At 47.5% G+C, this 55,474-nt stretch carries 53 protein-coding genes; 11 read left to right on the plus strand and 42 right to left on the minus strand.

The genetic code is table 11. The features are described from left to right. Positions 1-603 precede the first annotated feature (603 nt). Positions 604-1,125 (plus strand): outer membrane beta-barrel protein, encoded by a 522-nt coding sequence (locus V2I46_02435; protein ID MEE4176346.1) that lies wholly within the window; start codon positions 604-606, stop codon positions 1,123-1,125. 170 nt (positions 1,126-1,295) lie between these two features. Here the strand turns inward: V2I46_02435 and V2I46_02440 are convergent, their stop codons facing one another. The 32 genes from V2I46_02440 to V2I46_02595 form a co-directional block, all read right to left on the minus strand. After that, positions 1,296-1,784, minus strand: coding sequence for an NAD(P)H-dependent oxidoreductase subunit E (locus tag V2I46_02440; GenBank protein ID MEE4176347.1), 489 nt, complete (start codon positions 1,782-1,784; stop codon positions 1,296-1,298). Between the two features lie 50 nt (positions 1,785-1,834). Next, positions 1,835-3,607, minus strand: a complete 1,773-nt coding sequence (locus V2I46_02445) for an NADH-dependent [FeFe] hydrogenase, group A6 (protein MEE4176348.1) — start codon at positions 3,605-3,607, stop codon at positions 1,835-1,837. A 17-nt stretch (positions 3,608-3,624) separates the two neighbouring features. Beyond that, positions 3,625-5,418, minus strand: a complete 1,794-nt coding sequence (locus V2I46_02450) for an NADH-ubiquinone oxidoreductase-F iron-sulfur binding region domain-containing protein (GenBank protein MEE4176349.1) — start codon at positions 5,416-5,418, stop codon at positions 3,625-3,627. 21 nt (positions 5,419-5,439) lie between these two features. Further along, entirely contained in the window at positions 5,440-5,832 is a 393-nt protein-coding gene (locus tag V2I46_02455; protein ID MEE4176350.1) for a (2Fe-2S) ferredoxin domain-containing protein, read from the minus strand. Between the two features lie 54 nt (positions 5,833-5,886). Then, positions 5,887-6,438, minus strand: a complete 552-nt coding sequence (locus tag V2I46_02460) for an ATP-binding protein (GenBank protein MEE4176351.1) — start codon at positions 6,436-6,438, stop codon at positions 5,887-5,889. Continuing rightward, entirely contained in the window at positions 6,435-7,187 is a 753-nt protein-coding gene (locus V2I46_02465; GenBank protein MEE4176352.1) for a PHP domain-containing protein, read from the minus strand. Before V2I46_02465 ends, V2I46_02460 begins: the two co-directional genes overlap by 4 nt. A gap of 4 nt (positions 7,188-7,191) precedes the next feature. Beyond that, positions 7,192-7,530: a serine kinase gene (locus V2I46_02470; protein MEE4176353.1), complete on the minus strand. Its 339-nt coding sequence runs from the start codon at positions 7,528-7,530 to the stop codon at positions 7,192-7,194. A 9-nt stretch (positions 7,531-7,539) separates the two neighbouring features. Further along, the gene (locus V2I46_02475; protein MEE4176354.1) at positions 7,540-8,916 is read right to left on the minus strand and encodes a [Fe-Fe] hydrogenase large subunit C-terminal domain-containing protein; all 1,377 of its coding nucleotides are present in this window, start codon (positions 8,914-8,916) and stop codon (positions 7,540-7,542) included. Between the two features lie 3 nt (positions 8,917-8,919). Beyond that, on the minus strand, positions 8,920-9,333 hold the full coding sequence (locus tag V2I46_02480; protein ID MEE4176355.1) for an ATP-binding protein: 414 nt from the start codon (positions 9,331-9,333) through the stop codon (positions 8,920-8,922). 24 nt (positions 9,334-9,357) lie between these two features. Continuing rightward, positions 9,358-9,702 (minus strand): DRTGG domain-containing protein, encoded by a 345-nt coding sequence (locus tag V2I46_02485; protein ID MEE4176356.1) that lies wholly within the window; start codon positions 9,700-9,702, stop codon positions 9,358-9,360. Between the two features lie 332 nt (positions 9,703-10,034). Next, the gene (locus tag V2I46_02490) at positions 10,035-10,769 is read right to left on the minus strand and encodes a redox-sensing transcriptional repressor Rex (GenBank protein MEE4176357.1); all 735 of its coding nucleotides are present in this window, start codon (positions 10,767-10,769) and stop codon (positions 10,035-10,037) included. Positions 10,770-11,196: 427 nt separating this feature from the next. Further along, positions 11,197-12,987 (minus strand): NADH-dependent [FeFe] hydrogenase, group A6, encoded by a 1,791-nt coding sequence (locus V2I46_02495; GenBank protein ID MEE4176358.1) that lies wholly within the window; start codon positions 12,985-12,987, stop codon positions 11,197-11,199. Positions 12,988-13,023: 36 nt separating this feature from the next. Then, positions 13,024-14,181, minus strand: a complete 1,158-nt coding sequence (locus V2I46_02500) for an NADH-ubiquinone oxidoreductase-F iron-sulfur binding region domain-containing protein (protein MEE4176359.1) — start codon at positions 14,179-14,181, stop codon at positions 13,024-13,026. Positions 14,182-14,228: 47 nt separating this feature from the next. Further along, entirely contained in the window at positions 14,229-14,699 is a 471-nt protein-coding gene (gene nuoE, locus V2I46_02505) for an NADH-quinone oxidoreductase subunit NuoE (protein MEE4176360.1), read from the minus strand. Between the two features lie 242 nt (positions 14,700-14,941). After that, on the minus strand, positions 14,942-15,388 hold the full coding sequence (locus tag V2I46_02510; protein ID MEE4176361.1) for a hydrogenase maturation protease: 447 nt from the start codon (positions 15,386-15,388) through the stop codon (positions 14,942-14,944). 1 nt (position 15,389) lies between these two features. Further along, positions 15,390-16,001, minus strand: a complete 612-nt coding sequence (locus V2I46_02515) for a 4Fe-4S dicluster domain-containing protein (GenBank protein MEE4176362.1) — start codon at positions 15,999-16,001, stop codon at positions 15,390-15,392. Positions 16,002-16,052: 51 nt separating this feature from the next. Further along, positions 16,053-16,424, minus strand: a complete 372-nt coding sequence (mnhG, locus tag V2I46_02520; GenBank protein MEE4176363.1) for a monovalent cation/H(+) antiporter subunit G — start codon at positions 16,422-16,424, stop codon at positions 16,053-16,055. Next, positions 16,417-16,683, minus strand: coding sequence for a monovalent cation/H+ antiporter complex subunit F (locus V2I46_02525; GenBank protein MEE4176364.1), 267 nt, complete (start codon positions 16,681-16,683; stop codon positions 16,417-16,419). Before V2I46_02525 ends, mnhG begins: the two co-directional genes overlap by 8 nt. Beyond that, positions 16,680-17,165, minus strand: coding sequence for a Na+/H+ antiporter subunit E (locus tag V2I46_02530; protein ID MEE4176365.1), 486 nt, complete (start codon positions 17,163-17,165; stop codon positions 16,680-16,682). The genes V2I46_02525 and V2I46_02530 overlap by 4 nt, the downstream gene beginning before the upstream one ends. Before the next feature lie 2 nt (positions 17,166-17,167). Further along, the gene (locus V2I46_02535; protein MEE4176366.1) at positions 17,168-18,703 is read right to left on the minus strand and encodes a proton-conducting transporter membrane subunit; all 1,536 of its coding nucleotides are present in this window, start codon (positions 18,701-18,703) and stop codon (positions 17,168-17,170) included. Positions 18,704-18,707: 4 nt separating this feature from the next. Next, positions 18,708-19,046, minus strand: coding sequence for a sodium:proton antiporter (locus tag V2I46_02540; protein MEE4176367.1), 339 nt, complete (start codon positions 19,044-19,046; stop codon positions 18,708-18,710). Then, positions 19,043-19,468 carry an MnhB domain-containing protein gene (locus V2I46_02545; GenBank protein ID MEE4176368.1) on the minus strand — a complete coding sequence of 142 codons (426 nt, stop codon included), beginning with the start codon at positions 19,466-19,468 and terminating at the stop codon, positions 19,043-19,045. Before V2I46_02545 ends, V2I46_02540 begins: the two co-directional genes overlap by 4 nt. A 14-nt stretch (positions 19,469-19,482) precedes the next feature. After that, complete coding sequence (mbhE, locus tag V2I46_02550) at positions 19,483-20,040, minus strand: hydrogen gas-evolving membrane-bound hydrogenase subunit E (GenBank protein MEE4176369.1); 558 nt, start codon at positions 20,038-20,040, stop codon at positions 19,483-19,485. A 12-nt stretch (positions 20,041-20,052) separates the two neighbouring features. After that, on the minus strand, positions 20,053-21,918 hold the full coding sequence (locus tag V2I46_02555; protein ID MEE4176370.1) for a proton-conducting transporter membrane subunit: 1,866 nt from the start codon (positions 21,916-21,918) through the stop codon (positions 20,053-20,055). Positions 21,919-21,922: 4 nt separating this feature from the next. Further along, positions 21,923-23,131 carry a nickel-dependent hydrogenase large subunit gene (locus tag V2I46_02560; GenBank protein ID MEE4176371.1) on the minus strand — a complete coding sequence of 403 codons (1,209 nt, stop codon included), beginning with the start codon at positions 23,129-23,131 and terminating at the stop codon, positions 21,923-21,925. A 50-nt stretch (positions 23,132-23,181) separates the two neighbouring features. Next, positions 23,182-23,622: an NADH-quinone oxidoreductase subunit C gene (locus V2I46_02565; protein MEE4176372.1), complete on the minus strand. Its 441-nt coding sequence runs from the start codon at positions 23,620-23,622 to the stop codon at positions 23,182-23,184. Between the two features lie 11 nt (positions 23,623-23,633). Then, the gene (gene nuoB / locus V2I46_02570; GenBank protein MEE4176373.1) at positions 23,634-24,047 is read right to left on the minus strand and encodes an NADH-quinone oxidoreductase subunit NuoB; all 414 of its coding nucleotides are present in this window, start codon (positions 24,045-24,047) and stop codon (positions 23,634-23,636) included. A 12-nt stretch (positions 24,048-24,059) separates the two neighbouring features. Continuing rightward, entirely contained in the window at positions 24,060-24,989 is a 930-nt protein-coding gene (locus V2I46_02575; protein MEE4176374.1) for a complex I subunit 1 family protein, read from the minus strand. 2 nt (positions 24,990-24,991) lie between these two features. Beyond that, complete coding sequence (locus V2I46_02580; GenBank protein ID MEE4176375.1) at positions 24,992-25,480, minus strand: 4Fe-4S dicluster domain-containing protein; 489 nt, start codon at positions 25,478-25,480, stop codon at positions 24,992-24,994. A 40-nt stretch (positions 25,481-25,520) separates the two neighbouring features. Further along, entirely contained in the window at positions 25,521-26,345 is an 825-nt protein-coding gene (locus V2I46_02585) for an FAD/NAD(P)-binding protein (GenBank protein ID MEE4176376.1), read from the minus strand. Between the two features lie 8 nt (positions 26,346-26,353). Beyond that, positions 26,354-27,355, minus strand: coding sequence for a 4Fe-4S dicluster domain-containing protein (locus V2I46_02590; GenBank protein MEE4176377.1), 1,002 nt, complete (start codon positions 27,353-27,355; stop codon positions 26,354-26,356). A 102-nt stretch (positions 27,356-27,457) separates the two neighbouring features. Further along, positions 27,458-28,165 carry a Crp/Fnr family transcriptional regulator gene (locus V2I46_02595; protein ID MEE4176378.1) on the minus strand — a complete coding sequence of 236 codons (708 nt, stop codon included), beginning with the start codon at positions 28,163-28,165 and terminating at the stop codon, positions 27,458-27,460. A gap of 184 nt (positions 28,166-28,349) precedes the next feature. Here V2I46_02595 and hypF point away from each other — a divergent pair, with 184 nt between their 5' ends. The 6 genes from hypF to hypB are packed head-to-tail and all read left to right on the plus strand — an operon-like array spanning position 28,350 to position 34,234. Then, the gene (gene hypF / locus V2I46_02600) at positions 28,350-30,668 is read left to right on the plus strand and encodes a carbamoyltransferase HypF (protein MEE4176379.1); all 2,319 of its coding nucleotides are present in this window, start codon (positions 28,350-28,352) and stop codon (positions 30,666-30,668) included. Then, positions 30,659-30,880: a HypC/HybG/HupF family hydrogenase formation chaperone gene (locus V2I46_02605; protein ID MEE4176380.1), complete on the plus strand. Its 222-nt coding sequence runs from the start codon at positions 30,659-30,661 to the stop codon at positions 30,878-30,880. The genes hypF and V2I46_02605 overlap by 10 nt, the downstream gene beginning before the upstream one ends. A gap of 7 nt (positions 30,881-30,887) precedes the next feature. After that, positions 30,888-31,973 (plus strand): hydrogenase formation protein HypD, encoded by a 1,086-nt coding sequence (gene hypD, locus V2I46_02610; protein ID MEE4176381.1) that lies wholly within the window; start codon positions 30,888-30,890, stop codon positions 31,971-31,973. Further along, complete coding sequence (gene hypE, locus V2I46_02615; protein ID MEE4176382.1) at positions 31,957-32,979, plus strand: hydrogenase expression/formation protein HypE; 1,023 nt, start codon at positions 31,957-31,959, stop codon at positions 32,977-32,979. The genes hypD and hypE overlap by 17 nt, the downstream gene beginning before the upstream one ends. Before the next feature lie 14 nt (positions 32,980-32,993). Continuing rightward, entirely contained in the window at positions 32,994-33,344 is a 351-nt protein-coding gene (hypA, locus tag V2I46_02620; protein MEE4176383.1) for a hydrogenase maturation nickel metallochaperone HypA, read from the plus strand. Positions 33,345-33,373: 29 nt separating this feature from the next. Next, the gene (gene hypB, locus V2I46_02625) at positions 33,374-34,234 is read left to right on the plus strand and encodes a hydrogenase nickel incorporation protein HypB (protein MEE4176384.1); all 861 of its coding nucleotides are present in this window, start codon (positions 33,374-33,376) and stop codon (positions 34,232-34,234) included. Here hypB and V2I46_02630 read toward each other — a convergent pair. Then, complete coding sequence (locus V2I46_02630; protein MEE4176385.1) at positions 34,199-34,963, minus strand: hypothetical protein; 765 nt, start codon at positions 34,961-34,963, stop codon at positions 34,199-34,201. The genes hypB and V2I46_02630 overlap by 36 nt on opposite strands. A gap of 123 nt (positions 34,964-35,086) precedes the next feature. Between V2I46_02630 and truA the strand changes: the two genes are divergently transcribed. Beyond that, the gene (truA, locus tag V2I46_02635; GenBank protein MEE4176386.1) at positions 35,087-35,848 is read left to right on the plus strand and encodes a tRNA pseudouridine(38-40) synthase TruA; all 762 of its coding nucleotides are present in this window, start codon (positions 35,087-35,089) and stop codon (positions 35,846-35,848) included. 8 nt (positions 35,849-35,856) lie between these two features. Here truA and V2I46_02640 read toward each other — a convergent pair whose 3' ends face one another. Continuing rightward, on the minus strand, positions 35,857-36,975 hold the full coding sequence (locus tag V2I46_02640) for an AI-2E family transporter (protein ID MEE4176387.1): 1,119 nt from the start codon (positions 36,973-36,975) through the stop codon (positions 35,857-35,859). Between the two features lie 25 nt (positions 36,976-37,000). Continuing rightward, on the minus strand, positions 37,001-38,656 hold the full coding sequence (locus V2I46_02645) for an amidase (GenBank protein MEE4176388.1): 1,656 nt from the start codon (positions 38,654-38,656) through the stop codon (positions 37,001-37,003). 139 nt (positions 38,657-38,795) lie between these two features. Between V2I46_02645 and V2I46_02650 the strand changes: the two genes are divergently transcribed. Together V2I46_02650 and V2I46_02655 are read left to right on the plus strand one after the other, a co-directional pair. Then, the gene (locus V2I46_02650) at positions 38,796-40,613 is read left to right on the plus strand and encodes a hypothetical protein (protein MEE4176389.1); all 1,818 of its coding nucleotides are present in this window, start codon (positions 38,796-38,798) and stop codon (positions 40,611-40,613) included. Positions 40,614-40,652: 39 nt separating this feature from the next. Beyond that, a complete protein-coding gene (locus tag V2I46_02655; GenBank protein MEE4176390.1) occupies positions 40,653-41,390 on the plus strand; it encodes a glycoside hydrolase family 2 protein in 738 nt (245 codons plus the stop codon). A 591-nt stretch (positions 41,391-41,981) separates the two neighbouring features. On the opposite strand, the gene V2I46_02660 is transcribed toward V2I46_02655, so the two are convergent. From V2I46_02660 to V2I46_02680, 5 genes are all read right to left on the minus strand, one after another. Beyond that, positions 41,982-44,606, minus strand: a complete 2,625-nt coding sequence (locus V2I46_02660) for a DUF5916 domain-containing protein (GenBank protein ID MEE4176391.1) — start codon at positions 44,604-44,606, stop codon at positions 41,982-41,984. A gap of 185 nt (positions 44,607-44,791) precedes the next feature. Next, positions 44,792-45,973: a TolC family protein gene (locus V2I46_02665; protein ID MEE4176392.1), complete on the minus strand. Its 1,182-nt coding sequence runs from the start codon at positions 45,971-45,973 to the stop codon at positions 44,792-44,794. Further along, positions 45,970-49,071: an efflux RND transporter permease subunit gene (locus V2I46_02670; protein MEE4176393.1), complete on the minus strand. Its 3,102-nt coding sequence runs from the start codon at positions 49,069-49,071 to the stop codon at positions 45,970-45,972. The genes V2I46_02665 and V2I46_02670 overlap by 4 nt, the downstream gene beginning before the upstream one ends. Positions 49,072-49,083: 12 nt before the next feature. Then, positions 49,084-50,583: an efflux RND transporter periplasmic adaptor subunit gene (locus V2I46_02675; protein ID MEE4176394.1), complete on the minus strand. Its 1,500-nt coding sequence runs from the start codon at positions 50,581-50,583 to the stop codon at positions 49,084-49,086. 95 nt (positions 50,584-50,678) lie between these two features. Next, positions 50,679-50,963, minus strand: coding sequence for a hypothetical protein (locus V2I46_02680; GenBank protein MEE4176395.1), 285 nt, complete (start codon positions 50,961-50,963; stop codon positions 50,679-50,681). A gap of 293 nt (positions 50,964-51,256) precedes the next feature. On the opposite strand from V2I46_02680, the gene V2I46_02685 reads away from it, so the two are divergent. Further along, the gene (locus tag V2I46_02685; protein ID MEE4176396.1) at positions 51,257-51,556 is read left to right on the plus strand and encodes a hypothetical protein; all 300 of its coding nucleotides are present in this window, start codon (positions 51,257-51,259) and stop codon (positions 51,554-51,556) included. Positions 51,557-51,616: 60 nt separating this feature from the next. Here the strand turns inward: V2I46_02685 and V2I46_02690 are convergent, their stop codons facing one another. Beyond that, positions 51,617-53,722: a M3 family metallopeptidase gene (locus tag V2I46_02690; protein ID MEE4176397.1), complete on the minus strand. Its 2,106-nt coding sequence runs from the start codon at positions 53,720-53,722 to the stop codon at positions 51,617-51,619. A gap of 122 nt (positions 53,723-53,844) precedes the next feature. Continuing rightward, positions 53,845-55,341 (minus strand): sodium-dependent transporter, encoded by a 1,497-nt coding sequence (locus V2I46_02695; GenBank protein ID MEE4176398.1) that lies wholly within the window; start codon positions 55,339-55,341, stop codon positions 53,845-53,847. Positions 55,342-55,474: the final 133 nt, after the last annotated feature.

Raw genomic sequence — 55,474 nt, forward strand, 5'->3', positions numbered from 1 at the left:
AAAGAGTAAAAAGGATTTTTTTTGCGAAAAGCCCTTAACGGCTTTTCATTATTAAAGGGGCTGTAAAACATTGCCGCCCCCTTCTCAACCATTGGTTTGCTGGACGGTGAGAATACCCTTTCCATTTACGCCCCCATTGCATATCCTTTCCAGGCAGTAAAATCCATCCCTGATTCGGTATACCCATTATTTTAAAGAGTTTGAGGCAAAGAAAAATTCCAAATTTCATTTTTTCTCATTCTCAGCAGCCATTTTGAAAAAAGCCTTCTCATTGAAGGGAGTTTAATAGACTTAACTATAATCTTTTAAAGGCTAATGGCCTTTAAATTTAAAATGGCTTTTTGTTGAAAGAAGTATGATAATTAATCGGCCAATCCGATCCCGAGGGTTTTGGGGGCCAGAAGAAATTTTATTCAGTCTGACTTTGAGTTTCACATTTTTTGAAATTCAAAAGATGTTTTTGGACAATAAATTAATGTTATTCGATAATTTCAAATAAGTCCAAATCCAAACGAAAAAACGGGTCCTAAAAAAATATCGGATGCATTTTTTTTGTTCAATTATTTTGTAACTTTCTTGTTATTAACGCAAAAACAAAAAGGTATGAAAAGTTCAACAAGTTCTTTTCCGGTTTTTGTTATCTTTCTTCTTATTCCCCTGCTTTGTCAGAGCCAGGAATATTCCAGGTCGTATTTCAACCTGGGATATATTACAAACTTTTCGAAATGCGAGGAATGCGAAAAAGTGGATACCGGAGGGTCGATCCGATTGGGTTATTTATCAAAGAAGAAATTAGGTTTTTACCTTGGCTATTTATGGTTTAAAGAGTATCACAAGGATTTCGTGGAATATGACGATGAAGGGAAAGCATTTTTAGCTGGGTTAAATCTTCGGTTATTTAAGAGCGAGGATTTCCGATTGTATGCTCAGATAGGGATTGAAAATGAGAAATTTATTGCAACCTACCCAACAAGGACTGAATCGGAGACAAACCTCAAACCTGACTTTGGATTATTAATTAATTACAAATTCATAAATAGTTTTTTAGGTTGGCAACCATCAGAGCCACCCCATATAAACATTGGACTGGGGATAACTATATTAAACAAATCATCAGATCGTTAAGGTTTTTTCTTCTCTGATTCATTTATTGAGAATATTTCTGGGTTTTTTTTATGCCTCTTTTTGATGTTCGTAACAAATAGCCCTTGTCCCTTGGTCCAATTTTATCAAAAAGAAAGGGGCTGCCTGGAAAGTCAGCCCCTTTTTGATTAATGGAAAGAAATATGGTTCGATTACTCGTTCTCATATTCTTTGAGGATATCCTTCACCCCGTCGGTAGTTACGCGACCATAAGTCTTGTCGCCGACCATGACCACGGGTGCCAATCCGCAGGCACCTACACAGCGCAGGCAGGTGATGGAGAATTTTCCGTCGGGCGTGGTTTCACCCACGGAAACTTTCAGGATGCGCTTGAATTCGTCAAGCACTTTTTCAGCACCACGCACGTAACAAGCCGTGCCGGTGCAGATGCTGATGGGATAGCGGCCCTTGGGCAGCATGGTGAAGAATGAATAAAAGGTCACCACGCCATACACTTTCGCCACAGGGATATTCAAGCCTAAGGCCACCTCTTCCTGCACCTCGGCAGGCAGGTAACCGAAATACTCCTGGGACTTGTGCAAAACATTGATCAGTTCGCCGGCCTCGTTGTTAAACGACTTGCAGATCTCATGGATCTTTTGCACGTCCTTTTCTTTGAGTTTTAATTTTACGGAAGTCATTATCTGTGATTTTTTTTGTTACCAATGAAGACTGAAAAAAAGCCGGGGGCTTAGTCAATGTCAATATGAGTGGTTTGCTTTGCAAAATAATGGGTATGCAGTAAATGATGCGCCTTCTCGCTGAGGGGCTTACCCAGGTATTCCTCATACAGTTTGATGATGTAGGGGTTTTCATGGCTCTTGCGCAGCACTTTCAGCTCGTCTTCGGCATAAATGGCCTTCGAACGGGCTTTTAGGATGGCTGAGTTGCCGTGGTGCAAGGGCTGACCGCCTCCACCGATACATCCGCCGGGGCAGGCCATGATCTCGATGGCGTGAAATTCGCTCTTACCAGCACGTACGTCTTCAAGCAGTTTGCGGGCGTTACCCAGCCCGTGAGCGATACCGATCTTGATCTCCACTCCGTCGAAGTCGACACTTGCGGCACGAATGCCTTCCATGCCACGCAGTTGTTTGAAGTCCACCTTTTCGAGGGTTTTCTTTGTATGCAATTCGTAAGCGGTACGAACGGCGGCTTCAATCACGCCACCGGTCACCCCGAAAATGACACTGGCTCCGGTAGATTCACCCATGGGGTTGTCAAAATTTTCATCGGGCAGGCTGTTGAAGTCGATGTTGGCACCCTTGATGAGGGCTGCCAGCTCACGGGTTGAGATGGAATAATCCACATCGGGGTTGCCATCTACCTTAAACTCTTCGCGGGTGCACTCGAATTTTTTGGCGACGCAGGGCATGATGGAAACCACAATCATGTTCTTGCGGTCGATCTTGATCTTCTCAGCAAAATAGGATTTGGCAATAGATCCGAACATCTGCTGCGGGGAGCGGGCCGTTGAGGGTACGTCAAGTAAATCGGAAAAGTTGTGTTCAAAGAAGTTCACCCAACCGGGGCAGCAGGAGGTCAGCATGGGTAGCTTCACGCTCTTGTCGCCATTAAGGAATCTCCCGAGGCGGTCGAGCAGCTCTGAGCCTTCTTCCATAATGGTGAGGTCGGCAGCAAAGTCGGTATCGAAGACATAGTCGAAGCCGAGACGGCGCAGGGCAGCGGCCAGTTTACCGGTCACGAGGGTGCCGGGCTCAAGGCCAAACGCTTCACCCAGTGCGGCGCGCACTGCAGGAGCGGTTTGAACCACGACGGTCTTGGCGGGATCAGCCAGAGCACGGATTACCTGCGGGGTATGGTCGACCTCGGTGAGGGCGCCGGTGGGGCAAACGGCCACACACTGTCCGCAATAGGTACATTCGCTGTGGTCGAGGTCGCGCTCGAAAGCGGGAGCCACCACGGCTTCAAATCCCCTGTTGATACCCGAAAGCACGCCCACGGTCTGGAAGTCGTTGCACATCGTTTCGCAGCGGCGGCACATGATACACTTATCCATTTCGCGAATGATGGCCGGGGAGAAGTCGGGCTTATAAGTCGATTTCTCGCCCTGGTATGGAATGTTTCTTACCCCCATTTTGATGGCCAGATCCTGCAGGTCACAGTTGCCACTCTTGGCACAAATGAGGCAGTCGAAGGGGTGGTCGCTGAGGATGAGCTCAAGCACCGTGCGCCTTGAGTTGAGCACGCGCATGCTGTTGGTCTTCACGACCAATCCTTCGGCGCATTCTGTGGCACAGGAGGGCGCCAGATTGCGGCGGCCTTCTACTTCCACCACACATACACGGCAACCGCCGGGTTTGTGTTCAATGTTCAGGTCGCCCAGGTTCATATAGCAAAGGGTCGGTATCTCGATGCCCAGTTTCTTGGCAGCGTGGAAGATGGTGGTACCCTTCTCAACTTCGACCGTTCTGTTATCTATGGTTAATTTAATCAGTTCCATATTCTTGAGTCCTTCTTTTAAATGATTGTTACCGCATTAAACTTACATTTCTCCATACAGGCACCGCACTTGATACAGAGCGACTGGTCGATAAGGTGCACCTGTTTTCTTTCGCCCGCGATGCAGTTCACGGGGCAGTTGCGGGCACAGGCGGTACAGCCAACGCAGTTTTCCGGGATGATCTCGTAACGAATGAGATCCTTGCACTGACCTGCGAAACACTTCTGTTCTGTAACGTGTGCCAGGTATTCATCATAGAAATTATCGAGCGTTGAGAGCACCGGGTTGGGAGAAGTCTGTCCAAGACCACAAAGAGAAGTGTCCTTGATGACCTGGCTAAGGTTGCGCAGCTTATCGAGGTCTTCCATGGTCCCCTGCCCTTTTGTTATTTTATCCAGAATCTCATACAAGCGCTTGTTTCCAATGCGGCAGGGAGAGCACTTTCCGCAGGATTCTTCCACGGTAAAATCGAGGTAAAACTTGGCCACCGACACCATGCAGTCGTCTTCATCCATCACAATCATGCCACCTGAGCCCATCATAGAGCCGGAAGCAAGCAGGTTATCGTAGTCGATCGGTGTGTCGAGATGTTTCTCGGTAAGGCATCCACCGGAGGGTCCACCGGTCTGCACGGCTTTAAACTTCTTGCCGCCTTTGATGCCGCCGCCGATCTCAAAGATCACTTCGCGCAGGGTAATACCCATAGGCACTTCAATGAGGCCCACGTTGTTGATCTTGCCGGCCAGGGCAAACACTTTGGTCCCTTTTGACTTCTCGGTGCCAATGGAGGAAAACCACTTGGCGCCTTTATTAATAATGACGGGGATATTGGCATAGGTCTCCACGTTGTTCACGTTGGTAGGCATGCCCAAATATCCGCTTTGTGCCGGGAAGGGGGGTTTAAAGGTAGGCTCCCCGCGCTCGCCTTCCATGGAATGGATGAGGGCCGTTTCTTCACCGCAGACAAAAGCACCTGCACCATAACGCAGTTCGATATCGAAGTTGAAGCCGCTGCCCATGATGTCTTCGCCCAACAGGCCGTATTCCCTTGCCTGCTCGATGGCGATCTTAAGCCGTTTGATGGCCAGGGGATATTCAGCACGAATATAGATCAGGCCTTTGGTAGCGCCAATGCAGTATCCGTTGATGGTCATGGCTTCCAATACGCTGTGAGGGTCACCCTCGAGGATGGAACGGTCCATAAATGCACCGGGGTCGCCCTCATCGGCATTACAAACCACATACTTTTGTTCGCCCTTGACATCGTGCGCGATCTTCCACTTGACACCTGTGGGAAATCCACCGCCGCCACGTCCGCGCAGACCGGAGTCTATTACTTCCTGGATGGCCTCTTCGGGAGTCATCTCCATCAGCACCTTACCGAGGGCTTCGTAACCATCGAGGGCAAGGTATTCGCTGATGTTCTCAGGATCGATCAAACCACAGTTACGCAAAGCAATACGGATCTGCTTCTTGTAAAAGCCCATATGCTTTGAGTCGGGGATCTGTTCCTTTTTTACAGGGTCTTTGTAAAGCAGGCGGTTCACCTTACGCCCCTTGATGGCATGTTCAGCCACAATCTCAATAGCATCTTCAGGCTTCACGCCAACATAGAAGGTGTTGTCGGGGATCATCTTGACGATGGGGCCCTGCTCACAAAAACCAAAGCATCCGGTAGTAACCACCTGTACTTCGTTTTCCAGGCCTTTCTCCTGAACTTCCTTTTTTAAATTCTTATAAAGCATGTCGCTGGATGAAGCCCGGCAACCCGTGCCACCGCACACCAGCATATGCATTTTGAATTTCGCCATTACTGTTTTCCTCCTTTTATGTTAGTCAATTTTTTCGTAATTCACCGGAATAATTCCCTCGAGCAGTTCGCCGGTCTTGATATATTTTTCAATGATATCATCAGCTTTTTTCTTGTCAACATATCCAAAAACCACGGGGTCCTGATTTGGAAGGGTCACTTCAACGGTGGGTTCGGCATAGCAATAGCCCATGCAGCCCGTTTGAGATACGATGGCGTCGATGTTACGCTTTTCGAGCTCGTCGATGAGGAACTCCATCACTTCCTTGGCTCCGGAAGCAATGCCGCAGGTAGCCATGGCTACCCTGACCTGCACCCGGCCTTCAGGATTGTCGCTTTTTTCTCTTAAGGCGATTTGCGACTGAAGGTCGGCCTTCATCTTTTTCAAATCAGCCAGTGATTTAATCTTTGTCATTTTTTTAATCTCCCAATTGTTAAAGGTTGAAAAAATATTTCTTTCTATTCGGGTTCAACTTTTCGGAGCCCTGAGGGCTTCCAGGTTTTCATTGATCATTTCTTTCAAAAACCGCATCACCTGCGGATCATTGACAGGCAAGCCATCGAGAGCCTCGGCGATATCGGCCGTATCCAGTACAAATTCATTCTCTTCCACCCTGTGGCGGTAAATAAACCGTATTTCAGGGTTTGCCCCGGCAAGCATCACCATCACCCCTGCCACATCACCAAGGGGCGGCCGGTCGATATGATCCAGTCCGAAGGTGGCTGTCAGGCTTGTGCCCCTGCCCTGCTCGGAACGGATCTGCAAGCTTCCCCCTGTGGCTTCTGCATTTTGTTTGAACAGCGGAATGCCCAGACCTACCTTTCGGGTGGTGCGCGAAGTGTAGAAGGGATCGGTAACCCGTTCCAGCACTTCCTGCGGCATACCACTGCCATCATCGGTCACTTCTATCACCAGAGTGCCTGCATGGCCAGACTCCGTGATACTGATGCTGATATTACTGGCACCGGCACGAATGCTGTTCTGGGCAATATCAAGTATGTGGAGCGACAGGTCCTTCATATCCCCGGTTTTTCAATGCGAGTGCTTCGGTTGTCCTGCTTGTGCAGAGCCTTACGGATTTCACCGAAGTTCCTGTTTTCCATGTCAAAAATGGTGATACCCGAACCCAGGGTATCAGGATGGTGTGCATCTGAACTCCTGATAAAGGTATAAGATTCGATCCATGGGAACTGCCTGATCATCTCCTCCGGCGTTGTGAAGCGCGATACCTCGAGGGCATCAGCTTTCAAATCCTGGGGAACAAAACCCAGCTGGCTGGTGAGGCTGTACCTGGGCCGGTCGATGTGGGCAGGGATAAAAAGGCCACCCAACCGGTGCACTTCCGTTTCCACCTGATCCAGACCTTGGTCCAGACCCGATATCAACAGCCTTTCCTCTTCCTCAACGATCATCTCCTGTTCGTCAAGAACCACCTGGTAACCAAAATATTTGGGGTCATTCTTGATGTCGGGCAGATGTCGGTCGAGGTATTGCTGAAAGGCAGCAAGTGTTTCAAAGTTTTCAAAGAACGTTAAGCAGTGGGCTTCTTCGCGGGTAGTGACTTCAGCCCCACACAAAACGAATATTCCCTTTTCGCGGGCCAGTTTGCTTACGAGCGGCCCGTGTTTGGTGCTGTTGTGGTCGGTGATGCCCAGGATATCGATCCCCCTGCGGGCTGCCGTTTCCACAATTGCGGCGGGACTCATTTTGAGGTCGCCGCAGGGTGACAACACGGTATGCACATGCAAATCGGCCCTGAACGAGTTCATTTTATCAAGTCTTCAATATTTCATAGAGCTTCCCGCTGATCTCAAAAGCAGAAAGGTCGGTTCCCAGCACAGGTATTTCTTCCTCATTGCTCTGCATGGCAGTGTCTTCATTCGGCTGATGACTGCTCACAAGAATCACGGCGGCCAAGTCTTTCAATGAGGCAATAGCCATGACATTCTTATGGGTCTGCAAGGTAATCCAGATGTGTCCTGCCTGCGCATGTCCCATCACATCGCTAAGCAGATCGGAAACATAACCACCGGTTACCTCACGGTTTATCCCACCCTGTCCACTGAGGACCTTAAGCGAAAGTTTTTGTGCAATATCTGAAATCGTCATCATCCAATATCTTTAATTTTTCTGGCTGCCAAATTTTTCTTCGCCCCAGATTTCTTTCAAAATCTCCATGGAGTCTTTGCTGTTCAGCCAGTCTTTTTGTTCATATTTCTTCTGAATAAAAATGCAATGGGTAATTTCAGCACGTCCTTGCGCGATGTCCTGGGCCAGGGCATTGCAGGTGGGTGAGCCACAAAGGCCGCAATCGACCGAAGGCAGCAAAGCCATAATATCGCGCACCATCTGCATTTTAAGCAAGGCTTGCTTCATATCCTCATCCAGCTTTTCCATGGACCTGGGGAGCACTTTTTTCACCCCAATGTTTTCCATCAGGAATCCACGGTAAGATTCCATTGATTCATCCACTTCCTGGTGGTAATGCGGCAGGTTTTCCATTTCCACCTCCCTGGCCTGATTACGTAACCGCTCAACAGTGAAAAAACGGTTTCCACTGGTCAGGATGCCTCCTGCACAGCTTTGGTCGCAAGCCCGCAATTCAAGAAAATCGATGTCGGCATTTTCGCCATTTTCAATCTTTTCCAGGAATTCAATCACATTGTTGATCTCATCAATAGCCAATGACCGCCCGGGCATCCTGGAGGATTCACCTTCGGTAAGACTCCAAAGCATTTCTTCGGGCTGCAAGGTGTAAAGCGAAGGAACCTGGCAGAAATTCTTTCCTTTATGACCTTGCTTCATACTGGTATATACTTTATTAAAGATGAAGTCCATATTGATGACTCCGTCTATGTCGCTGGTGTCATCGCCAACAGGACTTTTTACTGCGGCTATTTTGGCGGCGCAGGGGGTAATATAGAACATTCCAATCTCTTTACTCTTCGCACCTTCATCGATAAGTTTTTTGCGAAAATAGGTGGCTGCGATATCCAGCGGTGGCTTGAGCAGGATCAGGTTATCGGTGAGTCCAGGAAACCTTACCTGAATCAGGCGAACAACAGCCGGACAGAAGGTGGAGATCAGGGGTTTCTTCCGGCCGTGTTGCTCCATATATTGTTTCATGGCGCCTTCCAGGACACGGGTGCCATGCTCCACTTCAAAAATATGGGTAAACCCAAGTTCGTGCAAAACGCTGCGAATCTGGTTGATTGATACCTGCTCGGGAAATTGCCCCATCAAAACATTAGGGATCAGGGCCACGCGGTGCTCAAATTCGAATATCCGGCTGAAGTCATCCTGCTCCACAATAATGGCACCCACCGGGCAGGCACGATAGCATTTACCACAGTCGACGCATCGGTTGTCGGTAAGCTCAGCTTTCCCTCCATGAATCCGTATGGCCTGCGTTGGACACACGTTCATGCAATGGGAGCAGCCTATACAGACCTCCTTGCGGAACTTCAGTGCGTGGTGAAAATACTTTACAGCCATCATTAATTATTGCAAAAACATAGTAATCTCGAGCGTTGTCCCTTTACCCACTTCGCTAGAAATTTCCATTTTATCAGCGTTCTTTTTAATGTTGGGAAGGCCCATTCCCGCGCCGAATCCCATTTCGCGCACCTTGCTGCTGGCCGTCGAGAAGCCTTCCTGCATAGCCTGGTCAATATCGGGGATGCCCGGGCCTTCGTCCTGCAACCTGATCCGAATCAAATCGGTGTTCAGATCAACATAGATCGTCCCGCTATAGGCATGGGCCACGACATTCACCTCGGCTTCGTAACAGGCTACAACAGTGCGTTTAATGATCCCCATGTCCACATTCAGTTGCTTAAGCAATTTTTTTATCTCACTGGAGGCGTAACCTGCGCGCGAGAAGTTACCACCCTCTATACTGTATTCAAAATGCATGGACTGGGAATGCATGCTCATGATTTAAAAGATCGGCTTTACCCCGGCCTGAAACAACAGCCCACAGGTTTTAAAAACAGAATACCGGCATTCGATCAGGATCTGCCCGTTTTCGCTGGCAAGATCTAGCATTTCCTGACTGGCTTTTTTATTTCGTGCCAGGATAATACAATGAATGTCGGACATTTCAGCGGTACGAATGGTCTGCAGATTGTTAAGCCCTGTAATCAGCAATACGTGATCATCCTTTAGGGTAAGTACATCGCTCATCAGGTCGGAGGCGAAAGCCACTTCCACTGAATAATCTTCCCGGTCTTCCCCGCAAATGATCCTGCCATTAATCAGGTTCTTTATTTCAGAAATCTTCATAGCCGCTTATCTGCAGTAAATATTGTTCTTTTAGGATCTGGTCATTTCCACCGAAAAGCTCTGGAGAACTCCAACCTTTTGCTTTTCAGGGGGCTACCAAAATCCACCGCAAAATTAACACCTTATAAATCAAAAACCAAGGAAAGTTGTTAATTTATTAACATTATAAATAAAAAGACAAAAGACCAAAAAAAAATATCCAATGAAAGGTATTTTCCACCAGACGTATACCATTGCATAAAACAGGCTGTAATTTATAAACAGTCTAATTAACAGTGGTTTAAAGCAATGAAAACCGCAGCTGTCAATGGTTAGCTATGTTCCAGGATGGTTTAACGGTTCAATTTATTGAGAATAACAGCCAGGTCAGAGTATATGCTGGTGTTCTCAACAATGATATTTTCGGGAGCTTTGATGGATTGTGGGGTAAAATTCCAAATGGCCTTGATGCCCCATGCAACCATCAAATCGGCGGTTTCCTGGGCACGATGATCTGGTGTAGTAATAATACCAATGCGAGCCGGGATCTTTCGTGATAAATCACGAAACTCGTCCACGGCATATACTTTCACATCCTTAATCTGGGTATTGGTAACTTCAGGGTTAATGTCAAATCCTGCTATTATTCTTAGCCCATATTGTTTCAGGCCATCGTAATTTATGAGCGCTTTCCCCAAATTACCCACCCCAAACAGAAAAGCATTCTCCTGGGTATTGAAATCGAGGAAAGCAATGATATTCTCAATGAGTTTATCTACATTGTAGCCGATCTTCGTACGCCCCTTTACACCTGTATAAGCGAGGTCTTTGGTAACCAGCGTGGAATCCATCTTAAAAGTTGCTGCAATCTGGCTGCTGGAAACGAACTCAATATTATTGATCTTTAACGATTTAAAATAGCTAAGGTAACCCGGTAAACGTCGGAGGGTAGGTTCAGGAACAGCCTGACCATAGGCTTTATGCGAATTTTTATTGGGAAGTTTCATATCCTTTGGTTCCTTTCCTTGATTTATTTGATTGATTTCCAACTCCAGCTCGCCGGAAAAGTTCTTAAAACCCTCGAGCATCCAGCAATGATTAAGTAAATTTTTCTTTATTAAAAATGAACAAAAATTAACAATTCTAAATTAATTAAAAAATTTTAATTGTGATTAAGTTAACAACAACGTTTTTTCAAGAGATTATTTATTGTCCTTAAATAAGTTAAACTCCTCTTAATGTATTTGTTGAAAAATTCTTCCTTAGGATTTCTGTGAAACCTTAAAAGAATAAATTTAATAAAAAAATCAAAATGCACCGTTTGCAAAGAGGAATTTTTTCCTGATTATCATCCGAAATGGTTTTAAAAAGGGGATGCTCCAAAGAGCTTCTAAGCGTTTCAATTACCGGCATGATTGCTAAAGGCCAAGCAATGGCCAAATGATGCATCATTCCTGCAGAAGCAACCTCAGGGCACTCTCGCAGCAACCCCTCTTGAATCAAACCACCAAGGCATTAGTGCCTTTTACGTGGGTAGTAGTGCGTATGGAGCAGATCGTGTGAGCGATGCCCCAAGGGTTCATGAAGGAACTTGTCATAAAGCTCAATCACCTCAGGGTTCTCATGGGACTTGCGAATAACCATTTGTTCATCCTCATCATAGATTCCGGAAGCACGTTTTTTGCGGATTTCCATGTTGGTTGGAATGGGCTGGCCACCGCCTCCGATACAACCACTCGGGCAAGCCATCACTTCAATAAAGTGGAAGTCGGCTTTCCCTTCTTTCACCCGATCCATCAATACCTTGGCATTGGCAAGGCCATGGGCAATAGCCACCTTCAATTCTACACCTTCCAGGAATTTCCATTCCGGTTTTACGTCTTTGATTTTAATGGCGGCTTCCTTCACGCCTTCCATCCCCCTAACAGGTTTAATGTTTAAGTTACCGAAGGGTACTTCGCGGCCGGTAACGATTTCGTAAGCTGACCGAAGGGCAGCCTCCATCACACCACCAGTGGCACCAAAAATAACGGCGGCCCCAGTAGATTCGCCCAGGATTCTATCATACCCTTCAGGTTGTAACTTGTTGAAGTCGATACCAGCCTGACGGATCATCATACCCATTTCGCGGGTGGTTAATACAAAGTCTACATCCTTGTATCCACTGCCCCGCATTTCGGGCCTTTCAGCCTCAAATTTCTTAGCAGTACATGGCATAATGGACACTACAATCATATCTGCGGGGTTCTTGTTCACCTTTTCTGCATAATAGGTCTTTGCCAAGGGTCCGAACATTTGTTGGGGCGACTTGCAAGTGGACAGGTTGCCAAGAAATTCCGGATAAAGATGCTCCTGGAATTTGATCCAGCCAGGCGAACAGCTGGTCATCATTGGCAGAGCCACCTCCTTGCCGTCCACAAGAGCTTGCTTAAGGCGGCTAAGCAATTCGTTGCCTTCTTCAATTATGGTAAGGTCAGCAGTGAAATCGGTGTCTAACACCTTATCAAAACCGAGCCTCCGTAATGCGGCTACCATTTTGCCAGTTACACGGGTCCCTGGTTCAAGGCCGAACTCTTCACCAATGGCAACCCGGGTAGCAGGGGCAGTCTGAACAACAACAAATTTGCTGGGGTCATAAATCACATCAAACACTTGGTCAATATATGACCGTTCGGTCAGGGCGGCGGTAGGACAGCGGTTAATGCACTGCCCGCAGTTGGTACAAACCACATCGTTCATAGGTTTATCCAGGAAAGTTGACACCCTCATGTGGTTACCCTTTCTGGTAACTGCAAGCGCGCTGACTGCCTGAAGTTGTGAGCAAGTTCGAACACAACGCTGGCAGCGGATGCATTTGCTGTCATCCTTAACAATTGATGGACTTGAAATGTCCTGGATCTTGTCCTTTTCTTTCACAAGGTCAAGGAAAACATGAGTCCCGATACGGTATTCGTTAGAAATGTCCTGGAGTTCGCAGCTTCCATTCTTGAAACATTTGGTGCAGTCGGCATTATGCTCGGCGAGCAGTAGCTCAACAATGTGTTTTCTCGCCTGGCGTACCTTCATGCTGTTGGTTAAAATCTCCATACCTTCGCTAACGGGCGTTGCACAGGAAGCCGTCAACAGCCGGGCACCTTTCTGCTCAACAACGCAAACCCGACAGTTTCCTGCCACACAAAGGTCATCATGATGGCAAAGGGTTGGAATATTAAAATTCAGTTTTCGGGCCGCTTCCAGGATGGTCGTTCCCTCATCCACTGAGATGGGAATATTATTAATCTTAAGGTTGACTTTATATTTACTCATGGTTTTTTCTCCTGTAAAAATTTAATATTGAGCCGGTTAATAGATAATTTCCTCCCGGAAATTATTGATAATCGAATTGAAGGGATTTCCGACTGACTGTCCAAGGCCACATTTTGATGCGATCCTCATAGTATCAGACAGTTTTTGGAGGGTTTCAAGGTAAGCCGGGGACTTATTCCCTCGTTTTACGGCTTCAATTCCTTTAAGGAGTTGCTGGCAACCCACGCGGCATGGAGTGCACTGTCCGCAAGACTCTTCTTCAAAGAACTCGAGGTAATCATGTAAAATATTGTACATCGAACGCGAGCTATTGAAAAGCATCATGGAGCCTCCCGTTGGAATCCCTTCAAAGCCTATGAGTGTTTCCTTGAAGTGTTTGCGGGCTACACAGAAACCAGAGGCACCTCCAACCTGAACAGCTTTGGTATCCCCATCGCCAAACTCATTCACAAAATCTTCAAGACTCATTCCAAGCTCCAGCTCATAAATGCCAGCCTTTGGTGTGTCACCAGCAATGGAAAACACTTTTGAACCCCTTGAGTCGAAGGTACCTAGTTCTTTAAAGGTTTGGGGACCATAGTTTGCAATCATCAGGGCAAACACCAAGGTTTCCACGTTATTAATTGAGGTTGGTTTGCCAAGATAGCCACGTTGCGTTGGGAAAGGAGGCTTATTTCTAGGTTCCCCGCGATGCCCTTCCATGGATTCCATTAGCGCGGTTTCTTCACCGCAAACGTAAGCACCACTTCCTGAACGAACAAACACAGTGAACTCGAAATTGCGGTCTTTCATTTGCTGGTTAAATTCCCGCATTTTTTCATGCAGCATTGGCAGCAAGAAGTTATATTCAGCCCTTAGGTAAATGTAACCTTCGGTTGCACCGATGGCCTTTCCGCAAAGCGCCATACCAGCCAGCACTTTTTCGGGAACCTGTGTTAGAATCTCGCGATCCTTGAAGGTACCAGGTTCCCCTTCGTCAGCATTACAAATCACATATTTCTGATCAGACTCTTCATTTCTGGCAAACTTCCATTTCAAGCCAGTGGGGAATCCAGCTCCGCCCCGGCCTCTGAGGCCTGAATCAATCACATCCAGAATGATCTCGTCGCTGCTGCGCTTGAAGGATTTGTCCAAAATGGCCAGCTGGTCCACTTTTTCAAAAATGAGGTCTACTTTTTTGATTTTATTTTCCATAATAATTTGTTTTTCTTTTGGTTAGAAAGTTATTCACCTTTTGCCGCCTACTTCGTTTTTTTAAGATATTCGTGCACTACTTCAACGGCCTTTTCGGGGGTAATCTCCGGGTAAACCTCATCATTTACAAGCATTACAGGCCCCTTGTGGCACCATCCCAAACAGTTGGCCGGCAAAAGGCTGAATTTTCCATCGGAAGTGGTTTCACCAAGTTTAATTTTGAGCATGTCCTCCAGTGTTTCAATGATGGCATCCTTTCCTTTCATATGGCAAGTAATGGTCTTGCAAATGCGGATAATGTTCTTCCCACGCGGTACAGTGTCGAGGAAAGTGTAAAAAGATGCTGTGCCAAACACATCGGCAGTGCTCAAATCGAGCTCGGTAGCTATGGCCACCATGGCTTCTTCTGAAAGGAAGCGCTCCTTTTGCACAACAGCCTGCAAAATTGGCATCAGGCTATTTCGCCTGCGACCATAAACGTCGGCCTGCTCCTTTACGAATTCTTGGATCTTAGTCATATTTCTCCCTTTTAATTGTTTGTTAGTTGTTTATTTGGGGTTGAGTTTCAAAATTTTCGCGCCAAATATAGTAAGTTGTTTTTGATTAAATAATTTTTTCTTTATTAATTTTCATTATGAGTCCTAATTTAGAATCAAACTAAATAAATTCTTCTTCATTATCAGTTAAAAATACTGATTTACAACACCTTAACTTGTTGCAAAATATAAGGGGAAAAAAACGGAAGGAGAAACCTTTGAGTTTAAATAGAATTAAATAGGGAAATAATTTCTTGGGCTGACTTTTCGACCTCTGGAGAGAGCTTTTCACCCACTTCAATGTTTGCTGGCTGGATCCCAACAACCCAAGTTTCAGCGAAGAAAAATTCTGCAAGTTTATGCAAAGAAATATTATGACTATGACTGGTTGTTTCCACGATTTTATTTATTGGAATAAGTTCCCAGTAACCCGGATGCCTGCCAAAATTTACACAATCGAAAAAAACAATGAGATCAGGTTTTTCTCGGTTGATGGCTGAGATATAGCGTTCAATACCGGCCTCCGGGATAATTACAATTCGGTTTTCAGTATTATTTAGTTTTTGGGCAATAATTGGTCCTGCTCCGTCATCGCTTCTGAGGACATTGCCAATACCTGCAAAAACTATCCTCAGGTTTTTGTTGGAAAGAAGCCTCCTAATTCTGTCCATTTCAGATAAGATCCTTTACCAGGGTTTGCCTGAGGCAGTTGGGGCAAATAACGTTGAACATGTCTTTCCTTTTCAGGTGATCCAAAACCTCCACTTCGGTATCATCCCTACCAGCAAGTTGAAGTCGTTCATTTAGCATGTTCAGGTTCAAAATATTGGAAAATGCTTTCGGACCCAGGACATCATGAATGTATTTATAATGTTCGCGAGTAGTAATCACAGCATTGCAAAATTTGCAAACAAGAAGTTCCTTTTCTTGTCTTTCGATCAATTGTTCGCGATCAAATGTGGAAAGGTCAAAAATTTTATCAGAAAGAGCTACTCCCTTACCGGTAATACAATGAAGTTCACACTGGCCACAAAAAATACAAAGCCCCATATCACGGGTTATCAACCTAAGTTTCTTTTCCTTGTCATCAAAAAACTTTATGGCCCCGGGAGGGCATACATTGGCGCAGGTTTCGCAGCCCACACAATTGGAATCGTCCACAACAGGTTTTCCTCTGAAGTTTTCAAATGGGCTATGGGGTTCTTTAGGGAAACGACTTGTGAAGGCTGGTGTAAACAGCGACACAATGGCTTCTTTTATTTCCCTGATCTTAGGATAGTTCATGACAGTAATTTTTTGAGGAAAAACAAAATCACCTGAAAAAAGCCAGGGCAATTAGAAACCTGGGGACTTTTCAATATTTGTTTCAACTTTTCCTTCTTTTTTTACCTGCTGCTTGTAATCATCGACAACGCTTCCCTTCCACATTGGGAAACCGTAATGGTAGGCAGCTCTGGCCAGGGAGTGCGCGGCCACGGTCGATGCGAGAAAGAGTAAGGGAATTGAGATCAAGGCTTTCAAGCCTATTTCGGAAAACCCAAACCTTACAAATACCCCCAGTAAAATGCACCAGGTGCCAAGGGTAACGCATTTTGTTGCCGACTGAAGGCGGTTATACACATCGGGAAATCTAAGCAGCCCAATGCATCCAAGAAGGTCAAAAAGGATGCCAATAGAAATCAAAACCAGACTAATATTCTCATTCATTTAGCTTGTTCCTCCCTAAATATTTTGCAAGCGTTAGCGTTCCGATAAAACTCAGTATTATCCAGGCTATCCCGATATCAAGGATAAACATTCGGTTGGTTTTCATGGCAATAATGGCAGTAATACCAACCACGAGAATACCAAGGATATCAATTCCAACCATCCGATCGGCAATAGTGGGCCCCTTTATTACCCTGTAAAGGCATATGAAGCACATGGCAATCAGGGCATAGAGGAAAAAGTTTATCAATGGGCTCATTCAAAAATCCTCCTGATATATTTTTCAAACCTTCCACAAATTTTTCTTGAGTACACCTCAGCACCTCGAGAACTGACGTAAATCCAGTGTATATATATGTAATCATCAATAATGTCAATAGTAATGGTTCCCGGAGTCATGGTAATGGAGTTTGCCAGCATGGTACGGGCCATCTCACCTTGCACGTTCAACTTAACCTTAACAATGCCCGGTTTAATGGGCAGTCCCGGATGCAGCACCCTGTAGGCCACATCGAAATTGGCCTTAATGCATTCCCAAAGGAAAATGAAAAGGTAAATTACCGCCCAGAAATATCTGTGGGGATGAAGAAACATCCGTGACCCCCTGGGAAAATACCCTCCGAAAATGGCGGCGGCAATGGCTGCGCAAACCGCACCAACTATAAGGTTATTTACTGCCAGGCTGAAAGTAAATAACAGCCAGATAATCATTAAAACAATGAAAAGAGCTAGATACCGCATGGCTAATACCCTATTATTGGTTGTGAATAATTAAGCAAATTTATAAGGTCATTCACTGCCGGCGTCAGAAAGATATCCCTGAATACCGGGATGATAAGTAGGCTAAGCAGCAGGCAGAGCCCTGCCATTACAAGCATTGAAAACAACATGCTGAAAGGCGCTTCGCCAAATTTCTTCATATCCCTATACCTGAAATTGCCTGAAAAGGCGTAACGGTGCACTTTCATAAACGAAGCCAGCGTAATAATACTTACAAGGACTGCCAATGCCGCCATCAGGTAAAACTGCCCCTGCACGGCCGCAATGATAATAAGGAGTTTGCTAAAAAATCCGTTGAAGGGCGGTATTCCTGAAATGGCCATGGACGCCCCGAAAGAACTGGTAGAGGTTAAGGGCATGTTCTCTGACAATCCGCCAAGTTCCTTCAGCATGCGAGTACCAGTTTTGTATTCAACCGCACCGGAATTCAGAAACAGCAGACTTTTAAACACAGCATGGTTTACCATGTGATACAGCCCGCCGGCAATGGCCATAATAGCTACGGCCTTGTTTCCGTTTACCGAAAGGATCACCATCCCCATGCCCAGGCCAAGGAAGACATACCCCATCTGACTGATGCTGTGGTAGGCCAACAAGCGCTTGAAATCCCACTGCCCAATGGCCAGAAAAACCCCGCCCACCATCGAAATGGTTCCGATAACCAGAATCAGCATGGACATTTCGTAAGTGAGCTCAAACATATTGAAAAATAGCCGCATTATGGCATAAACGCCAACGGCCTTTATCAGCACCCCCGAAAGCATAGCCGATATGGGCGCAGGGGCTGAGGAATGCGCATCGGGCAACCAGGCGTGAAACGGGATCATAGCGGCTTTAAGGCCAAAACCAGCAATAAAAAGGATCTGTATAAAGAGCAACGAGGGGCTGCTTCCTTCCTGTTTCAACACCCAGGAAATATCAGCGATATTAAGGCTGCCAGTTTTCCAGTACAAAACAACAATACCCAGCAGCACCAGAAGCGAGGCAAGGCCGCCAAGGACCTGGTATTTGAATGAGGCCTCCAGTTCTTCGCGTTCAATGCCAAAGGCCACCAGTGCATAGCTTGCAATAACGGCAATTTCAAGAAAAATGAACAGGTTAAATAAGTCACCTGTGATCACAACCCCATTCATGCCAGCTACCATCAGACAGAAAAGTGCGTAAAAATATTTATCACCGGTAAATTTCTTCAGGTACGAAATGGAGAAAAAAGAAGCAAAGAATGCCACCATATTTATGATCGACAGCATCAAAACGCTGAGTCCGTCAACCACAAACTGAATACCCACCGGCACCCCGTTGATAAGTTCCCAGCCGCCCACATAATAAACAAAAACAGCTGAGTCGCGGAAAAAGAACATAACAGAAAGCGCCAGTAGCACAAGCATAAGGGTTGGAGTAAGCACTTTGCCCATGTTTTTCCAGTACCCGGTAAACACCGGAATGACAAACGCCCCGGCCAACGGCAAAATGACAAATAATGGGATAAAAGCACTCATCTGATCAGCCTTTTAAATTTTTTATTTCCCTGATATCGAATGTTTCGTGTTTTCTGTAAACCCTGATTGCAATCGCAAGCAGCATGGCGGTCGTAGCCAGGCCAATTACGATTACCGTAAGAACCATTGCCTGAGGCAAGGGATCGACAAAATTTGTTTCGGTTGATCCCTTCACAATAATCGGTGCTACGCCATCGTGCACATACCCTATGAGGACAAACAACAGGTTAATGCTGTATTCCATAATGCAAATCCCCAGCACAATCTTGATCACATTACGGCGCGTTATCACGCCATAAAGACCCACCAGAAAAAGTACAAAACATAAAAAATAAAGGATCATTTCTCTTCCTCCTTAAATATTACGAATGCCAAAAAGATGGTGAAAAGTGCTGCAGCTACTTCAATGCCGATCAGGATGTTGAAAAGGGGGATGATGCCAGCGCTTACCAGTTGTCCGGCAACACCTGTGGGCAAAAAGTTATTGAAAAACACCTTTGCTCCAAGCATAAACCCAACGGTAGCCATGATCAGGATGCAAAAGATCGCGATGTTTTCAAGGGCTGAAGACTCTTCTTTGATTCTTCTCAGGTGCATGACATTGTCGCCATAAGCAAGCACAAGCAAAATAAAGGCCCCAGCAATAATGGTTCCTCCTGCAAAGCCCCCTCCAGGCGAAAGGTGCCCATGCGTTACAATGTATAGCCCAAAGAGAAAGACCACCCCGCCTATGATTCGGGTCACTGTCTTTACAATATTCGTCATTCCTGTCATTATCCTTATTTCCTCCCTTTAAGACGTAATACGGTTAAAATGCCAACCACTGCAGTAATCAGAATGGTAGCTTCACCTAAGGTATCATAAGCCCTGAAGTCGAACAATACCCCCGCCACTAAATTGGCGCTTCCTGTAAGCTCAGCTCCCTGTTCAATGTAAACCTGTCCCATACGGGCTGAATGCTCTCCAAATGGATCGAGATTTAAAGTGGATTTCATGAAGTAATACATAAATCCCAGCACAAACAAAAGACCGGTCACGAAATAAACCGCCGAACGAAGATTTACATAACGCACGCCTTCAACCTTGATGGTGGCACCCTCCGTAAGGTCTTCGCGGGTGCTGATCCTGATCACGGCAATCATTATAATCAGGGTTATGATCTCGACCACTATCTGAGCAATGGCCAGGTCTGGTGCTTTCAGCAGCAGGAAACAGATCACAAGCCCGAAACCCGTGATGCCATATGCAATGACCGCCGAAAGCAAATCACGCGCATGCAGGGTGTAAATCGATCCTGCGATCATCAGAAGGATTAATACGGCAAGAAGCGCTTCCATATTTCAAATGGTTTATAAAAAGATGATAAACATAACCAGTAAACCGGCAATAATCCAGATCAGGTAAACCGGCAAAACGCCAAGGTGGAGCCATCTCAATGCCTTACTGATGCCAAGAACGGTTCCCCTGGAAATTTCATAAATGTCGAAATACTTCTTTTCAGCAGCCTTGTACATTGAATTCAGGAAGCTGTTATCCAAAATGGTTTTGAAGAACTCGCCTGCGTGAAAGCTTGATGTGGTATCATTTGGTTCACCAAGTATAAAAGGTTTCTCTACTCTGATATTCTTTTTAAAAAGCAACAAGTAGAAAATTAAGCCAAGGATAATTGAAATCAGAACCATCAGCGAAACGGTAGAAGACTCCCAGAACCCGATATAGGAGAAACTGCCACTGACTGATTGTATTACCTTAGGGATAATCCAACCCGAAGCGAATACCCCAAGGCCAATGCAAATGACGGCCAGAAGCAACTGTGGAGCACACATTAAATAGTTTTTCTCGCGCAAAGTTTTGTAAGTAGGATTCAGCGGCCCCATAAAAATCCCAGATAGGAATTTTATAAAACTTGCAAGGGTAAGGGCCGATCCAAACATGGCCAGAACCAGCCAAACAATCCACAACTGGTTGGCTAATCCACTTCCTTGTCCAAATTCAACAATACCTTGGTAAATAAGCCATTTGGATGCAAATCCGTTTAAAGGGGGTATCCCTGAAATTGAAAGAGCAAAAATAATTGCCGAGAAAAATGTCAGCGGCATAACCTTTGACAAGCCCCCAAGGTCTTCAATGTTGTACTTCCCGGTATATTTCTCCACATGTCCAGCCGCTAAAAAAAGACCACTTTTATAAAGGGCATGATTAAACATATGAAATAAGCCACCTGCTACTCCAAGGGGTGTTCCCAAGGCAAAGCCAGTAACCATATAACCTACCTGCGAAACGGCGTGATAGCCCAACAGACGCTTATAGTCATGTTGAGCAAGGGCCATCATTACGGCAATAATAATGGTTGAAACGCCAATGATCAATACCGCAAGTGTTATCCAGTCGTTGATAATGAACATGCTATTGAACAGCCTTGCAAGAAAATAAATGCCCAGCAGCTTGTCGAGTGAGGCAGGCATGTAAGCCGATGAACTTGCCGAACCATAGGTGGCATAATCGGGCACCCAGGTATGAAAGGGGAAAGCGCCCGCCTTGGTAAAAGCTCCGATCAGTAGGCAAACAAAGGCAATGACCGAAATCAGGGATGTTGTATTTACACTCATGGCTGAAATTGACAAGGGGTATCCCAGCCTCCAGATTATGGCCAGCCCAAGGATCATGATGCCATCAGAAGCCCCGATCAAAATAAAGGTTTTCTTAGCCGCCGCCGCGGTAACGCTGTTGTATCCTTTAATCAATTTGTACAGTGTTATTCCAAGTATGCCCCAGAAGAAGATAAAAAGCAGCATATGATCGGCCAGAACCGCCCCGTTTGAACAGCCTGCCGTGATCAGCATATAGGTAAAGAAACTTCTTGGCCGGATTCGCGGAAGCAGGTATCCAATGGAGTAAACCGAGATCAGAAGCGTAAACAAGCCGACAAAAATCACAATCAGTTTGGCCAGACTATCGATATTCAGCATGGTAAAACTCTCTGCCTGATCCAGCAGATCATGCATTTGGCTCCCTTGGGGAAAAAACCTTTGTCCAAGACTCAGGTTCATCATACCGCCGGCCGTGGAATAGAGCCTGAAGGAGTAATAGAGACTAACTGCGGCCACCAGCGATGCAACGATTCCTTTGGCAGTAAAATATTTCCTTGGCACGGCATACAGGATAATTCCCACAATGGCGGGCAAAAAAATGATAATATATACCTCTCTCATCATGACCTCAGGTATTTTTTCCAGACAAATTTTTTTTCAAGGCTTGGGTTCGTTGCTGTGACAATTGAATGAGGGCGCGCCCATCGAGCAGCCGCTGCCGGGTGCGCGAGTCATAAACATGGGCCATTCGTTCGGTGCAGCAATAGCATGGGTCAACAGCTGCCAACGCCAGGGTGGCATCGGTGATTGTCTGGCCAACGCATGACTTTTTAAAGGTGGCCACATTTACATAGCTTGGAGCGCGAATCTTGTGCCTGGCAGGCGAGTTGGAACCATCCGCGATCACATAATGAAAAACCTCGCCCCTAGGAGCTTCTGCCCGTCCGGCGCCATTGCCCTCAGGAATCTCCTTCACCTTCACATCGATCTGGCTCTGGGATTCCTTCCGGAGTTTTTCAACGCATTGCTCAATTATGCTAATTGACTCAAAAATCTCCAGAAATCTCACAACAGCTTTGGCAAACACATCTCCCTCCGGAACCACAATAACCTTCCAATTGACCAGAGGGTATGCCCCATATGGGTCATCGCGTCTGATGTCAATATCAACTCCTGAAGCGCGGGCTGTCGGACCTACTGAACAATAATCAAGTATGTCTTGCTTGGTCAATATTCCGACACCCTTGGTCCGCAGGTGAATGACCGGATCATCAATAACTGCTTTCATCAGCATCTCAGCCTTGGGTTTCACCCTATCAAGAATTTTCAGAATGGTTGAATAGTCTTTCTCCTCAATATCCCTCCTAACCCCGCCTATTTTGAACATGGCATAGCTGTTTCGGTTGCCCGTAATAATCTCAAAAAGGTCGAGAATTGGCTCTCGGTATTTCCAAGCCCACATAAAAACAGTATTATAACCAATAAAATGGCCCGCCAAACCAACCCACAAAAGGTGGCTATGAATCCTTTCAAGTTCGGCAACAATAGTCCTTATATACTTTGCACGGTCCGGAACTTTCACCTGCGCAATCTCTTCCATAGCGTTGGCATAAGCATAGGGGTGCGAAGTAGAACAAATACCACAGATACGTTCCACCACAAAAAAGACCTGCTCAAATGTTTTCGATTCGTTGATCTTTTCAATACCCCGATGGTTATAACCGGTTTCCCATTCGATATCGGTTACTATTTCACCATCGCAATACAATTTGAAAAGTTCAGGTTCTTCCTGGAGGGGATGGTAAGGGCCAACAGGAATTATTGTTTTTTCTTTCATGCAGATTTTCTGATTAAAAGGATTTACAATGCTCTGCCAAGTAAAAATGGTTACTCCCTTATTGGCTTTCTGTATGGATATTCTCCTTCACCCCAGTTGTCTCCAGAAAGCAAACTTCGCATATTGGGATGATTCAGAAAATTTATCCCAAGCAATTCGTGCATTTCGCGCTCAATCCAGTCGGCTGCAACAAACAGGGGTGTGAGTGATTCCACTTCAGGTTTCTTTCTGGGGATTCTCACCCTAACATTTGCCACAAGCCCGGTTTGGTCATTACTGAAATGATAGGTGATTTCAAGATCTTTCACGTTATCAAGGCCAGTGGCAATGATAAAGCGAAAATTTAGTTCCTTAAATAGGAAGGTTGCTACCTTAACCAGAGCATCCTTTTCAAGGTCTATCAGCACCCTGTTCCTGTACCTCAGGTAGGCACGCAGAACATTGTGCTTAAATTTAAACTTCATAAAATCGATGAACTCCTGGGTATCCATAGGATGCACTTTTACGATTTGTTAAGAAAATTGACGATACCAGCCAGGATGGCCTCCGGCTTGGGCGGGCAACCCGGAATGTACACATCCACCGGGATAATTTTATCAACCGGTCCTGCAAAAGTGTTTCCTTCGGCAAAAATGCCCCCGGTGATGCCGCAAGCCCCAATAGCCACCACTACCAAAGGCTTGGGAGCTTGGTGGTATACCTCGAGCAGTCGCGATTTGCATTTCTTGTTAATGGAGCCTGCAACCAGCAATACATCTGCATGCCGAACGCTGCCAATAAGCAGCATTCCGAAGCGCTCCACATCATATCGGGGCGTAAGGCAGTCGAGCACTTCAATATCGCAGTTGTTGCACGATGCCCCGGCAAAGTGGTAAAGCCACAAGGACTTCTTAAAGCAATAACTTTTTATTCCCACAGCAGAAAAGGTTTAATAACCAAAATATGCCAACACTATTGCAATAATGGCAAACAGGTTCATCCAAATAAAAAAGAACCGCATGGATTGCCCAATGGTAAGCCTGGGATTGGTATTTCGGACCAGTGTGATCAGCAACACCACTCCCAAAAGCTTCAGTAAAGACCAAAGAATATGTATCCCTTCAAACCTGAAACCACCAAGTAGGATTACCACCACGAACGATGGCAACACCAGCAGCATGATGTATTTTGCAAGTTTTACCATGGCCAGGGTAAATCCTGAAAACTCAAGGAAAATCCCGCCGGCAATCTCGGTTTCGGCATCGGCAATATCGAAGGGCACAAAGGCAAGCTTTGCCTGCACACACATCATAGCAACAATAAAAAGCAGTATGCCTGAGATGCTGCCAATAAAGGCGCCTTGTTGTTGTTGAACCACAATAATCTCACCAAGGCTGATTGAATTCCCGGCTTTAAGAATTACGGCCGCAAGCACCAGCAACAAGCTGAGCTCGTATCCAATGATCAGTTTCATTTCGCGCGAAGCGCCAAGGTTGGCGATGGGATTTCCGCTGGCCAGGGCACCGATGATATAGGACAACGAAGGCACCATGAGTAGGTAAAACACCACGATCAGATCGCCTTTAAAACCTGTGCTGATTCCAAATCCTGGTAACAAGATGAAAACGCTCGACAGGCAACCTCCCGACACGGCAAGAATAGGAGCAAGCAGGAAGACCGTTCTGGCTGCATTGGAGGGAATGATGGTTTCCTTTGCCATCAGCTTAACGAAATCGTAAAATGGCTGAAGCAGCGGCGGGCCAACCCTAAACTGCACCCTGGCAGTGATTTTCCGGTCGAACCAGCTCAATAAACCACCCCCGACCCCGGCAAATAAAAGGCCCGGGAAGATCAGAAAATAAAATATATGTCCGGCCATAGCTACTTGATTTCTTTGATTTTTTCCCAGGCGTATTCTTTCACAAGCACATGCTTATTCAATTCAAAAATATAAGAAGCTTCATCGGGTTCCTTGTCAGTAAATGACAGGGCACCGTAAGGACAGGTATCCACACACTTAAGGCTCAAGGTATTCTCATCAAAGTGGCAGTAATCGCAAATGGATTTCCTGACCTCAAAGAAATGATTCATCAAGGTTCCAAAAGGACAGGCAGAAATGCACGATTTGCATGAGATACAAAGGTTTACTGCCCGCTCAACTATGCCTTCGCTGGTGCGTTCCAGGGCTTCGGAAGGGCATACTTGGATGCAAGGTGCGTCTTCACAACGACGACAGGTAAAGTTAAAGACAGACATTTCGTGCAAACCTATCATGCCATTATTTTGGGGATGATGAGGATAAGCGCATTCAACAATACATTTGTCGCACTCGCGGCATTTCATTAAATCAATAAGGATCCGTTTACTCATTTTGTTATCCTTTTATTGATATAAATTCCTTTCCCAGCCTTTACCAAATGTTTGGCTGACCTTTGACCTCATCATAAGTAAAAACAGGGCCATCACGGCATACAAAATAGCTCCCCATCATACAGCGACCGCATTTCCCCAACCCGCACGACATGTTCTTCTCCATAGAGAGATAAATTAGGTTTTCAGGGAAACCCATTTCAAGAAGTTTCAGGGTGCCATATTTCATCATAACAGGTGGACCGCAAACCACACCCACTGCTTTAGCCAAATCCACTTCCACATGGTCGAGCAGAACTGTGGCCACCCCAACATGTTCTTCCCAATACTGATCGGCTAAATCAACGGTTCGCAAGGTTTGGAATTTATTTATTTTATTCAATTCACTGAACAAAGGCTTATATATGCAGTCCTCAGGGGTTTTAGAACCGTAGCACAAAACCACTTTTCTGAGTTTGTCTTTCATATCTATCAGCATGTAAAGCAACGAACGGATTGGCGCAAGGCCACAACCCCCACTTAAGATCAAGATCTCCTTATCAACAAAATCTTCAATCGGGTAACCCCTGCCAAAGGGACCCCTTACCCCTAAAACAGCTCCCGGCTCAAGATTATGCATCTTTTCGGTAACATAGCCGGCCTTCATAATTGTAACATCGAAGCGATCGGTAACCAGGGGCGAGGAAGAGGGTGTAAAGGGGGCTTCACCAATGCCATCCAGGGTAAGCTCAATAAATTCCCCGGTCTTAAAACGGAATTCCCGCTCGGGAACAAAGACAAAAGTTTTTATTAAGGGAGACTCTTCAATCACCTTTTCGAGGGTAACCTTGAAAGGTTTGTAAATATTTTCGCTTCTTGTGGCCACAATTCTTTTTATTTTGTCAATTCAATTAATAATTCGTTCTTATTAATCTTCGCAATGCATGCCTCAATACAGCGGCCGCAACCCGTACAAGCAATCGCATCAAATTTCTCAGGCCGATAAAGGTATTTGCAGAGGTAGCGGTTTTTAAAGCGATATTCCAGTTTTTTCAGGGGATTCTCCCCTCCAGCAGTCCTTTCAAATCCTGGATATTGGCAGGCATCAAGCTGGCGAACCTTTTCGAACCCAGGCCTGTCGATTAAAAGGAAGCAGGTACAGGTAGGGCAAATGGTCGCGCACGCCCCACATGAAACGCATTTTTTTGCATACTTCTCCCAAATGACCTTATCAGAATTAATCACTGCATCAGTGGTCTCCTGGTAATTCGGGAGGAGCCTGTTGGCTTTTTCAAGCTCCCTTTTCACTTTTAACCTGATTTCTGTTAATCGTTCCGGGACCTCATCAAAAGTATGAATAACTAATCCCATGCCAAGGATTCTGGAAAGAAGTTCCTCTCCTTTCATGGAAAAAGAAGAAATAATTGCGTGGCCATTAATCATGTTAATGGTCATATCCTGGTTATTTTCCGGAAACGGATTTAGTCCATAACTGGTGCAATGACAATGCTTATTGGCAGAGTGGCAGTCGCAACCAATGAGCACCGATCCCTCCCGACGACCTGCATAATAATGGTCATTGTAAACTTCCGTCATGAAAAATTTATCCAGCAGATCAAGAGCTGAAAGGTCACAGGCAGGAATACCCAGAATAATGATTGGCTTTTCTTCTTTTTTATAAACAACCACATTTTCCTTAATGGGAAGAAAAAAAGTCTTTAGAGGAACCACCGGTTTAGGTATGTTATAAACAATGTGCGGGATGTGTTCCTCCTGAATCAGTTGGTAATCTAGGGTTTTCCCTTTAAGAATGGGGGCAAATACCCTGAAGGAACTTAAAAGGTCAATTAATGCCTTATCCCAGGCAGTCCTTTCGATCTCATAATACCTGGCCATACAAACGTTTTTGAATGGGAAAAGCAAACGGTTGTTGGCACAATATTAAAATGAAAAAAAATGGAGGGCAATGACCAGCGTCAGAAAAAAAAATGATTTTTGTCATGCAAAAAAAGCCTTGCCAATTTTCTGCAATTCCTTTCTTTTCAAGACTTTGATCTTTCTTCCGCGGATTTCAACCAGCTCATCATGTTTAAATTCAGAAAGGAGCCTGATGACTGTTTCTGTAGCAGTTCCGACAAGGTTTGCAAGGTCTTCGCGCGAAAGGCTGATAACACTTCCTTGGTCACATTTTTCGTTTTTGAAGGCTTCATCAAGGGTAAGCAATGTTTCGGCTAATCTTTCCCGAACCGATTTCTGGGCTAAGGAGGTTATCTTATTCTCCGCTCCGTCAAGCAATTGACTAAGCAATAACATGATCCTTTGGGAAATTTCAGGATATTTAATGGTTAGTTGAAAAAACTTTCGTTTGCTGATAAAGCAACACACCGAATCATCGAGGGCGGTTGCAGAAGCAGAATACGGTTTTCCCGAAACCACGGAACGCAAACCCATGACCTCCCCCGGTAAAACCACTCTGATGATTTGCTCCTTGCCCTCAGGACCAAGTTTAAAAACCTTAATTTTACCTTGGTTCACACAATAAATGCCAAGTGCCCCTTTCCCCTCGTAAAAAATCATTTGACCCTTGCGGTAAAAATAACAGGTCTTTTTCAGGCTCATATCAAGCATATCGCATTCATCAATACCACGGAAAATAGACTTTCTGTGAACCGGGCACTCTTCGCAGCTTACAATCAGAATAGGCATATCGAACCTTTAAGGTTGAATACTTGAAATCAAAACCTTACAGCTTTCAGGCATGCAATTTAATAAACTTTTGTTTAAAACGCACTTAAAAGCAACTAAATAAATGAAGGAAAATATATGATAAATGTCATACTTTACATTCAGGTCAGATTGTACTTTTGGTTGAGGAAAATTATTTGTTTTTATGGTTGAATTCTATTCATACAAGAATATTGCGGTTCCAATCAAAACCAGCTACCCTGAAAATGCCTTTGAAATTAATGTAAAAGGGCTGGTGCAGGGAGTGGGGTTCCGTCCTCATATATACCGGATTGCCCTAAATAACAAAATTACAGGTTGGGTAAAGAATTCCACCATTGGGGTTCAGATCAAAGCCATTGGCAATGAAGACCATTTGGAGAAATTTATTCGCGATATTTCATTGCTGGCTCCTCCAGTGGCCGAAATAAGCGAGGTTCAGGTTATTGTATCGTCACCAAATGGAGAGAAGGGGTTTCATATTATTCCCAGTTCAGGAAAGAAGGAGGAAATTACCGAGGTATCGCCCGATATTGCCGTTTGTGCCGATTGTCTTAAGGACCTGGAAAACCAGAACCACAGAATTGATTACCCCTTGATTAACTGCACCAATTGCGGCCCCCGTTTCAGCATAATCAAAGCCCTTCCTTACGACCGCCCGCAAACCACCATGGCTGCATTTCCAATGTGCAGCAAGTGCTCGGATGAATATAGTAATATTCACAACAGGCGATTTCATGCCCAACCGGTGGCTTGTAACGCTTGCGGGCCAGTTTACAGCCTTTACTCCCCCGCTGGGGAAAAGATCGAGTGTAAAAACTTGATCAGGGAGGCAGCTCGCATTCTTGATGAGGGAAAAATACTTGCCATTAAGGGAACCGGTGGTTTTCACCTTGCATGCGATGCTTTGAATAGCGAAACCGTTAACCGTCTCAGAACTGGAAAACTTAGGGAAGGAAAACCTTTTGCAATAATGTTTTCAAGCATTGAAACCTTATCGGAATTTGCCAGTTTGAAGTTGGAAGAAAAAACTTCCATAACTTCCTGGCAACGCCCCATCGTCCTTGTTGACGGGAAAAACAATCTTCAAGGCACAGTCAATGCAGGTTTAACGAGGATCGGCGCTTTTCTTCCCTATATGCCTTTCCAATATCTGTTGTTCAGGCACCTTTCTACCAAGGCTATAATCTTTACCAGCGGAAACCTTTCCGAAGAACCCGTAATCATTGACCCCAAAGTAGCCCTGAGAAAGCTCGGGCAGGGGTTCGATTTTTTGATCGATTACAACCGTGACATTTATAACCGCACCGACGATTCAGTGGTGCAGCATATTGACGGGAACATTCAAATCATTAGACGCTCGCGCGGGTTTGTACCCAAACCAATAACCCTGGAGTTCGATGCGGAAGGCATTTTTGCTACCGGCGCCGAGCTGAAAAATTGTTTTTGTCTGGGCAAGGGAAATCTGGCCATCATGAGCCAGCACATTGGCGACTTAAAGAATATGGAGACCTTCAACTTCTTCGCCGAATCCTTATCCAGATTCAGTGGTTTGTTCAGGTTCAAACCACTATTGATTGCCACTGACATGCATCCTGATTATATGACCAGTTTTTGGAGCAAACAGCAGGGGTTGCCTGTTGAGGTGGTACAGCACCATCACGCCCATATTGCATCCTGCCTGGCCGAGCATCATATCAGGGAAAAGGTGATAGGTTTAAGTTTCGATGGAACAGGCTACGGAACCGATGGCCATATCTGGGGAAGCGAGATCATGCTTTGCGATCTGTGCAGTTTTGAAAGACTTGGACATTTCGAATACCTTCCCATGCCCGGCGGTGACAAGGCAGTGGAAGAACCCTGGCGAATGGCCCTTGCCTGCCTTTTTCTTACATACGGAGAAAGCATCCCCGATCAGGTAAAAAACATCCTGAACTTTATTGAGCCTTCAAAGCTTGACCTAGTCATGACAGCGCTCAAAAACAACATCAACATTTCACGGTCATCAGGCATTGGAAGGTTGTTCGATGCCGCTGCATCCTTACTAGGCTTATGTAATAAACCGAATTTTGAAGCCGAAGGCCCAATGAGACTTGAAGACTGCGCAACTGAAAAAACCCTGGATTTTTATAAAACTGAAATTGAGAAAGGAAGGATTATTAAAGTGAATGGAATCATTGAAGGAATTGTCGATGACTTAAAGGCTGGGGTTAGAAAGGAAATTATTTCAACGCGCTTTCATAATTCAATCATAGAGGCAACCGTTAGCGCAATACCTAAGAATTTGAATTGCAGCATGCCAGAGAAGATTATTCTTTCGGGCGGGGCTTTCCAAAACCGTCGCCTCCTGTCTGGTATTAGGGAAAAATTAGAAGCAAAAGGATTTCAGGTATTGACAAACCACAAGGTTCCCGTCAATGATGGGGGAATTGCTTTAGGTCAGCTAGCCGTTGCCGCTGCAAGGAGGAACAAAATATGTGTCTAAGCATTCCCGCAGAAATAATTTCAATAAATGGCGATGAGGCCGAAGTCTCTGTGAACGGAAACCGGCTGAAGATTTCGCTCATGGTTCTGAAAAATGTGAAGGTGGGTGATTTTATCCTGATTCATTCTGGATTTGCCATTGAAATAATCGACCGTGAGGAAGCCGAAAAAACAATTGAGATTGTCAGGCTAATGAAGGCTGGAAATAACTGATTAGAATATGAATTGGCTTGAAGGATACCGATCCAGGGAACTCTGCGAAGCGCTTGCAATGGAGATCTGTCGGCTGGCAACCCGGCCCATGCGCTTCATGGAGGTTTGTGGAGGTCATACCAGGGCCATCCGCAAGTTCGGTATCCCTTCCTTACTGCCAGAAACCATAAGCCTGCTTTCTGGTCCCGGCTGCCCCGTTTGTGTTACAGGAAGGGCTTTTATCGATCAGGCCATTTCCCTCTCCAGTCAAGAAGATACTGAAGTATGTACCTTTGGTGACCTGATCAGGGTTAATGGCAATCATGGCAGCCTTGAAAAGGCCCGCGCTGAGGGAAAACAAATCAGGATAGTACTTTCTAGCCTTGATGCCGTTGAGCATGCCAAAAGAAACCCGGAGAAAAAAATTGTTTTCCTTGGCATCGGCTTCGAAACCACTGCTCCCGGAACTGCTGCTGCCATTCTGAAAGCCAGTCGCGACGGAATAGGGAACTTTTCGGTGCTTAGCGCGCATAAACTCATGCCCCCTGCCATGGAGGGAATCATCAGTGAAGGCATTCCCATTGATGGCTATATTTGCCCGGGACATGTAAGCACAATTACAGGAACCAGAATGTATCAACCAATTGTTGAAAACTTCAAAATTGGATGCGTAATTTCTGGCTTTGAGCCCTTAGACCTCATGCATTCCATATTAATGCTTATCAGGCAAGTGTTAAATGATAAACCTAAAGTCGAAATACAATACGCACGGGCGGTTAAACCTATGGGAAACCCTGAAGCCCAAAGGATGATGTATGAGGTTTTTGAAACAGCCGATGAATGGTGGCGAGGCCTGGGGTTTTTAAAAAACAGCGGGCTGAAACCCAAACACAAATATTACGAATTTGACGCCAGAAAGGTATTTGACATCCCAACATTCAAGGAAACAGACCCCAAAGGCTGCATTTGCGGCGAAATATTAAAGGGATTAAAAACACCTCACCAGTGCAAATTATTTGCCAGGACCTGCACTCCAGTCAATCCTGTGGGGGCCTGCATGGTATCAACCGAAGGAGCTTGCCAAACCTGGTTCAATTATGAAGGAAAAAACTGACAGTATATTATTAAGCCACGGAAGCGGCGGAAGCCTCATGCACGAACTAGTCAGGGATGTGTTTATCAAACATTTCGACAACGCCATTCTGGGCCTTGAAAATGATGCGGCAGTGTTTAAGGCTTCAAACTCCAATATTGCCTTTACTACTGATTCATTTGTGGTTGACCCTGTCTTTTTTCCGGGTGGCGACATAGGCAAACTAGCTATTTGCGGAACCATTAACGACTTGGTAGCGGTTGGTGCCAAACCATATTGCCTGAGCGCAGGATTTATTCTTGAAGAGGGGTTTCCTTTGAAGGAATTGGAAAGAATCGTTGCTAATATGGCAACGATTGCCAAGTTGGCTGGGGTATTTATTGCTGCCGGCGATACCAAGGTGGTGGAAAAAGGGAAATGCGATAAAATCTTTATCAATACCTCGGGTATCGGGGTTTTTCCGGAAGCGAATGTGCCGCTTTTCTCAAAAAAAACAATAAAGCCGGGAGATCAAATTATCATTAACGGCTTCCTTGGCGACCATGGCATGGCCGTAATTGCCGCCCGCAACGAGTTAGAACATGCCATCAGTTTTCAGTCTGATTGTGCCCCACTCAACTTATTGCTTGGTGAATTATTGAAGGTGGATCTCGGTATAAAGTTCATGCGCGACCCTACCAGAGGAGGGCTCGCAACCACCCTTTGCGAGATTTGTGAAGGTTTGGACATTGGGATAAAAATATTTGAAGATAAGGTACCTGTAAGGGCATCAGTACAAGGCCTCTGCGACTTGCTTGGCTTTGACCCGCTTTATGTGGCAAACGAAGGGAAAATGCTGATAGTGGCAAAAAAAGGAAGCGAACAAAACCTCCTGAGTAAACTCAGGAAGAATCCTCTGGGAAGAAATGCAGCCATTATCGGCGAAGTAATTAGTGAAAATAAAGGGTTGGTAACTCTTCAAACCTCCATCGGGGGCACCAGAATTGTGAATATGCTGTCGGGTGAGCAATTGCCCAGGATTTGTTAATCAGTCTCTACGAAATGCACGAACTTGGAATTGCATTGCGCATTGCAGAAATAGCAACAAGGATTGCCAGGCAGGAAGGATTGCTTAAAGTAGATTTGGTCCATGTTGAAGTGGGCGAACTGTCTGGAATTGTCCCTGAAGCCTTATTGTTCTCTTTTGAAAGCGCCACAAAAAACAGCTTCCTGGAGAAGGCCAAACTGAAAATCAACCTGATCTCGGCCGCTGCAAGATGCAATAAATGCCAAAGAGAATTCAGCCCTGGCGGTTTTTTTTCGCTCTGCCCTGGTTGTGGAGAAAATGATTGCGAAATCATTGCTGGGAAAGAGCTTTTTATTAAATCGATCGTCTCCGAAAATGGGAAATAGCAACACACCTAACAAAAAAAAATTCTGTCATGTGTCAGACATGTGGTTGTGAAGGAAAAGAGAACATGGTTACCATTGGGAAGCCTGTCAATTTTGAGCCCAAAAAACAGGGGAAAAAACCGGAAAGGGCCCCTGCAGCCCCGTCACCTTTCCCTTGGGAAAACCTGAAAATCGATCGTCCTGCAAAAGACCCGGGGTCTGAAAAAACGAGAGAAATTGAAGTAGTGGAAAACCTGTTGGGCGAGAATGATGCAGCGGCTTTGGAGAATCGCAAATATCTTATTGGCCGGAAAATCTTTTCTCTGAATTTGATGGGCTCACCTGGTTGCGGAAAAACAACCTTCATAATAAAAACCATCGAGGCTCTGAAAAGTGAAATGGTAATATATGTGATTGAGGGCGATCAGTTTGGCTCGCTTGACGCCAAAAGGATCAGCGCAACCGGAGCTAGGGTAATCCAGATTAATACCGGGAATGGCTGTCATCTTGATGCACGCTCAGTGGGAAAAGCACTGAAAGAACTTGGACCTCAGGAACACTCCCTCCTTTTTATTGAAAATGTGGGGAACCTGGTTTGCCCCGCGCTTTTCGACCTGGGCGAAAACCTTAGAACCGTCATGCTCAGCGTTACTGAGGGCGACGATAAACCCATAAAGTATGCGCCAATGTTTCACGGGGCAAGCACTTGCTTGATAAATAAAACCGATCTGGTTGATTTTGTTGACTTTGACCTTGAAATTGCAAGGGAAAACCTGCGGAAAATCAACCCAAGGCAAAAGGTAATTTCCCTTTCGACCAAAAGCGGGAACGGGATGGAAGAATGGCTAACTTATATCCGGAAAGAGATCAAGGCATTAAAGCCCCAGGAAGGCAATACTGACCCCGCATAAAAACAGGGTAAATCCCGCCAGGGCATGCATATATCTTTCTGCCCAGCCCCACCTGATCGATCTGGCACCGGCATATGCAAGTCCAACCAAAAGGGTCATGGTGCCTACAGTAAAAAGCATGAAGGTGAGCGATACTGCTAACACGCCCGCTGTGCTGAGTTTGGCAGCCGGATACATCAGCAGAGGGATCAGGGGCTCACAAGGTCCGAAAATAAAAATCACGAAAAGAATCCAGAGGCTCATGTTTTTCTTTTCGGATTGCAATACCTGACCCTTCATGTCTCCTTTGGTGGGGACAGTTGCGGAATCCGCATGAGCATGCAGATGGCTGCCTTCATGCGTATGTGTGTGCGAGTGGAAAATACCATCCGGGTGAACATGAAAATGGGAATGGGGCTTGTTTCGCAGGGCTTTTTTCAACCCCCAGGCAAAATAAGCCAGACCCAATCCGATAAAAAGCCATGCAGCAATGTTGCCACGGAGCCCTTCAATCAGTTCGATGCGATGAATGCCAATTCCGATGGCGATGCCGATCAAACCCAAAACCACCGATCCCATCACGTGGCCAATCCCGCATAAAACAGTGATCAGACAGGTTTTCCGGAGCGACCAATTGCCTGCCTTACCCATCATTACAAAAGGAACATAATGATCCGGGCCAAACACTGTGTGAATGAGTCCAAGGGAGGCCGCACTGGCCAGTAATACCATCATTTCCTGTTCAGCCATAACCTCAAGATTTAATAAAAAAAATCAATGCAAAGAATAAAAATCAACAGAAATAAAACATGACTAAAGTCATATACAGCAAAATTCCTTACATTTATTCTGAAAAACTGAAAAAAAGACCTAATGGCTCATCGCTATTTTGCCTGGTTAAGTTACGATGGCTCAGTATACAGCGGGTGGCAGATCCAGCCCGGCTCGCCCACAGTGCAGCAAACCCTCAACAACGCTTTGTCCATCCTGCTGCGCGAAGACGTCCAAACAACTGGAGCAGGCCGCACTGACGCCGGCGTCCATGCCACGACCTTTGCAGCCCATTTTGATACGGAAAAGAAACCAGAAGAGCTTAATCTCCCGCAGCTTGTCTATAAGCTTAACCGCATATTGCCTTCCGACATTGCCATCCATCGCGTTGAAGCCGTTTTCCCGGATGTACACGCCCGTTTCAGTGCTTTAAGCCGGACCTATCATTATTATATCTGCACCCGCAAAGACCCTTTCCAGGGAGGACGATCCTGGTTGTTCGAACGAAAGCTTAAGCTCGAAGCCATGCAGCAGGCGGCTGACCTCCTGACAGCTTATGAAGATTTTGAAAGCTTTTCAAAAATCAACACCCAGGTTAAAACATTCCTGTGTAAAATAAGTAAGGCACAATGGGAAAAGGAAGATGGCATGCTGCGGTTTGAGATCACTGCCGACCGTTTCCTGCGCAATATGGTAAGGGCCATCGTTGGTACCCTGGTGGAAGTGGGGCTCGGGAAGATCACGCCAAATGATTTTGCGGATATCATAGAAAGCAAAGACCGCAGCCAGGCTGGCTATTCTGCCCCCGCTTGCGGTCTTTTTCTGAAGGAAATTCGGTATCCTCCCGATATTTTACTCAAATAAGTCCTGATTCAGACCTTAAAACGGCCCTTAACCCTCGAAATCCTGTCCTTCATCGAGCGTTTGTCTTTCCTGTCTTTCGCTGCCCTGGTATCACCAAGGAGAAAGCCATAGGGCTCCATTCCAGGAATCTCATCAAAAATGACCTTCAGGACAGCCATACCGGGAATAAAAAGAATCATTCCGGTAAATCCCCAGATGAAATTGCCCACAAACAAAGCCACAATGGTCATAAAGGGATTCATTGAGACCCTGCCGCCCACGATTTTGGGGGTGAAAAAATTTCCTTCGGCCTGCTGGATAATGTAAAAGGACAGGAAAACCCCTACTGGATACCACAGGGAATCTTTTGTAAGCAAGGCAAATAAAATAGGAAGCGTCGAGCCAATCAGGGGTCCTACATAAGGAATCACGTTTAGCATGGCAGCAAAAAGGGCAAACATCAAGGCATGCCTGATGCCCAATAATAACAGGGCGATGGTGTTAAGCGTGGCAAGAATTAGGATTACGATGAACATCCCCACGATATAGTTCTGAACCACCTTCTTGATCTTTTCCGTTGCATTTTTGACCTTATCCCGGTGCTTATCAGCGAAAGCCATCATCAGGAACTCGATGAGGAAATGCCTGAAATAAAGAAAAAGAAAAATATAAATTGGCAGGATGAACAAGATGGTCAGGGAAGATGCCGTGTTAATAGCTCCTTGGGTAATGGAAGAAATATTATCACTTAAATACTGAAAGAAATTGTCTTTAAGGCTGTCAATGGAAATGGGAACCAAACCCTCAATATGTTTTTCCACAAACCCATTGACCTGTTCTATCAATTGACCAACCCGCTGCTCGATGGCACCCAGGTCAGACCCAAAGCTGATCAGCTGGTTGTATATGACATAAATCAGGCCGGAAAGAAGAATCAGCAAAACCAATAGACTCAGGATGGCAGCAATCGCCTTGGGAATTCTTTTCCGTTCAAACCATCCCGTAAGGGGGCTAACCAGCACGGCCAAAAGACCTGATATTAGCAGGGGCACCAGGACAGATTTTGCCTCAATCATCACGAAGACCGTCAGCACGATGCCCAATAGCACCAGGGTCAGTTTGGCATATAGAGGGAGTTTAACTTCCATAGGATGAAATTATTAGGGATCCAAACTACTTAAATAAAGGAGGATGCTTTTGATGATGGCCTGAATAATCCTGCCATGCTGAAGCCAGAGTCACTAGTTTTCCCTCTTCAAAAAGATTGCCGATGAAAGAAATGCTGGTAGGGCTGCCACTGGCATTGAAGCCATTGGGCGCCACCAGGCAGGGATTGCCTGTCAGGTTGGTCACCAGCAACTGGCTTCCTCCGTAAGAAGGCGTAACAATAACATCATATTCCTTCATCAGGGCATAGACTTCCTCCACCAAAATCTTCCGCAACCTGTTGGCATTAATGTACTCTACCGCCGGGGGGAAGCGCGCCACACGGAAAGTATTGGGCCAGGCATTAGCTCCCTGGGCCACCAGCAGGCTGTCGCGCCCGCTAACGGTAAGTTCGTCAAAGGCAGCAGCAGCTTCTGCCGTCAGGATAATCCTGAGGGCCGACACCGGAACGGAAAAGTCCCATTCCACCTCTTCCAGTTCGATGCCCATCTGCTGAAGGTCGGCCAGCACCTGCTGATCATTTTCCTTGCCGGGATAGGTTTCATCAAAAAACGCCTTGATATAACCCACCTTGAAGTTTGATAAATCTGCCCGCGGGGGCACATCATAAGCTGCGTCAACGGTTGTAACATCCCCGCGGTCTTTGCCTGCGATGGCTTCCAATACAATGGCACAATCATACGCGCTACGGGCAATGGGCCCTATCTTGTCCATGCTCCAGCTCAGGGCCATGGCACCATCACGGCTCACCCGCCCGAAGGTGGGCCGCAAGCCTGTCGTGCCGCAGCGTGTGGAAGGTGAAACAATGCTCCCAAGGGTTTCCGTGCCTATGGCAAAAGGCAAAAGGCCTGCCGAAACGGTTGAAGCGGCACCAGCGGAAGAGCCGCTGGAACCTTGCTCAAGATTCCAGGGGTTTTTGGTCACACCTCCAAACCAGATGTCGCCCATGGCCAGCGCACCCAAGGTCAGCTTGGCTACGAGGATTGCTCCGGCTTCATCCAGCTTACGAATCACTGTGGAAGTGTGTTCAATTTGCTGATCTTTATAGGGCATGGCACCCCAAGTGGTTTTATAGCCTTCCACGGCCAAAAGATCCTTGGCCCCATAAGGGATGCCGTGAAGCGGTCCACGATAGCGACCCATCGCCAGCTCGCGGTCAGCGTGCCGGGCCTGTGCCAGGGCCGTCTCACTGGTGAGGCTCACCACGGCTTCAAGCGTGTCACCATATTGCTCCAGCCTTTCAATGAAAAATTGAGTCAATTCTTCTGAACTGATCTTACGGCTGTAAATCAGCGAAGCCAACTCAGGAATGGAATAAAACGCCAGCTCATTTCTGTCAGCAGGAAGGGGAATATCTTCAGGAATATCCCATTGGATGGCCCCCCGTGGGATCGGGGGCTGGTATCCTGCAGGAAGGGGATCAAATACCAGTGCGGGGGCTACTGCATTGTTCAACTCAAACGACCGGATCTCCTCATAGGCGTTCCGGTTCATTTCCAGACTGCGGATCATCATCTCATGCTGGTCACTTTTGAATTCAAGGCCAATAAGCCTCCCAGCCTGCTCTACCAATGCAGCCGTGATGGAATGATCGACCCGGGCAGCGGCAAAACCAAAAAAGAAGGCCGTCAACAGCAACAGGGGTAATACTTTACGCTTCATATCAGTAGGTTTGGTTCAGGGGGCTAATTTAATGAATTATGGCTGAATAATTTGACCTGTGGCTTCCGGATTTCATTTTATGGGCTAATTTTGAGAAAAATTATCCCGGAGGGCAAGCCTCCGGCTCAAACCATATCCCATGAGACGCTTTTCAATCCAAAACCTGAACCTGTTGATCATAGCTATCCTTTCTCTGGCATCCTGCTCACAACCCGAAAAAGGCACAATGCTTCTGACCGAAAACTGGCAATTCCGCCAGGCAGGCGATGATACCTGGCTCGAGGCCAGGGTCCCGGGAACAATACACGATGACCTGCTCAATCACAACCTTATTCCCAATCCTTTTATTGGATATAACGAGGACCAGGTGCAGTGGGTCGAAAAAGAAGACTGGGAATACCTTACCCACTTCCGTGTTCCGGGATCCTTGCTGGATGAGGATGTGATCGTCCTTGAATTTGAAGGCCTCGACACCTATGCCGATGTTTACCTGAACGGAGAGATGATTCTCGAAGCTGATAATATGTTCCTGGGCTGGGAGGTCAATGTAAAAGGCCATCTTAAAAGCGGTGAGAACGAATTGAGGATCTATTTTCACTCGCCGGTGAAAAGGGGCCTGGAAAAGCAGAAGCAACTTGATTACCTACTTCCGGCCGATAATGAACAAGCCCCTCCCGAAGAACGAACCGTGGTCTTCACTCGCAAGGCGCCCTTTCATTACGGCTGGGACTGGGGACCGAGGCTGGTCACAAGTGGAATCTGGCGTCCGGTGAGCCTGAAAGCCTGGAGCCACGGCCGCATTACGGAGCCCTACCTTTATACCGAAAACCTGGAAGAGAACCTTGCAACGCTAAAAATGAAAATGGTCCTCGAACTGAGCCAGGGCGGCGACTATACCCTGATCACCCGGATGGATAGACAGGAAGTGGCCCGCCTGCCTCTGCCTGGGATGCGCGAAGGAGCCTTTCCTGTTGACCAAACCATCCCGGTAACGAACCCGAAACTTTGGTGGAGCAACGGGAAGGGCGAGCCCTATTTGTACCCTGTGGAGTTTATCCTGGAAAAGGATGGCAAAACTGTTGATACATTCCAACTTGACTTTGGCATCCGAACCCTGCGCCTGGTGCAGGAGCCTGACGAAGTTGGACACAGTTTTTATTTTGAGCTGAACGGGGTTCCGGTATTTATGAAAGGCGCCAATGTGATCCCTTCTGAGACGCTAACACCAAGACTGACGAGAGAAAGCTACGAACACCTGATCGGCGATGCCGTGGCCGCTCATATGAATATGGTCCGCGTTTGGGGTGGAGCCGTTTACCCGGATAATGAATTCTACCAGGTTTGTGACGAGAACGGGATTCTCGTATGGCAAGACTTTATGTTTGCCTGCGCCCTGCAACCCGGTGATGAGGCCCATCTCGAAAACATCCGAAAAGAAGCCGAATACAATGTGAAACGCCTTCGCAACCACGCCAGCCTGGCCCTTTGGTGCGGCAACAACGAAAATCTGCACGGCTGGCATCACTGGGGCTGGAATGAGGCTTACAGCCCCGAGATGACCGATTTCCTCTGGCGCACCTACGAAAAGATCTTTTATGAGATTCTTGCAGAGGCCGTCTGGAAATATGATCCCAAGACCCACTACCACTCCTCATCTCCTTCCTCGGTGGGCAATACGCTGGCCGACCGCCGCTCGGGCGACGAACACGACTGGACCGTTTATTTCCAGCAGGCACTCTTCAGCAATTATGAGAAAAACGTGCCCCGCTTTGTCAGCGAATATGGGATTCAGTCCTTCCCTGCCTTGGAGACCATCCGGTATTTTGCTGGTGATGATTCGCTTTACCTCGATGCCCCCATCCTGGACCATCGCCAGCGGAGCCGCATGGAATGGAAGGAACCCGGATTCAGCGGCAACCAGATGATGGAATGGTATGCTGAGCAATATTTTCCCTAGACTCAATCGTTTGAAGAACTGGCCTATGTCACCCAACTGGTGCAAGCTCTCGCTTACAAAACCGCCCTGGAGTCACACCGCAGACACATGCCCCACTGCATGGGCTCGCTCTACTGGCAGCTCAACGACTGCTGGCCCACGCAATCATGGTCGACGGTTGATTACTTCGGCCGCTGGAAGGCCAGTCACTACGCTGCCCGCAATGCCAATGAGGCCGTCATTGCAAGCATTGCACTGGAAGAGGATGGTCTGAAGGTCTATGTGGTTTCTGATCTTTTACAAGCTGTTCCGGCAGAGCTTCAGTTGACTTTCATCACACCCGGGGGCGAGCGATTGAAAGAAGTTACCCTCGACCTGGATGTGCAACCCAATCAAAGCCAGGTGGCCTTTGAAACCAGCCTGCAAAGCCTTTTCAGCGAGCCTGTTAAGGAATGGATTCTCCACACCCATATCACCGGCGAGGGCATTGACCACGAGAACCACTATGCACCCTTCCTGCCAAAAGATATGGAGTTCCCGCCGGTTCGCCTTGATTACCGGGTAACGCGCGTGGATGGAGAATACGAGATTGAACTGCGATCCAAAGGTCTGATCCAGGGGCTTTCCATTGCCACCGAAACCGAAGGCATCCGCCTTTCGGATAACTTCTTTGACCTGTTGCCCGGCATCCCCAAGGTGATCAAAGTGCCCGGCAACAAATCACCCGGAACACTGAAGTTCACCAGTCTGAACAGCATCCGGGCCGGAGAGCCTCAGCAGGTCTTCGAAAAAGAATAAACCCGGAAAAGGCTGCCGAAAAACAGAACGGCAGTCTTGTTCATTTCCCCCTTCCCACTAAGGAACGCTATCCTTTTCCAGAGGTATTTATTCCTTCAACAGCAGCCAGGGTTCTCATTGAAAATAGTGTGACAATTGACCCCAAAGAGGGAGTTAAGTCGGGTTTTAGTCGGGTTTTAGTCGTTTTAAAACGACTAAAACCCGACCAAACCTATACCATGGTCCCTCTATCCAGCAACGAAATGGAATATCAAAAAGGCAGGATCATTCAATGGCAGCCCCGAATAAACCGGACCGCCCCTTTTCTTTCTATATCACACCAAAAAATAGGGTAGCAGAACCAACAGAATTACATTCAGGCCGACATTCCCAAAACCCTTTTGGCTGATTCTAACCTTTTTCTTTCCAAATTCTGTGTTTAACCGGTGTTTAACCGGTGTTTAACCGTTTAAAACCGGTTAAACACCGGTTAAACTATGGTTGAAGTAAGAAGATGCCATCTCTTAAAACAGAACTGGCTTTAAATGAAAAAGGCGGGAAATTCTGCTGAATCTCCCGCCAAGTATAAAAAGAATGCCAGGATGAACCGGATTATTTCATCCCGATCCGGTAGCTTAATTTGACCAGGAAAATGTTGGTACCCTTTTCTTTAAACAAATTTCTGGCATCGGGATAGAAGTCCATTTCTCCGTTATTATCAAACGCATTCCGGTTTTGACTCCACACCAGGAAAAGGGTTGATCCCGGGCTATACTCCCAGCGGATCACCAGGTTTGAGAGGAATTCACGAAAGTGAAAGTCTGGTTTTTCAAAACTGTAATCATAATCTCCTTCAAGGTCTTCGTTGATGTAATAATCGTCTTCATCCCAGGAAACCTGGGCAGGCAGGTATGCCTGGTAGCGGTCGTGGAAATCTTTTGCCTGGGGGTTGGTAATATATTTAAAATCAGTGTACTTTCCTGCGGCAACAAAAGGTTGACCCCAATACTGGATGGTAAGATCGGGAAGAATGGTAAAGTTAACCCTGAACGAAAGGCTTGCCACCTGCTGGTTAATGGTGGCATAGACGTACCTTGACTGACTGTTGAAATCCAATTCATTTACGTATTGCAGGTTTTCAAAACCATCGTAAAAATAAGGGTTCAGCGAAAAGCTCACATTATCAAAAGGCTTGTAGGTAAGGTATGGTGAAAAATTCAGATGCCGCTGGTATTTTTCCGCTGCAAAAGCCAGGCTGTTGTTGAAACCCACATACCATTTCTTCCTGTTATCAGTTCTCAGGCCGACCCATATATTACCGGCATTGGGAAGCTTTAAGGAAGGGCCGCCACGCAAATGATTCATGGAGACGATGTCGTGGCTGTATTCGCCGCCGGCACTGAACTGCCAGTAATTTTTAAAGAGGATATTTCCATTGGGGTTCAGAGCCAGGGCAATACGTTCTCCGGCAAAATTCCAGCCCCCATAAACAGAAAGGTTCAGGCTGTATGACTGATAAAAACTACCGGGTTCCCATTGGCGGAAACCAGCATAGACGATGGGGATGATCTGGTCGGCTTCGCGCATATAACCCAGGTCGTTGATCTCAAATTCAGGGGATTTCCATACCACGGCAGCCATATAAATCCAGTGTCCCCCGCCCAGGCGAAGGAATTGCATTCGCCCGCCGGATCCTGTGAGGGAAGTCCGGCTGGGATCAAGACTGACATGGCTGGCATCGGGACGCTGGAAATAACGGGCAGAAGAGCGCTGGGTTTCCAGGATGGCCTCTTCATCGCCTTCCACGTGGCTCATAGCCAGATTGACGTTAAACATCCAAGACTTTTCCTTAAAATACTGGGTAAAATCAAATCCCCCGGAATAAGCTTCACGATGCATCTGGGTTTCAAGATTGCTATCGAGTTTCCGGTGGACACCGGTAAGGATGGCCCCGAAAATGGTGTTCCCTTCATTGGTTTCTTTCTGCAGGCGCCCAACAAAGAAATTGGACAGGGGTTCAACGGTTTCCTCCGTGCGCTGGCCATTGACATCAATGGCAGCGGTTTCTTCAGCTGTTACAGATTCAATAAAGGCTATGGAAAGCCCCCGGTCGTTCCTGCCGGTGACTTTGGCGGCACCCAGGATACGCGTAAAGGGCGGGCGATCGACATAAGCATCGCCATTGACACTGACATCTCCCTGGGGCCTGCGGCCTATGCGGCGCGAATAAAACAGGTTATCGTTGCCCAGTCCTCCATCCCCGATACCCAGGGAGAAATTGGAAATGTTACGTCCTTCAATGAAGAAAGGCCTTTTCTCTTCAAAGAAAGTCTCATAGGCAGAGAGGTTCACTTGCGAAGGGTCAGCTTCCACCTGTCCGAAGTCGGGGTTCAGGGTCAAGTCCATCGTGAAGTTATTGGTAATGCCCACTTTGGCATCAAGGCCTGCTTTCAGCTGGCTGTCTTTACCGGTAGAAAAGGGGTTGTCCTCCTCGGCAGGATAGCGGGAAGCAGATGCCACTGTATAGGGAGTAACATCAAGGGTTTTGCGGGGTTCGAGGTTCTCAAGGCCCTTCAGCAGCCCGCAATGCCTGACCAAACCGGGTGCATCTTTGGGGATATGGTTCCAGAAATCCAATTCCTTATGCCGGTGAATGCTTCTGAAAACCTGGAGTCCCCATGTTCCATTACCGTCCTCCTCAAAACGGACCTGGCTCAGCGGAATTCGCATCTCGGCCACCCAGCCCCCGGAATTTATGCTGGTCTTCACCCACCAGTTGGGATCCCAGGTCCTATCCTCATTTTCACCGTCATTGCTCAGGATCCAGTCATACTTCACCCCACTGGCGGTCACCCCGAAAACAAACGCAGTACGCTGGTCGAAATAGCTGTCGAAAGCAATCCCTACCCCGTCGCCATCCTCGCTGTCGCGGCGAGTAAGCCGTTTCACTATGCTATCAGGGCTGGCATCGTAGGCCCTGATGGCAACATAGAGGTTGTCATTATCAAACAATATTTGGAACCCGGTAGGTTGAGAAACCTCTCCTCCATTATAGGGTTCATACTGCGTAAAACCCCCTTCCCATACCCCCTGTTGCCAGGCTTCCTCTTCGAGGATGCCGTCAATAACAGGGGCAACGCCAGTTAAACGGGTCGCACGGTATTCCTTCTTGCTGCCATTCTGGGAAAACCCATGAAGGGTCGTTGCACAAAGAAGAAGCACGATGATTGTTCTCATAAAAGTTGCTTGGATAAATGGTTCACTTGTTTTTAAACTAAAAGAACATCAACTATTGAACCATTTTCAATACACACTTATAAATGAAGATATTAAACAATCATATAATAACACACTGGGATCCAGAATGTGCGATTTTGAACAGTAAATGTTCAAATGTGAACGTACCCCTGCATGCTAATCCTTCACTGAACAAAATGCTCCATGGTAGCCAATACCATATGGAGCTGACGGTCCGTTTCGAGCGAAAGGTTCACCGTTTCATAATAAAATCCAAGCTCAAGCAGGTAGTCGATCAGGGAAATCTGTCCCGCTTCAAGGGCTTTCATCAGGAGCTCAGAATGATTGAAAACATTGAGATTATCATGATAGTTTAGCGAGGCTTCCCGAAGGGATTTTGCCTGTTCGTAAAGGCTTCTGTAGCGGCCCAAATACCTTACCCTTAGGTCTTGCTGTTGTTGCTCAATAGCCAGGGTTTGCAGGCGGGCTTGCTTAATGGAATTTTTGTTCTCCCACAGGGGAATTGAAAGGCCCATGCCAAAACCTGAAAAACGCTCGGTGGGCAGAGCTTCCATCATGTACCCCGCAGTGATGCCCGGCCAGTAACTTGAACGGGCCAGGCGCTCTTCCTGCCGGCTGATGGTGACCTCCTGCCCGGCCATACGCAGCACAGGGTTTTGCTGAAATCCGGTTTCAACCAAATCCTGGAAATCTTCCGGAATAACCGCTGCCGGGAATTCCTCGAGGGTGAAAGCAATAGCCTGGCCGCCATTGAGGACCTGCAGTTCATCAAGCATTGTCTTTAATTCAATCTGGTTAAGCTCGGCTGCTTTCTCAGCGTTAAACAGGTTGATCTGGGCCTTGTTGTAATCCAGGATGTTGGCCTCACCTGCATCCAGCATGGCCTGGTAAGCCTTAGCAATATCCCTTGCGTGCTGCAGCCGTTTCTCCAGTTCCCTGCCCAGGGCATGGTAATAGATCAGGTCAACCACAAGGTGATGGGCTTCCAGCAGGATTTGCTCCCGGTAAATGAGGTACTGATAATCAAGCTGCTGGTTTTTAGCCACCGAGAGCTGGTTTCGCCTACCCAGCAGGGTAGACAGATCAAGGGGCTGCATCAGATGGAAGTTCGTCCGCCGGATGTTTTCGCTTGAGTTATTTAGCAGGTAAAGATCCACCTGGGGATCAGCAAGAAAGATGCCTGTTCGGTTGGCCACCCTGGAAGCCTCCAACTGGTCGCGGATGGCTGCCAGGGTAGTATTGTTAGTTTCCACTTCCTGCAAAATGGCATCAACGGGCCCCTGGGCCCTAAGCATCACAGACTGCAGGGAAAAGAACAAGAAAATAAGACCTATTAAATGTTTCATAACTCCTTTTCATTTTTAATGGTACGCTCGCGCATCAGGCTGAACACCACCGGGACCACATAAATATTCAACAGGGTTGAAGTGAGCAATCCACCGAGGATCACCTTGGCCATGGGACTCTGGATCTCATTGCCCGAGAGGTGCCCCTGCAAGGCCAGGGGGATGAGAGCCAGGGCTGCAGTGAGGGCTGTCATCAGGATGGGGTTGAGGCGGTCGATGGAGCCGCGGATAACCGTTTCCTTCAGGGTAATGCCTTCCTCTAAAAGGTGCTGGTAACGAGAGACCAGCAAGATTCCGTTGCGGGTAGCGATACCGAAGAGGGTGATGAAGCCGATGATGGCCGGGATACTCAGGATGCCCGAGGTAAAAAAAATGGAGAATACCCCACCGATAAGTGCCAGCGGCAGGTTGATCAGGATGATGCCGGCAAGCCTCAGGTTGCGGAACTCCTGGTAGAGCAGCAGGAAGATTATAAAAATCGCCATTATTGACGTGAGCAGCAGGGTTTGCGAAGCCCTGGCTTCACTTTCGAACTGCCCGCCGTACTCAATGCGGTAGCCTTCGGGCAAATCAATGTGCTGACCGATTTCCTGCTGGATGTCTTTCACGGCGCCCAGCAAGTCCCTGCCAGCCACATTGGCTGATACCACCAGCTTGCGCTGCACGTTCTCACGGCTGATGGAACTGGGGCCTGTGGCAGATACGATTTCTGCCACCTGCTCAAGCGGTACCTTACGCCCATCGCGGTTGTCAATCAGGGCATTGCGGAAACCTTCCATCGTTTGGGTATAATCCTGGTTCAGCCTGACGATCAGGTCAAAACGCTGCTGTCCTTCGTAAATATCGCCCAGGCGCTCGCCCGAGAAAGCCAGCTCTACAAATTCGTTAAATTCACCGATGGTGATGCCATAATGTGCCAGCATCTCGCGATTGGCCCTGATCTGCAGCTGGGGAACTTCGACCTGTTGCTCAACGTTGACATCCACCAGTCCTTCGATGCCGTTGATGGCGGCTGCAATTTGGTTGCCAACATTATACATCCTGCCCAGGTCAGTGCCGAAGATCTTGATGGCGATGTTGGCGCTGGTGCCCGAGAGCATATGGTCGATGCGGTGGCCCAGAGGCTGCATCACCATATAGGCGATGCCGGGAATGCCCGACAAGCGTTCACGCACTTCGGCCTCAAGGGCTTCATTGCTGCGCCCATTGAGTTCATAATTGACATCGATCTCGGCGCTGTTGGCCGTCTGTGAATGTTCATCCAGCTCTCCCCTGCCCGTCCGCCGTGAAGTGCTGGTCACTTCCGGGATAGCAAGCAGTTCCTGCTCAATGAGGTTTCCGATCTCATTGCTTTGATCGAGGGAGGTTCCGGGCTGGCTCACTGCACCAATGGTCAGAGAACCTTCGTTAAACTCGGGCAGGAAGGACCGGCCCAGGGTGGAAAAGACCCCCAGGGAAATCAGGAAGAGTGCAATGGCTGAAATAAGCACTGCCTTCTTGTGCTTCAAAGCATATTGCAGAGAACCTTGATAGCCCTGGTTGAGGTTTCTTACCAGCCAGCGATCCTTTTCATACCTGGAAAGATAGCGATCATCGGATAACAGCAGCTTACACAGCAGAGGTATAAGGGTCATGGCTACGATCAGCGAGACAAAAAGGGCAACGATATAGGCTATCCCCAATGGTCTTAACATACGGCCTTCCATTCCCGAAAGGAAAAACAGGGGAATAAAGGCAACAATGATAATCAGCGTGGCATTGAGAATGGAGGCGCGAATCTCTTTGGAGGCTTCGAAGACTACCCTGAACTTTGACTGCTGTTCCCCGGCGGGCTTACGGAAATTTTCACGCAGCCTTTTGTAGACGTTCTCCACGTCAATGATGGCGTCATCCACCAGGGAGCCAATGGCAATAGCCATCCCACCGAGGCTCATGGTGTTGATACTAAGACCCAATGCATTGAGCACCAGTACGGCGCCCAGCAGCGACAAGGGAATGGCCAGCAGGGAAATGATGGTGGTGCGGAAACTTCCCAAGAAAAGGAAAAGGATGACGATTACAAAGACAGCCCCTTCCAGCAGTGCGTTCTGGACGTTCTTCACCGATTGCTCAATGAAGTCGGCCTGGCGGAAGATTGAGGTGTCGATCTCCACATCGGGGGGCAGGGTTTCCTGGATGGTGGCAATATTCTCCTCCAGTCTGCGGGTGAGGTTGAGGGTATTCACATTGGGCTGCTTCGATACGGAGATGATTACGGCGGGGCTGGCGTTCTTCGAGCCGTGGCCCATCTTCACGGAAGGGCCAATGACCACTTCGGCCACATCGCGCACCCGGATGGGCCTTCCGTTCTGCGAACGGATAAACGAATTGCTCAATTCTTCCAGATCATTGCTGCGGGCCAGACCCCTAACCACATATTCATTGCCGTGCTGGCGAAGCACACTACCGGTGGAGTTGTTGCTGAAGTCGCGGCAAACATCAGCCAGCTCATTCAGGGCGACATCGTAGAACTTTAGCCGCTGGGGATCGGCAAGCACCTGGTATTGTTTATAATCGCCCCCGATGATGGTCACCTGTGAAACCCCGCTGGTAGCCAGCAGGAGGGGTTTGATGATCCAGTCGGACAGGGTGCGCAGCTCCATCATGGAGGTACTATCGGCCTGGACGCTGATAAAAAGGATCTCGCCCATGACGCTCGACTGCGGGGCAAGGACAGGCTGGCTGACGCCAAAAGGCATTTCGGAAGCCACCGTAATCAATTTCTCGCTGACGATCTGCCGCGCCAGAAAGATGTCGGTACCCCAGTCGAACTCCACCCAGACAAAGGAAAAGCCCTGGGAAGAAGCCGATCGTACACGGCGCACGCCGGTAGCCCCGTTTACCGAAGTTTCGATGGGAAAAGTCACCAGGCGCTCCACTTCTTCAGCCGCCATCCCGTGGGCATCGGTCATTACCACCACCGTGGGTGCAGTAAGGTCGGGAAACACATCCACATCCATGCGGTTGGCGGTGTAAAGGCCCCAAACCAGAAGAATTGCTGCACCCAACAGAATAAGGAAACGATTATTTAGAGAAAACTTTATGATATGATCCAGCATAGGACTTCGATTTTAATGTACGTGACCGGCGTGAGGATCGAGTGCTGCAGACGACTGGGCCAGTTTTACCCACACAGCCCCGCGGCTTACCACGCGGTCTGTAATTTTCAGGCCTTCCAAAATTTCAGTACGAAGCCCATCGCTTGCACCGGGCCTGACTTCACGCTTCACAAACTGTTCAGGCGATTGCTGCACAAACACATAATAAGTGCCCTGTTCTTCGAGGACGGCATCTTGGGGAATGGTAATGACTTCCTGCTCGCTGCGTGCTACAAGAAAGAGCTCCACAAACCCGCCGGGAAGCAGCTCGCCGGTTTGGTTTACTTCCAGGTTTACAGGGATCAGAAAGTTGTCGTCATTGGTGGCCTGACCGACGGAAAGGATCTTGCCGCCAAGCTGTTCCAGCGAGAAGACCTTTTCCTGTCCTGGGAAACGAATATTTGCGCTGACCAGCGATTGCAAGTCTCGCACATAACGTTGTGAAACATCGGCATGCAGCACCAGCCGCTTGTTTTTCAGAATGCTGACCAGGGGCTGTCCGGTCTCCACATACTGTCCCTGCTGAACCCACACCTGCCTGATCACCCCGGAGTAAGGACTGGCCACCGACTGCCCTGCCTGGCTGAAATGACGACTGAGGTTATCATATACCAGCCTGGCGTTTTCAAAACTGGTCCTTGCCTGGAGCAGTTCTCGCTCTGAGACGATCTGATCGGCGGCCAGTTTTTCTGCCCTTTCCAAATCAAGTCGGGCCTGCTCATAAGTGTTGCTGGCCTCGGCCAGTCGGACGCCCATATTCTGGTCGGCGAGGTTCCCGGAAGAGATGCTCATCAGCGATTTTCCAGCGCTCACCCTCATACCCTCGGTCAGCACCCCTGAGCCAAACTGCACCAGACCGCTAGTCCTGGCAGGGATGATCACCTCATCGCCTTGGGCAGGCAACACCCGAGCCGAGGTTTTAATAACCTGGCCAAAGGCCTCCTGACGGGGAGATTCTGTGGCAAAGTTTACTTTCCACGACTGCTCTTTGGTGAACAGGATGGCATTGGGGTCTTGGATCACCATGCCTTCAGCTTTATGGATGGCGTCATGGGCGTCGTCGAACACCGTCACCTCCGGGACATCCAGGCGGTATTCCTCATCCTGGGTTTTAATCTCAAAGTACACCCGGGCTTTCCCGGCAAGCACAGGCTTTAGCTGGAAGGAATAAATGCCCTTCCTCACAGGCGTATCCAGAGTTTGCCGGATGCCTTCCCGACCTACCACCAGGTTCATTGTAATTACGGCATTTTCCAGGGGTTTGAAATCCTCCAGCCAGGTAAAGTGGGCATAGATCTCTGATGGCTGACCGACAACAAAGGGGGCCGCCTCGGCAAAGACCTCGAAGTACTCACTGTAGGCAGTCAAATAAAGGAAAACTTCATCGTGCGAATGTTCGTCGACGGCCTCATTGCGCTTGCAGGCAGGCAGCGTCAGGACCAGCAAAAACAGTAAAAAAAAGTTCTTGTACATCTTGGAATGATTTTTTAGCAAACAAGCAATAAAACATGGAAATCCGGGAAGCGCATGCCTCCAGAAAAGGATACTATCCCATAAAATCCAGGGCTTTAATGGGTGTGGACAGAATGATCATCGTGGCTGTGTGCCTCCCCTTCATGAATATGATCGTGATCACCGTCGCCTTCATGTTCTTGATTGCTTTCGTGTTCATCCGGCACAAAGCGCTCCTGCTCAGGGACTGGATGGGCATGGTCGTCATCGTGGTCGCTATCCATATTGTGCTCGTGGGTAGTGCCATCACCATGGGAATGGGAGTCATTGGGGGTAGTAGAACCGCCGCAGGCAGCGCAAAGCATGCCTAATAGGGTAAGGATAAAAAACAGATTTTTCATTGTGATTTCGTTTAAATGAGTTGAAATAATGGATTATCCGGAGGGCTCAGATGCCTCTCACGAAAAAACTGGATTCAAAACATTTAAACAATGGGGGGTGCGCGCAAACCCGGGGTTTGGGTTGCTCTGCAAGCAAGGATTGAGAAATCCGGTGGATGTTGTCGAAAGGGAAGTTGAAGGGAAAAATTGAAGGGAAAATTTGAATTGGGAATGAGCGGACACTGGAAACCTGCTGGGTATTTCAGTTCGGAGGGATGTCCGACAACTTCCAGATAATCCCTCAAACCATCAGGATGGAACATCACCATCTCATCGAGCACGCAACAGCCATCTTCTTTATCAACAGGCAGATCTGGGTCATGGCTACCATCGCATTCAACGGTATGGGTCATCTCACAAGCCGTACAATGCTCCATTTCAAAGCACACCATATCGCCGTGGTGATGGTGTGGAATCACAGCATGCACCAGGAGCAATACATTGGCCAGGGCGGCAAACAATATGGCAGGCAGGTGTTTGGACATATTAACCCATTCGTTGCAGCAAAAGTAATATTAAAGTTAGTGATTTCTTACAAAACTTTTGCAGAATAACTGGTTAAAAAAGGGCACCCCAAACGGAGCGCCCTTTTTATTCACATTATTCCGAAAAAATTAATCCAATCCTCTTTGCTTCAGCAGGCCATCAATAGTAGGCTCCTGCCCGCGGAAACGGACGTAAGCGTCCATACCCTCATAAAGGGAGTTCTTGGCGTGAACGTATTCACGGAAGCGTGCTGCCAGTTCAGGATTGAACAGGTCGCCGCTTTCTTTGAATGCATAGAAGGCATCGGCATCCAATACACCAGCCCAGAGGTATACATAGTAACCTGCGGCATAGCCCGTGCCATGGATGTGACCGAAGTTGGTAGTGCGGTAACGGGGAACGATCTCATCGATAAGACCAATACGATCCATGCTGGCCTTTTCAAAAGCATTCACATCGATGTCGCCGCTGTGGTCAGCTGTGTGCCAGTCCATATCGAGGATAGCAGCAGCAGTGTATTCCACATTGATGAAGCCCTGGTTAAAATGCTGGGCATTTCTCAGCTTCTGGATCAGTTCATCGGGCATCGGCTCGTTGGTTTCGTAATGACGGGCATATTCCTTAAGGACTTCAGGCTCGCCAGCCCAGTTTTCCATCACCTGTGAAGGCAACTCTACAAAGTCGCGCGGCACGCTGCGTGAGGTGCGGTCATATTGGCCATCAGCGAAGAAGTTGTGCAATGCATGCCCGAACTCATGGAAATAGGTTTCCACTTCATCCCAGCTCAGCAAAGCAGGTTTGTCGCCTGAGGGGCTGGAGAAGTTCATCACCATAGTGACCACAGGCGCAATGCGTTCGCCATCTTTATAGCTGCCCCTGCGGAAAGTACCGCACCAGGCGCCGCTGCGCTTGCTAGGCCGTGGATGGGGGTCGATGTAAAGCACTGCCAGGTGACTTCCGTCCTGATCTTTTACTTCAAAGGTTTCCACTTCCTCATGATAAACAGGTAGGTCCTCACGTTGGATGAACTCCAGGCCATAGAGCTGGTTGGCCACATAAAATACTCCGTCGCGAACATTGTCGATGGGCAAATAAGCCCTCAGTTCTTCCTCGTTCAGATCGTACTTTTCCTTGCGGACTTTCTCGGCATAATACCACCAGTCCCAGGATTCCAGTTCGAAATCGTCGCCTTCATGGTCAATAATGGCCTGCATGTCATCGCGTTCTTCCTTGGCGCGTTCCAGGGCAGGTTCCCAGACCTGGTAAAGGAAATTATAAACATTCTCAGGGGTTTCTGCCATGTTGATGTCGACGGCATATTGGGCATAGTTGTCAAAACCCAGGATTTTAGAGGCCTGCTGGCGCAGTTTCATCAGTTCGGCAAAAAGGGCCTTGTTGTCGTTTTCATTGTCGTTATTGCCACGCATGAAATATGCTGTGTAGATCTTTTCGCGCAGGTCGCGGCGCTCAGAGAAGGTCACGAAAGGAATCCAGCTGGGCTTGGAGAGGTCAAACATCCATGTGCCTGCCTGTCCTTCCCTTTCAGCTAATGCAGCAGCCCCATTGATCACATCCTGGGGCAGACCAGCCAGGTCTGCTTCGTCTTCAATGATCAATTTAAAACCATTGTTCTCTTTTAATGAATTTTCACTCAGTTGCAGGGAAATCATGCTCATACGCTCGTTCAGCTTCTTGAGCTCTTCACGCTGCGCTTCGGGCAGGGCGGCTCCACCGCGTTCGAAATCCTGATAGATCTTCTCAACCAGGCGCATATCCTCCAGATCAAGCTCAAGGGTTTCACGCTTATCATAAACGGCCTTGATGCGGCCAAAGAGGTCCTGGTTCATCCGGATCTCATTGCTGTGAGCCGTCAGCATAGGCGTGGTCTCACGGGCAATCTCCTGCAGCCTGTCGTTGGTGTTGGCACCACGGAGACCGCCAAACACGGCACCTACCTTACTCATCAACTCACCGGCCTGATCGTAGGCCACAATGGTGTTCTCGAAGGTAGGCTCCTCAGGATTGTTTATGATGGCATCAATCTCGGCTTTGTGTTGCTCAATAGCTTCCTCATAAGCCGGAAGGAAGTCCTCATTGTCGATCTGATCAAAAGGTGGTACCCCAAAAGGAGTATCCCACTCTGCAAAGAATGGATTCTCAACAGGTTTGGTTTGCTCTTTACAGCCTGACATAAGCATAAGGGCAGGAATTAATACTAAAAAAAACTTTCTCATGTGTTTTACGTTTTGGATTCTTTAAGGTTAATGGAAAAATATAATAGAATTATCGTCAGTTTAAATGAATCTTTAATTGCTGAATTTCAATGGTTAAGCATTGCAAAGATAGATTTTTTCTTTTACTCTGAATACAGCTTGCCGATATTCTTATTAAAAAGCAATAGTAAACCTATCACGATGCCCCACTGCAACAGCACCGTCATCAGGCTGAAGGTGTTGAGGGGGTTAAACCATTCGCCTGGTGCAAATTCTGTGATGGTCAGCCAAAGCCACCAGGAAAGCAGGATGACCCCAGCTGCCGGGACAAAGAATCGGATCAGGTATTCCCATCCCTTGCTCAGCGGCCAATCGCCGGGTGCCGTTTCTGTTTCCGCCCTCAGTTTGGCCAAGCCATATTTTGCCAGGAAAAGGGCAATGAATACCCCCGAAACCATTAGTCCCAGGCCCCAGACAAAGTCCTGATTGCTTAAAATATCAAGGCTCATGGCCGAAGGAATGCCCAGCAGGTAAACCACCACGGCCACAATCAACACCGCCTGCTTCCTCTTGATTCCCCTGTCAACCAGTGTCCTGGAAGCCAGCTCTAGCATGGAGATCAGCGAAGAAAATCCGGCAAAGGCCAGGCCGAGAAAGAAGAAGATGGACAGCAGCTTGCCGGCCCCCATCCGGGCAAAGAGTTGTGGCAACCAGATAAAGGTAAGCCCTGTGCTTGCCGGGCCGCTGGTCTGCATGACTCCCAGCACTTCGCTGTCGCTGTAACCATAGCCGTGCTGTAATACCGAGAAGACGGTTCCGAAGATCATGATGGCCATAATCAGCGAAATGAAGTTGTTGCCTAAACCGGTGATGAAGGCATTCTTCACCGTGCCGTGCCTGGCGTGCATGTAAGCAGCATAGGCAATAAACAGTCCCCAACCTGCACCTGTATCCCAGGCATTCTGCGTGAGTGCCTGCAGCCAAACTCCCGGGGTACTCAACTGCGACCAGTCCACACGGAAAAGATAAGCGATCCCCTTTCCAGAACCGGGCAGGGTTATGGCACGTATCACCGCAGCGAGAATGATCAGGATCAGCACCGGGATCAGGACTTTATTCACCCTTTCAATGGACCTGACCCCTTTAAAGATGGCCCAGGCACCAATGACTACTGCCGCAAAGTGCAGGACAAAGGGCCAGAGGCTGTTCTGAAAGGAATCCCACACCATGGTGGCTTCAGCAGTATTTCCAGGGAGTGGAAAGAAAAGCATCTGGAAGAAATAAAACATAGCCCAGCCTACGATCACGGCATAAAAGAAGGCAATGGCCGTGGCCACAAACACTACAAAGGCGCCCATCCAGGCATAGCGTTTGCCCATTCCCTTAACAAAAGAGCCCACGACGCCAAAGCGGTATTTGCGCCCGATGACATATTCGGCGATGATTAGGGGCACACTCCACAGGAAAAGGAAAATTACCCACGCCAGGATAAGGGCACCGGCTCCCTCATCGCCGCCGTTCTGGGCAGCGATGCGGGGGAAGCGCCAGATGTTGCCTGTACCTACGGCTATTCCAAGTGCACTGAGCAGCAGCCCTGCACGGCTGCTGAAGCGTTGCTGAACGGAACTATCGGCTGGCATACGATGGTGTTTTTAATTAGTCACGGCGTTCGGGCCTGCGATACCTGATGGGCGGAGCAGGCTCAGGCTTCAGTTCGATGCCTTCGGTTTCAATCAATTTCAGGGCTTCTTCCACGGCACGTTCCAGCTGGGG

This window comes from Bacteroides sp. (assembly GCA_036351255.1).
Classification (GTDB): Bacteria; Bacteroidota; Bacteroidia; order Bacteroidales; family UBA7960; genus UBA7960.

Coding starts and splice junctions, on each gene's coding strand:
- V2I46_02435 (MEE4176346.1), top strand. CDS start 604: ATGAAAAGTTCAACAAGTTCTTTTCCGGTTTTTGTTATCTTTCTTCTT.
- V2I46_02440 (MEE4176347.1), bottom strand. CDS start 1,784: ATGACTTCCGTAAAATTAAAACTCAAAGAAAAGGACGTGCAAAAGATC.
- V2I46_02445 (MEE4176348.1), bottom strand. CDS start 3,607: ATGGAACTGATTAAATTAACCATAGATAACAGAACGGTCGAAGTTGAG.
- V2I46_02450 (MEE4176349.1), bottom strand. CDS start 5,418: ATGGCGAAATTCAAAATGCATATGCTGGTGTGCGGTGGCACGGGTTGC.
- V2I46_02455 (MEE4176350.1), bottom strand. CDS start 5,832: ATGACAAAGATTAAATCACTGGCTGATTTGAAAAAGATGAAGGCCGAC.
- V2I46_02460 (MEE4176351.1), bottom strand. CDS start 6,438: ATGAAGGACCTGTCGCTCCACATACTTGATATTGCCCAGAACAGCATT.
- V2I46_02465 (MEE4176352.1), bottom strand. CDS start 7,187: ATGAACTCGTTCAGGGCCGATTTGCATGTGCATACCGTGTTGTCACCC.
- V2I46_02470 (MEE4176353.1), bottom strand. CDS start 7,530: ATGATGACGATTTCAGATATTGCACAAAAACTTTCGCTTAAGGTCCTC.
- V2I46_02475 (MEE4176354.1), bottom strand. CDS start 8,916: ATGATGGCTGTAAAGTATTTTCACCACGCACTGAAGTTCCGCAAGGAG.
- V2I46_02480 (MEE4176355.1), bottom strand. CDS start 9,333: ATGCATTTTGAATACAGTATAGAGGGTGGTAACTTCTCGCGCGCAGGT.
- V2I46_02485 (MEE4176356.1), bottom strand. CDS start 9,702: ATGAAGATTTCTGAAATAAAGAACCTGATTAATGGCAGGATCATTTGC.
- V2I46_02490 (MEE4176357.1), bottom strand. CDS start 10,769: ATGCTCGAGGGTTTTAAGAACTTTTCCGGCGAGCTGGAGTTGGAAATC.
- V2I46_02495 (MEE4176358.1), bottom strand. CDS start 12,987: ATGAGTAAATATAAAGTCAACCTTAAGATTAATAATATTCCCATCTCA.
- V2I46_02500 (MEE4176359.1), bottom strand. CDS start 14,181: ATGGAAAATAAAATCAAAAAAGTAGACCTCATTTTTGAAAAAGTGGAC.
- nuoE (MEE4176360.1), bottom strand. CDS start 14,699: ATGACTAAGATCCAAGAATTCGTAAAGGAGCAGGCCGACGTTTATGGT.
- V2I46_02510 (MEE4176361.1), bottom strand. CDS start 15,388: ATGGACAGAATTAGGAGGCTTCTTTCCAACAAAAACCTGAGGATAGTT.
- V2I46_02515 (MEE4176362.1), bottom strand. CDS start 16,001: ATGAACTATCCTAAGATCAGGGAAATAAAAGAAGCCATTGTGTCGCTG.
- mnhG (MEE4176363.1), bottom strand. CDS start 16,424: ATGAATGAGAATATTAGTCTGGTTTTGATTTCTATTGGCATCCTTTTT.
- V2I46_02525 (MEE4176364.1), bottom strand. CDS start 16,683: ATGAGCCCATTGATAAACTTTTTCCTCTATGCCCTGATTGCCATGTGC.
- V2I46_02530 (MEE4176365.1), bottom strand. CDS start 17,165: ATGCGGTATCTAGCTCTTTTCATTGTTTTAATGATTATCTGGCTGTTA.
- V2I46_02535 (MEE4176366.1), bottom strand. CDS start 18,703: ATGAGTGCTTTTATCCCATTATTTGTCATTTTGCCGTTGGCCGGGGCG.
- V2I46_02540 (MEE4176367.1), bottom strand. CDS start 19,046: ATGATCCTTTATTTTTTATGTTTTGTACTTTTTCTGGTGGGTCTTTAT.
- V2I46_02545 (MEE4176368.1), bottom strand. CDS start 19,468: ATGACGAATATTGTAAAGACAGTGACCCGAATCATAGGCGGGGTGGTC.
- mbhE (MEE4176369.1), bottom strand. CDS start 20,040: ATGGAAGCGCTTCTTGCCGTATTAATCCTTCTGATGATCGCAGGATCG.
- V2I46_02555 (MEE4176370.1), bottom strand. CDS start 21,918: ATGATGAGAGAGGTATATATTATCATTTTTTTGCCCGCCATTGTGGGA.
- V2I46_02560 (MEE4176371.1), bottom strand. CDS start 23,131: ATGAAAGAAAAAACAATAATTCCTGTTGGCCCTTACCATCCCCTCCAG.
- V2I46_02565 (MEE4176372.1), bottom strand. CDS start 23,622: ATGGATACCCAGGAGTTCATCGATTTTATGAAGTTTAAATTTAAGCAC.
- V2I46_02575 (MEE4176374.1), bottom strand. CDS start 24,989: ATGGCCGGACATATATTTTATTTTCTGATCTTCCCGGGCCTTTTATTT.
- V2I46_02580 (MEE4176375.1), bottom strand. CDS start 25,480: ATGAGTAAACGGATCCTTATTGATTTAATGAAATGCCGCGAGTGCGAC.
- V2I46_02590 (MEE4176377.1), bottom strand. CDS start 27,355: ATGGCCAGGTATTATGAGATCGAAAGGACTGCCTGGGATAAGGCATTA.
- V2I46_02595 (MEE4176378.1), bottom strand. CDS start 28,165: ATGCCTATTCTGATTGTAAGCTGCGAAGAGTGCCCGGTTCACAGAAAG.
- hypF (MEE4176379.1), top strand. CDS start 28,350: ATGGTTGAATTCTATTCATACAAGAATATTGCGGTTCCAATCAAAACC.
- V2I46_02605 (MEE4176380.1), top strand. CDS start 30,659: ATGTGTCTAAGCATTCCCGCAGAAATAATTTCAATAAATGGCGATGAG.
- hypD (MEE4176381.1), top strand. CDS start 30,888: ATGAATTGGCTTGAAGGATACCGATCCAGGGAACTCTGCGAAGCGCTT.
- hypE (MEE4176382.1), top strand. CDS start 31,957: ATGAAGGAAAAAACTGACAGTATATTATTAAGCCACGGAAGCGGCGGA.
- hypA (MEE4176383.1), top strand. CDS start 32,994: ATGCACGAACTTGGAATTGCATTGCGCATTGCAGAAATAGCAACAAGG.
- hypB (MEE4176384.1), top strand. CDS start 33,374: ATGTGTCAGACATGTGGTTGTGAAGGAAAAGAGAACATGGTTACCATT.
- V2I46_02630 (MEE4176385.1), bottom strand. CDS start 34,963: ATGGCTGAACAGGAAATGATGGTATTACTGGCCAGTGCGGCCTCCCTT.
- truA (MEE4176386.1), top strand. CDS start 35,087: ATGGCTCATCGCTATTTTGCCTGGTTAAGTTACGATGGCTCAGTATAC.
- V2I46_02640 (MEE4176387.1), bottom strand. CDS start 36,975: ATGGAAGTTAAACTCCCTCTATATGCCAAACTGACCCTGGTGCTATTG.
- V2I46_02645 (MEE4176388.1), bottom strand. CDS start 38,656: ATGAAGCGTAAAGTATTACCCCTGTTGCTGTTGACGGCCTTCTTTTTT.
- V2I46_02650 (MEE4176389.1), top strand. CDS start 38,796: ATGAGACGCTTTTCAATCCAAAACCTGAACCTGTTGATCATAGCTATC.
- V2I46_02660 (MEE4176391.1), bottom strand. CDS start 44,606: ATGAGAACAATCATCGTGCTTCTTCTTTGTGCAACGACCCTTCATGGG.
- V2I46_02665 (MEE4176392.1), bottom strand. CDS start 45,973: ATGAAACATTTAATAGGTCTTATTTTCTTGTTCTTTTCCCTGCAGTCT.
- V2I46_02670 (MEE4176393.1), bottom strand. CDS start 49,071: ATGCTGGATCATATCATAAAGTTTTCTCTAAATAATCGTTTCCTTATT.
- V2I46_02675 (MEE4176394.1), bottom strand. CDS start 50,583: ATGTACAAGAACTTTTTTTTACTGTTTTTGCTGGTCCTGACGCTGCCT.
- V2I46_02680 (MEE4176395.1), bottom strand. CDS start 50,963: ATGAAAAATCTGTTTTTTATCCTTACCCTATTAGGCATGCTTTGCGCT.
- V2I46_02685 (MEE4176396.1), top strand. CDS start 51,257: ATGGAACATCACCATCTCATCGAGCACGCAACAGCCATCTTCTTTATC.
- V2I46_02690 (MEE4176397.1), bottom strand. CDS start 53,722: ATGAGAAAGTTTTTTTTAGTATTAATTCCTGCCCTTATGCTTATGTCA.
- V2I46_02695 (MEE4176398.1), bottom strand. CDS start 55,341: ATGCCAGCCGATAGTTCCGTTCAGCAACGCTTCAGCAGCCGTGCAGGG.